This is a genomic window from Blautia sp. AM29-29 (assembly GCF_003480555.1).
In the GTDB taxonomy this organism is placed as follows: Bacteria; Bacillota; Clostridia; order Lachnospirales; family Lachnospiraceae; genus Fusicatenibacter; species Fusicatenibacter saccharivorans.
In genome coordinates this window covers 1-57,671 of sequence record NZ_QUJD01000020.1, presented here as the reverse complement: position 1 = coordinate 57,671, position 57,671 = coordinate 1, and the positions used below count along the sequence as shown (strand labels likewise).

General features: G+C 46.0%; 42 protein-coding genes, 4 tRNA genes and 1 riboswitch (1 of these 47 running past the window's edge). Of the genes, 15 read left to right on the top strand and 31 right to left on the bottom strand.

The annotated features are described in order from the left end of the window. On the top strand, positions 1 to 803 hold the 3' portion of the coding sequence (locus DW769_RS13730; RefSeq protein WP_117761572.1) for a 4Fe-4S binding protein. Its footprint begins 88 nt before the window's first position; only the last 803 of its 891 coding nucleotides appear in the window; its start codon lies off the left edge, out of view; its stop codon occupies positions 801 to 803. A gap of 30 nt (positions 804 to 833) precedes the next feature. After that, entirely contained in the window at positions 834 to 1,781 is a 948-nt protein-coding gene (locus DW769_RS13725) for a TlpA disulfide reductase family protein (protein ID WP_118697682.1), read from the top strand. Positions 1,782 to 2,074: 293 nt separating this feature from the next. On the opposite strand, the gene DW769_RS13720 is transcribed toward DW769_RS13725, so the two are convergent. From DW769_RS13720 to DW769_RS13705, 4 genes are all read right to left on the bottom strand, one after another. Beyond that, positions 2,075 to 4,237: an ATP-binding protein gene (locus DW769_RS13720; protein WP_118750508.1), complete on the bottom strand. Its 2,163-nt coding sequence runs from the start codon at positions 4,235 to 4,237 to the stop codon at positions 2,075 to 2,077. Beyond that, a complete protein-coding gene (locus DW769_RS13715; RefSeq protein WP_118666776.1) occupies positions 4,221 to 5,036 on the bottom strand; it encodes a substrate-binding periplasmic protein in 816 nt (271 codons plus the stop codon). Before DW769_RS13715 ends, DW769_RS13720 begins: the two co-directional genes overlap by 17 nt. A 13-nt stretch (positions 5,037 to 5,049) precedes the next feature. Beyond that, positions 5,050 to 7,326, bottom strand: coding sequence for an ATP-binding protein (locus DW769_RS13710; RefSeq protein WP_243105459.1), 2,277 nt, complete (start codon positions 7,324 to 7,326; stop codon positions 5,050 to 5,052). Between the two features lie 65 nt (positions 7,327 to 7,391). Next, complete coding sequence (locus DW769_RS13705; protein ID WP_118750507.1) at positions 7,392 to 9,233, bottom strand: ABC transporter substrate-binding protein; 1,842 nt, start codon at positions 9,231 to 9,233, stop codon at positions 7,392 to 7,394. A gap of 99 nt (positions 9,234 to 9,332) precedes the next feature. Continuing rightward, positions 9,333 to 9,408: riboswitch (cyclic di-GMP riboswitch) on the bottom strand. 446 nt (positions 9,409 to 9,854) lie between these two features. Here DW769_RS13705 and DW769_RS17450 point away from each other — a divergent pair. After that, complete coding sequence (locus DW769_RS17450) at positions 9,855 to 10,061, top strand: helix-turn-helix domain-containing protein (RefSeq protein ID WP_118594530.1); 207 nt, start codon at positions 9,855 to 9,857, stop codon at positions 10,059 to 10,061. A 23-nt stretch (positions 10,062 to 10,084) separates the two neighbouring features. Here the strand turns inward: DW769_RS17450 and DW769_RS13690 are convergent, their stop codons facing one another. The 5 genes from DW769_RS13690 to DW769_RS13670 form a co-directional block, all read right to left on the bottom strand. After that, positions 10,085 to 12,499 (bottom strand): glycoside hydrolase family 3 N-terminal domain-containing protein, encoded by a 2,415-nt coding sequence (locus DW769_RS13690; protein ID WP_118750506.1) that lies wholly within the window; start codon positions 12,497 to 12,499, stop codon positions 10,085 to 10,087. Next, complete coding sequence (locus tag DW769_RS13685) at positions 12,500 to 14,923, bottom strand: glycoside hydrolase family 3 protein (protein ID WP_118750515.1); 2,424 nt, start codon at positions 14,921 to 14,923, stop codon at positions 12,500 to 12,502. Between the two features lie 49 nt (positions 14,924 to 14,972). Then, on the bottom strand, positions 14,973 to 17,321 hold the full coding sequence (locus DW769_RS13680) for a GH36-type glycosyl hydrolase domain-containing protein (RefSeq protein ID WP_118750505.1): 2,349 nt from the start codon (positions 17,319 to 17,321) through the stop codon (positions 14,973 to 14,975). A 115-nt stretch (positions 17,322 to 17,436) separates the two neighbouring features. Continuing rightward, the gene (locus DW769_RS13675; RefSeq protein ID WP_243105458.1) at positions 17,437 to 18,870 is read right to left on the bottom strand and encodes an MFS transporter; all 1,434 of its coding nucleotides are present in this window, start codon (positions 18,868 to 18,870) and stop codon (positions 17,437 to 17,439) included. 92 nt (positions 18,871 to 18,962) lie between these two features. Beyond that, complete coding sequence (locus tag DW769_RS13670) at positions 18,963 to 21,413, bottom strand: beta-galactosidase (RefSeq protein ID WP_118750504.1); 2,451 nt, start codon at positions 21,411 to 21,413, stop codon at positions 18,963 to 18,965. A 220-nt stretch (positions 21,414 to 21,633) separates the two neighbouring features. Between DW769_RS13670 and DW769_RS13665 the strand changes: the two genes are divergently transcribed. The 7 genes from DW769_RS13665 to DW769_RS17445 all read left to right on the top strand — a co-directional run bounded on the left by DW769_RS13665 (position 21,634) and on the right by DW769_RS17445 (position 28,964). Next, a complete protein-coding gene (locus tag DW769_RS13665; RefSeq protein ID WP_022463022.1) occupies positions 21,634 to 22,833 on the top strand; it encodes a helix-turn-helix domain-containing protein in 1,200 nt (399 codons plus the stop codon). A gap of 446 nt (positions 22,834 to 23,279) precedes the next feature. Beyond that, complete coding sequence (locus DW769_RS13655; RefSeq protein ID WP_055228581.1) at positions 23,280 to 24,038, top strand: formate/nitrite transporter family protein; 759 nt, start codon at positions 23,280 to 23,282, stop codon at positions 24,036 to 24,038. Beyond that, a complete protein-coding gene (locus tag DW769_RS13650; RefSeq protein WP_118750503.1) occupies positions 24,035 to 26,137 on the top strand; it encodes a DNA topoisomerase in 2,103 nt (700 codons plus the stop codon). Before DW769_RS13655 ends, DW769_RS13650 begins: the two co-directional genes overlap by 4 nt. Before the next feature lie 48 nt (positions 26,138 to 26,185). Beyond that, positions 26,186 to 26,851, top strand: a complete 666-nt coding sequence (locus DW769_RS13645; protein WP_055228579.1) for an acyltransferase — start codon at positions 26,186 to 26,188, stop codon at positions 26,849 to 26,851. A 224-nt stretch (positions 26,852 to 27,075) separates the two neighbouring features. After that, positions 27,076 to 27,768 (top strand): iron-sulfur cluster assembly scaffold protein, encoded by a 693-nt coding sequence (locus DW769_RS13640; protein WP_022463018.1) that lies wholly within the window; start codon positions 27,076 to 27,078, stop codon positions 27,766 to 27,768. Positions 27,769 to 27,793: 25 nt separating this feature from the next. Further along, positions 27,794 to 28,804: a GGGtGRT protein gene (locus DW769_RS13635; RefSeq protein WP_022463017.1), complete on the top strand. Its 1,011-nt coding sequence runs from the start codon at positions 27,794 to 27,796 to the stop codon at positions 28,802 to 28,804. A gap of 67 nt (positions 28,805 to 28,871) precedes the next feature. Continuing rightward, complete coding sequence (locus DW769_RS17445; protein ID WP_369123061.1) at positions 28,872 to 28,964, top strand: DUF6783 domain-containing protein; 93 nt, start codon at positions 28,872 to 28,874, stop codon at positions 28,962 to 28,964. A 66-nt stretch (positions 28,965 to 29,030) separates the two neighbouring features. Here DW769_RS17445 and asd read toward each other — a convergent pair whose 3' ends face one another. The 7 genes from asd to DW769_RS13600 all read right to left on the bottom strand — a co-directional run bounded on the left by asd (position 29,031) and on the right by DW769_RS13600 (position 35,598). Further along, positions 29,031 to 30,116 (bottom strand): aspartate-semialdehyde dehydrogenase, encoded by a 1,086-nt coding sequence (gene asd, locus DW769_RS13630; protein WP_022463016.1) that lies wholly within the window; start codon positions 30,114 to 30,116, stop codon positions 29,031 to 29,033. An 87-nt stretch (positions 30,117 to 30,203) separates the two neighbouring features. Beyond that, positions 30,204 to 31,583 (bottom strand): argininosuccinate lyase, encoded by a 1,380-nt coding sequence (argH, locus tag DW769_RS13625; RefSeq protein ID WP_055267678.1) that lies wholly within the window; start codon positions 31,581 to 31,583, stop codon positions 30,204 to 30,206. A gap of 193 nt (positions 31,584 to 31,776) precedes the next feature. Further along, positions 31,777 to 32,670 (bottom strand): recombinase family protein, encoded by an 894-nt coding sequence (locus DW769_RS13620; RefSeq protein ID WP_147343075.1) that lies wholly within the window; start codon positions 32,668 to 32,670, stop codon positions 31,777 to 31,779. Positions 32,671 to 32,741: 71 nt separating this feature from the next. After that, complete coding sequence (locus tag DW769_RS13615) at positions 32,742 to 33,680, bottom strand: DNA/RNA non-specific endonuclease (protein ID WP_117510217.1); 939 nt, start codon at positions 33,678 to 33,680, stop codon at positions 32,742 to 32,744. Next, positions 33,677 to 33,973, bottom strand: coding sequence for a hypothetical protein (locus tag DW769_RS13610; RefSeq protein WP_022463012.1), 297 nt, complete (start codon positions 33,971 to 33,973; stop codon positions 33,677 to 33,679). Before DW769_RS13610 ends, DW769_RS13615 begins: the two co-directional genes overlap by 4 nt. 16 nt (positions 33,974 to 33,989) lie before the next feature. Continuing rightward, a complete protein-coding gene (locus DW769_RS13605; protein ID WP_118750513.1) occupies positions 33,990 to 34,835 on the bottom strand; it encodes an ABC transporter permease in 846 nt (281 codons plus the stop codon). Continuing rightward, a complete protein-coding gene (locus DW769_RS13600; RefSeq protein ID WP_117510218.1) occupies positions 34,828 to 35,598 on the bottom strand; it encodes an ABC transporter ATP-binding protein in 771 nt (256 codons plus the stop codon). Before DW769_RS13600 ends, DW769_RS13605 begins: the two co-directional genes overlap by 8 nt. A gap of 110 nt (positions 35,599 to 35,708) precedes the next feature. Between DW769_RS13600 and DW769_RS13595 the strand changes: the two genes are divergently transcribed. Next, positions 35,709 to 36,356 carry an epoxyqueuosine reductase QueH gene (locus DW769_RS13595; protein ID WP_117761585.1) on the top strand — a complete coding sequence of 216 codons (648 nt, stop codon included), beginning with the start codon at positions 35,709 to 35,711 and terminating at the stop codon, positions 36,354 to 36,356. Positions 36,357 to 36,548: 192 nt separating this feature from the next. On the opposite strand, the gene DW769_RS13585 is transcribed toward DW769_RS13595, so the two are convergent. Then, positions 36,549 to 36,621 (bottom strand) — tRNA-Thr (locus tag DW769_RS13585). A 311-nt stretch (positions 36,622 to 36,932) separates the two neighbouring features. Between DW769_RS13585 and DW769_RS13580 the strand changes: the two genes are divergently transcribed. Beyond that, positions 36,933 to 38,333 (top strand): citrate/2-methylcitrate synthase, encoded by a 1,401-nt coding sequence (locus tag DW769_RS13580; protein ID WP_117510221.1) that lies wholly within the window; start codon positions 36,933 to 36,935, stop codon positions 38,331 to 38,333. A gap of 126 nt (positions 38,334 to 38,459) precedes the next feature. On the opposite strand, the gene DW769_RS13575 is transcribed toward DW769_RS13580, so the two are convergent. The 3 genes from DW769_RS13575 to DW769_RS13565 form a co-directional block, all read right to left on the bottom strand. Then, positions 38,460 to 40,715, bottom strand: a complete 2,256-nt coding sequence (locus DW769_RS13575) for a DNA gyrase/topoisomerase IV subunit A (RefSeq protein WP_117761589.1) — start codon at positions 40,713 to 40,715, stop codon at positions 38,460 to 38,462. Between the two features lie 18 nt (positions 40,716 to 40,733). Then, positions 40,734 to 42,659 (bottom strand): DNA gyrase/topoisomerase IV subunit B, encoded by a 1,926-nt coding sequence (locus tag DW769_RS13570; RefSeq protein ID WP_117805360.1) that lies wholly within the window; start codon positions 42,657 to 42,659, stop codon positions 40,734 to 40,736. Between the two features lie 121 nt (positions 42,660 to 42,780). After that, on the bottom strand, positions 42,781 to 43,443 hold the full coding sequence (locus DW769_RS13565; protein WP_117805359.1) for an HAD family hydrolase: 663 nt from the start codon (positions 43,441 to 43,443) through the stop codon (positions 42,781 to 42,783). 206 nt (positions 43,444 to 43,649) lie between these two features. Here DW769_RS13565 and DW769_RS13560 point away from each other — a divergent pair. The 3 genes from DW769_RS13560 to DW769_RS13550 all read left to right on the top strand — a co-directional run bounded on the left by DW769_RS13560 (position 43,650) and on the right by DW769_RS13550 (position 43,969). Then, positions 43,650 to 43,721 (top strand) — tRNA-Glu (locus tag DW769_RS13560). A 52-nt stretch (positions 43,722 to 43,773) separates the two neighbouring features. Next, positions 43,774 to 43,845: transfer RNA gene (locus DW769_RS13555), tRNA-Glu, on the top strand. A 52-nt stretch (positions 43,846 to 43,897) separates the two neighbouring features. Then, positions 43,898 to 43,969 (top strand) — tRNA-Glu (locus DW769_RS13550). Between the two features lie 118 nt (positions 43,970 to 44,087). Here the strand turns inward: DW769_RS13550 and pepT are convergent. The 11 genes from pepT to DW769_RS13490 all read right to left on the bottom strand — a co-directional run bounded on the left by pepT (position 44,088) and on the right by DW769_RS13490 (position 57,428). Continuing rightward, positions 44,088 to 45,305 (bottom strand): peptidase T, encoded by a 1,218-nt coding sequence (gene pepT, locus DW769_RS13545; RefSeq protein WP_118750501.1) that lies wholly within the window; start codon positions 45,303 to 45,305, stop codon positions 44,088 to 44,090. Positions 45,306 to 45,321: 16 nt separating this feature from the next. Next, positions 45,322 to 45,633, bottom strand: coding sequence for a metal-sensing transcriptional repressor (locus tag DW769_RS13540; RefSeq protein WP_022463104.1), 312 nt, complete (start codon positions 45,631 to 45,633; stop codon positions 45,322 to 45,324). 79 nt (positions 45,634 to 45,712) lie between these two features. Continuing rightward, positions 45,713 to 46,471, bottom strand: coding sequence for an arginase family protein (locus DW769_RS13535; RefSeq protein WP_117802460.1), 759 nt, complete (start codon positions 46,469 to 46,471; stop codon positions 45,713 to 45,715). A 17-nt stretch (positions 46,472 to 46,488) separates the two neighbouring features. Next, positions 46,489 to 47,364: an ABC transporter permease gene (locus DW769_RS13530; RefSeq protein ID WP_055217680.1), complete on the bottom strand. Its 876-nt coding sequence runs from the start codon at positions 47,362 to 47,364 to the stop codon at positions 46,489 to 46,491. Between the two features lie 14 nt (positions 47,365 to 47,378). Continuing rightward, positions 47,379 to 48,344 carry an ABC transporter ATP-binding protein gene (locus DW769_RS13525; RefSeq protein WP_118750512.1) on the bottom strand — a complete coding sequence of 322 codons (966 nt, stop codon included), beginning with the start codon at positions 48,342 to 48,344 and terminating at the stop codon, positions 47,379 to 47,381. Then, positions 48,331 to 50,877 carry a hypothetical protein gene (locus DW769_RS13520; RefSeq protein ID WP_117510227.1) on the bottom strand — a complete coding sequence of 849 codons (2,547 nt, stop codon included), beginning with the start codon at positions 50,875 to 50,877 and terminating at the stop codon, positions 48,331 to 48,333. Before DW769_RS13520 ends, DW769_RS13525 begins: the two co-directional genes overlap by 14 nt. Then, positions 50,874 to 52,007: a sensor histidine kinase gene (locus DW769_RS13515; RefSeq protein WP_055228565.1), complete on the bottom strand. Its 1,134-nt coding sequence runs from the start codon at positions 52,005 to 52,007 to the stop codon at positions 50,874 to 50,876. The genes DW769_RS13520 and DW769_RS13515 overlap by 4 nt, the downstream gene beginning before the upstream one ends. Next, entirely contained in the window at positions 51,997 to 52,695 is a 699-nt protein-coding gene (locus tag DW769_RS13510; RefSeq protein WP_022462401.1) for a response regulator transcription factor, read from the bottom strand. Before DW769_RS13510 ends, DW769_RS13515 begins: the two co-directional genes overlap by 11 nt. 149 nt (positions 52,696 to 52,844) lie before the next feature. Further along, positions 52,845 to 54,173 carry an MATE family efflux transporter gene (locus tag DW769_RS13505; protein WP_118750500.1) on the bottom strand — a complete coding sequence of 443 codons (1,329 nt, stop codon included), beginning with the start codon at positions 54,171 to 54,173 and terminating at the stop codon, positions 52,845 to 52,847. A 211-nt stretch (positions 54,174 to 54,384) separates the two neighbouring features. Then, positions 54,385 to 56,715 (bottom strand): ABC transporter permease, encoded by a 2,331-nt coding sequence (locus DW769_RS13495; RefSeq protein WP_118750499.1) that lies wholly within the window; start codon positions 56,713 to 56,715, stop codon positions 54,385 to 54,387. Positions 56,716 to 56,729: 14 nt separating this feature from the next. After that, positions 56,730 to 57,428, bottom strand: a complete 699-nt coding sequence (locus tag DW769_RS13490; protein ID WP_118750498.1) for an ABC transporter ATP-binding protein — start codon at positions 57,426 to 57,428, stop codon at positions 56,730 to 56,732. Positions 57,429 to 57,671: the final 243 nt, after the last annotated feature.

The window sequence follows — 57,671 nt, the reverse complement described above, 5'->3', positions numbered from 1 at the left end:
ACATCCCGAATCTGTTGAAAGGGAAAATTTATCAGGGAAATGTAAAAACGATGTGCGTCCCGGGACTAAACTGTTACTCTTGTCCTGCCGCCACAGGTGCCTGTCCGATTGGAGCTTTTCAAGCCGTGGTCGGTTCTTCAAAATTCAAATTTACCTACTACATCACCGGATTTTTCATCCTGTTAGGTGTTCTGTTAGGGCGGTTTATCTGTGGATTTCTCTGTCCGTTTGGATGGTTCCAGGATCTGCTGCATAAGATTCCGGGCAAGAAACTTTCCACCGCAAAACTGAAGCCTCTGCGGTATCTGAAATATGTGATTCTGGTCGTCTTTGTTATACTACTTCCGGCATTTGTAACCAATTCACTTGGTATGGGAGATCCTTTCTTCTGCAAATACATTTGCCCACAAGGCGTACTTGAAGGCGCAATTCCACTGTCACTTGCCAACTCAGGAATCCGTGCCGCACTCGGACATTTATTTACATTTAAGTTCACAGTCCTTGCGCTTTTCATCATCCTGAGCATCTTGTTTTACCGTCCATTTTGTAAATGGATCTGCCCGCTGGGTGCTATTTACTCACTGTTTAACAAGGTATCTTTTCTTAAGATTCAGGTTGATCATGAGAAATGTGTTGGCTGCCAGAAATGTAGTCGTGTCTGTAAGATGGATGTCAATGTAGTAGACACACCAAACCATCCGGAGTGTATCCGATGCGGAGAATGTATGAAAGCCTGCCCGACTGATGCAATCTGCTATCATTACGGATTTTCAACTAAGAAACAGGCTGAAAATAAAAACTAATAAAACGTAATTTAAAGGAGATTTAAAATCATGAAAAACAAAACACTTAGAACAAACTCAATGAAATTAAAAAAGGTAATTGCTGCATCCCTTGCCATTTCTGTACTTTTTGCGTTTACAGGCTGCGGAAATTCCTCCTCAACAGACAATACAAACACAAAACAGGAATCTTCTTCCACAACAGAAACGGGCAGCGCAGACGAGCTGAACAAAAAACGGGATGACCTTTACCAGCAGGAAAACCAGCTTTTTGCTGATCACAAAGATGCATGGGACAAAGCCTTTGGTCTTATGAACAAGAACGCTGCCGGTGATGCCATGAGCGAAAACTATGCTGATACCCTCGCAAGCACAGTGGAATCTAACAAAGACTCTTTCTCTAAAGAAGAATATGAAACTCTGTGCAAAGACATCGAGACAATCCGCGGAATTGAAGAAGAAATTGCCAAGCTTGAGAAAGAGATTGCTGCATCCGATTCCTCTGACAGCTCTTCCTCCAAATCAAACGAATCCACAGCTGTATTCAAAGGTTTCAAAGGAAAAGATCTGGATGGAAACGATGTAGATGACAGTCTTTTCGCTAAAAATAAAGTTACAGTTGTAAATTTCTGGTTCAGTGGATGCAAGCCATGTGTCGGAGAGCTCTCTAAGCTGAATGAATTAAATGAGAAACTCAAAGAAATGGGTGGCGAAGTTGTTGGTATCAACATGGATACTTTAGACAACAATGAAGCCGGAATCAAAGAGGCAAAAGAAATCATGAAAGCTCAGGGCGCTTCCTACAAGAACCTGACTTTCGATTCTAATTCAACAGTTGGAAACTATGCTGGAAAAGGAAACATCATGGCATTTCCTACAACCGTTCTTGTAGATAAAGACGGAAATATCGTTGGGGAACCTTTCATGGGTGGCATTGACGATCAGTCAAACTACGATCAGCTGATGAAGCAGATTCAGTCCGTACTGGACCAGAAATAATTCACATAAATATCCTAGTTAGGGGGCAGTTACTGTTTGCAGTAACTGCCCCCTAACATTCAGCAGAATTTCACTGCACTGCTCGATGCTCCTGAAATCACTTGTTTCTTTTTTCCGTCTTGCTCGCCTCTGCTGCTTCTTTTGTATCGCAACAGCTGCTTTTTCTTCTGGAGTTTTCTTATGTTTGCCATAAGTGTTTCCAGTGTAATTCCATTCTGAATGTCTCTCAGGATACGTTCTTCATAACTCTTTTGACGCTTTTCTACAATTTTATAACTTTCTTATAATATCTTTTATTTCACCAATTTATGAATTACTTTTATCAGTAATTCCACATCAACTGGCTTAGCAACATGTTCATCCATCCCTGCTGCTTTTGCTTTTATTCTGTCCTCCGTGAACGCATTTGCTGTCATTGCAATGATCGGTACCTCCTTTGCATCCTCTCTGTCCAGAGACCTGATCATCTTTGTGGCTTCATAACCATTCATTACAGGCATCATAATGTCCATAAGAATGACATCAAATTCACCAGGTTCACTTTTTCTGAACAGCTCAACCGCTTCCTGCCCATTCCACGCTTTAATCACGTCCGCGCCCTCATTTTGAAGCATAAATTCAGCGATTTCCATATTCAGCTCATTATCTTCCGCCAGAAGAATATGCAATCCCTTTATAGATTTTTCGGATACCTCCTTCTGTTCTTCACGTTTATCCGCATCCGGATCTATTTTAAATGGAACCCGGGTCACAAATGTCGTCCCTACGCCTTTTTCACTTTCAAAAGTAATGGTTCCACCCATTTTCTCGACCAGCTTCCTTGCAATGGCCATTCCCAGTCCGGTTCCGACAAACTTTGTGCGGCTTCCTGTATGTTCCTGTGCAAATGGTTCAAAAATATGTTTCTGGAACTCCTCAGTCATTCCGATTCCTGTATCCCGGCAGATAAATTCCATTGTCGTCATTCCTGGCTGTTCGGATGGGATTTCCATGCAGCTAAGATAAATATGTCCATTTTCTCTGTTATATTTCACTGCATTGGACAGGATATTCATCATCACACGTTTTACATACCCCGGACTTCCAATAAGAGCACGGTGTATGATTTCTTTTTTCTCCCATACAATCCGGATATTCTGTTCTGCAGCAATCTGTTCAATTACAACAAGCACTTCCTCAGAGATTTTGCTCAGATTAAATGGACTCTCTTCCAGAACAACTTCACCCGACTCCAGCTTACTCATGTCCAGAACATCATTTACCAGTTCCAGCAACAGATTGGATGCCGCTTTAACCTTTGTTCTGTATTCCTTCTGCTTCTCCATATCATCTGCATAATGGTCTGCCATATTGATCAAACCGTAGATTCCATTAATCGGAGTCCTGATATCGTGGCTCATACGATGAAGGAACTCTGTTTTTGCCTCATTGGCGGCTTCTGCCTTTTTTGCTGCTGTCAGAAGTTCTGCTTTATATTTTTCATCTTTTTCAAATTCTTGTTTCCGGTGCGCCAGATTGGTTCTGTATGTCCAGAACCAGAATATGCCGAACATCAGAAAATAAAGAAAAATAACACCTATAACACTTAATGGAAGATTACAAAACACTTCCGTATCCGGAAGATATGCGTAGATATAATAATCACGCTGTTTCAGCATGATTCCATAACATCCAATTCCTTCCTTCCTAAAATGATAGATATGCTGACTGTCTGTATGCTTTTTCATTGCCTGAACAACTTCGTTGTCGGCTGTATTCTGTCCCAACAGGCTCTCATTATTGCTGGCAACAACGATTCCGTCATCTGCAACGATAATCGTTCCATCTTTCTGGATACTATAACCATTTAAAAGCCCCTGTATCGTCAGCGTATAGTTTCTGGCAAATTCAGGAGATGTGTAATAATAGATTGCAACGATACCCGGTGCATCTTTTCTGGCGCAGGCTGCAATGTCAATAAAGGATCCATCTTCCCTGGTAAACCGTTCCGAATAGCTTCTTTCTTCATATCCGGCAAAATCCATGATAATTTCTTTTTGCAGATACTCCGTAATCTCATTAGCCAGAGACTCATCCGTGCTGTATTCACAGTCCGTCTTTCCTTCTGCATCCAGTACAATGATACCATCCACCCATAGAGTCTGCAGGTTTTCCTTCAGGAAATCCCGGCTTAGCTGACCGCCGTTTTCTATTTCCATATCGATATTCGTACTCATCTGTCTGGCACTTTCAATCGCACGGAGAAGACTTTTGGATTCCGAAGATTCATTATAATGGGTGTAGGTGGAACACTGCACTTTGACATAATTTACAATCTCTACCATTCTTTTCTCTGCTTCCGCTTTCTCCGCATGAAAGAAATAAAACAGAGAAACTACAGCCACACAGATTCCAATCAGACCACCGAATAGCTGGATTCGTTTTTCTTTTTTCTTTCTCTTAATATCCAAGATCATCCACCTCCAGATACTTCTGGGGATCATCCAGATATTTTTCAATAATTTTCAGGGATGTGCCATCCTGGCGCATTTCTTCCAGTGTCTGATCCATCTGCTCACAGATTCCCCTGTCATCCTCTTTTGCAAAAGCAACTCCTATCCCCACAACCATCAAAGGTTCTTCAAGGATGCGGAAGCTTGTATCATAATCCTTCATATACTGGACAATAGATTCCTCATGTGCGGCGACTGCATCTACATATCCTTTCCCAAGAAATGTATAGATCAGCTCCCTGTGTCCCAGACTGATCAGATTGCCCAGCTTGGGGATTCTCTGATCCGTCCGGTTCAGAAAGATGCCTTCCGGTTTGGTTGTGGACTGAACAGCCAAGTTCTTACCCTCCAGATCACTCAGTTTATAGATATCACTATTCTCATTTACAGCAACCACCTGACGGCTTGCTATATATGGTCCCGCCCAGCGGTAATCGTCAAGGCGTCCTTCCATGGAAAAGCAGCCCATGATACAGTCAATCTCTCCGCTCTCCACCAGTTCTTTTTTCTTCTCCCAGTTGATCTGGACAACCTCCACCTGATATCCCATTCTTTTGAAAGCTTCCGCAGCCAGTTCTACATCGATTCCCGTCGGTACACCATCCTCATTCAGATAATTGTATGGTGGATAGCTGTCGCTGCCGAGGGTAATAACAGGCTTTTCGGTTTTTTCTTTCGTGTTATCTGTGTTTTTACACCCTGCCAGGGTGACTGCTAAAATTCCCGCAAGCAGAATGCCTGCAATCATTCTTTTTCCTTTCATTTTCTGTCCATCCCTAACTATCCTTTTTGATTCTTCTATGTCCGGTTACTTTCCATTCGTCACTGTACAGTGACCTGTGGTTCGGTACCCCCCCGCCTGATTTTATACTTCTTATCGTCTTTTCCAGCACCTTCATCTCAACCGGTTTTGAAACATGTGCATTCATGCCAGCCGCAAGGGAATGCTGAATGTCTTCTGAAAATGCATTGGCAGTCATGGCAATAATCGGAATCGTTTTTGCCAGTTTATGGGAACTTTTGCGGATTGCCTTCGTTGCCTCATAACCATTCATAACAGGCATCTGCACATCCATCAGGATCATGTCATAATCACCTGGAGCAGACTGCTCAAATGCTTTCAAAATCTCTTCGCCATTTTCACAGATGGTACATTCCGCACCTTCAATCTTTAACAGTTCCGTCAGGATCTCTGCGTTCAGCTCATTATCCTCTGCACACAGGAATCTCATTCCTTGAAGGATATTACCATCCTGCTCATCTGTTTCTTCTTGTGCCGCCAGAGCAACCGTTCTATCCTCTGCAATTTTCAGATCCAAGAGAACCTCAAAACAGCTTCCCTGTCCCAATTCACTCTCCACATCAATGGTACCTCCCATTGCCTCAACCAGATTCTTAGTAATCGCCATTCCAAGTCCTGTTCCCTGTATTTTATTTGTAAGGGAACTTTCCGCACGGGTAAACGCATCAAAAATTGTATCCTTGAAATCTGCCGACATTCCCATACCATTATCGCTAACTAAGAAACGGTACTTTGCATAGACAGATGACTTTGTCTCACATTCTTCTACAAAGAACTGAATTTTCCCACCTTCCTGGGTATACTTCACTGCATTGGAAAGCAGGTTGCTGAAAATCTGCATCAGGTGAACCTGATCCCCATTCACCCACTCATGCTGAATATTTTCTTTTATGATTGTAAGGGTCTGCTGCTTTTCATATATTTGAGTATGAAATATAGTGTTAAGTTCCTGTACAAGATCCAGAATAGAAAAGTCAGAATATTTGAAGACTGTTTTTCCTGCCTCAATCTTGCTCATATCCAGAACGTCATTGATAATTCCCAACAGATGCTGTGATGAAATATCTATTTTATCTGCATACTCTATAACTTTTGCTTTATTACCTGCATCATGTCTGATCAAAGATGTGATACCAATGATTGCATTCATAGGTGTGCGAATATCATGTGACATATTAGACAGGAAATCCGTTTTCGCCTTATTTGCATTTTCAGCTGTCTGTAAAGCCTCTGTTGCAACGTTCTTTGCCTTTTTCAGTTTTTGATTGACTACTTCCATTTCCTTCATTGTTTGTAAATGAAGTTCATTATTTCTTTTTTCATATTCTGCTTTTTGATCTGCAAGACTAAGTCTGGAAATACTGTAGAATAATCCGGCAAAAAGTAAAAGTATAAAACCTGCCATGAGTATTGTTGTAAACAACACCGTTTTCTGGTAATCCATCAGCACATTGTCCACAACTCCCTTGGCCACAATGCACACCAAAATGGTGTTGTTGCTTTCTATCGGACAATACCCCAGATAATAAGGGTTCTGTTTTCCCAAAAGTGCAACTCCGGATTCTCTGTTATCAAACTTCTTTTTGAACAAATCAGCCTCTTCTTCTGTAATAGCCTGTTCCCCTTTTAAATGTTTTAACAAAGAATAATTACGCAGGTATTTATCTCCACTCTGGTTCGTATACGTAATATTTCCGTCATGATCCAGCATGAACAAATATGCTTTTCCATGATAACCTTTCAATTTTAACATGGAATCCAGTTTCGAATGATCATACACAGTTCCAATTGCCGTATAAGTTTCTCCATTGATCGTGTATTCCTGACATGGAATCGCAACCAGATAACCGTCTTTTTTCTTCTGATCATAATCAAGACGCACCAGTTTTCCAATATTGTATCCGTTCTTTAAGTCCAGCAGAAGTTTACTTGGCATATCAATCCGCATTTTTGTTCCACCTGCTGATATTGCCTGACCATTTTCCTGAAGGAATATAAGAGTACTTTCCGATTCTTTTTCCCATGCTTCAAAGAAATTTTTGTTCGTATCCGTTTCAAGAGACAGTTCCCTCTCATGAAGTAAGAATTCCTCAACCAACTGCAGCTGGCTGTAGTATCCACTCACCTGAAGATCATAGGTCTGCTGTATCTGTTCAACAACAGCTCCCATACTGCTTTTTCCATTTTCGCTGATATACTTATTAGACTTACTTATAAGATACTTGATACAAACTAAGCTTAAAAGAATCATAAGTAGTATAAGCAACAGCCTTGTTATTTTTTTTCTTTTGTTTACCTTTTGTTCTATCTCCACTTTTACTGTTCAACCTCTATATAATCTTCCGGTGCTGACGGCTGCTGTCCATTTGACATTGCTTCGGTCCATGCACTTGATAATGTTGTATCTTTAAGCTGCTCAATCTCACATTTCAGATTTATTTTTTTCAAAACAGACATTGTGGTGTCTGTAAGAAGAATCGAGTATTCCTTTTTTTTGTCTATTTTCTTATCATTAACTGTTAAGTCCTTTAACGAAAATCCACTTTCCTCTTGATTGACGATCATTTTCATACCGGATGCAATTGGTAATTCGTATTTATTGGTTACGTAAAAATTCTCATCAGCATCAGCAAGATAATTTTCCACGAGTTCATAAACCTGTTTACCATTGATTTTTGCAACATATAATGGTGTATCTGAACTCTTCGCTGTCATCATGCCAACCCGGCTGCTGGTGCATTCTCCTTTGTACATAGAAGAAGTGAAATAATATGGTGCCAGAGCCAGCTGTGCATCATTTTCTTCTCTGATCGTAGTTAAAATGGAAGATGCTGCATCACGGCCATTTCTATCGTTCAGTGAAATGGAATATTCATTTTCAAAATTCACCGTTGCTTTTTCTTCTGGATCTTTACGATTCATTACACTGCGAAAAGTATCATAAGCCTGTATTTCATCCATTTCCCCTGACAGTAATCCGTGAACAGCCTCAAGACTTGCATCAAATGATTTTTGAGCGGAATATCGGATATAAACAGCATTATGATTAATTTCCTCTTCCAGTCCAGGCACATCCTGCATCATGGTTGGAACATCTGTATTCAATGAAATAACACCGCTTCCATCCGCAATCAGCTTTTGCCCCTCTTCTGAAATCATACAATCCAGCACATCCAGCGCAGTATCCAGTTTCTCCCGATCTTTTTCCAGGTTTTTGTTAAATGCAATGTTTAAGGACGGAGTCATGTACACATAGGATTCATCCGATGTCTGTGAAAAGTAAGGAATACGGATCAGCTCCGCATCCATCTGTTTCTGCAGCTGCTGCATAACCGTCGGATGTCCATGAAACATTGCTGATTTTCCTTCGACAAACATCTGGGTTCCTGTATTGATATCAATATTGATATCTTCTTTACCAAAATGCGAGTCCTTAAGAAACTGACTGGTTTCTGAAAAAATACGTTTCCATAATACATCATCAAACTTTACTTCATCCGCTGCAGTCTCTGCACCGTTTCGCCATTCAATACCATCCAGGCTTGTAAACTCACCGATTGCTGCAGCCTGGATGATTTCATTATTAGACCAGTCTTCACCAAGATCCATGGAATACGGTTTTATGCCATTATCATAAAACTGCTGACATGCCTGTACATATTCCTCATAATTTTCTGGAATCTTTACGCCATACTGATCAAACAGTGTTTTGTTGGCAATGATCGTCTGCGGAATACCACAGATTGGCAGCCACTGGATTTCATCCTCCGCATTCTTATAATATTGCACCGCATAAGAATAATACTTGGAAACAACATCATAAGAAGCAAAATCCATAAGATAAGGCTGTAAGTCCTGTGCATCTGTTCCAGAAAATCGACGTACTGTTATAATATCCGGTAATTCATCATGTTCTTTAAAATAACTGTATAAATCGGTATCATTGTTACCTATAATAAATTCAATATCCTGATCTGGAAACTGTTCATGGATATAGGGTGCAATATTTTTCATCAAACGATTTTCCCACAGATAAACGGTAAGATGATCATCATTTATAGATACTTCTTTCTTTGACTGTCCACATCCAGACAAGACAGCAGATGCTACAAGTACACCTGACACCACTGCTATCAGACAACGTTTTGCCTTTTTCATACTTTTATTTTCCTCATTCTTTCCTGATAAAATCATTATTGTTACGTCTATGAAATAACACCGTAAAAAAGCACCGTCAGACAGACAGTGCACCTCATTTTATGCAACTGGCTGCCATTTTAAAGGCCCTGTAGCTTTGCGTCCCAGACTTTCATCTGGTTTGCCAATTTCCTTATTATAGCTTTAATCTTATGTAAAAAACTGATTTTATTATACTTTAGTGTTCTACTATACACAAGAAAAAAATTAACATTTTAACGTTCAAAAACAAAAAAAGAACAGCCGATACATATACTCGAACTGTTCTCTTACTTCCGAAGTCCACGCAGCATTGACATTACTGTTTCCTGCTCATTTGTACTCAGATCATTCCATATCCCTAGAACTTCTTTCTGTTTTTCTGTCAGATTCTCTGAATTATCTTCTCGAAAAAACTGCGATAATGTCACGCCCAAAGCTACACATATTTTTTCAAGTGTGATCAGCGACGGCAGGTTTTCCTGCTCTGGTTCATATGGTACTTACAATTCCACGTTGTATGTGATAAACTATTATTGTCCATTTAGACTACCTTTACAATCCTTTTTACAGCAAGTATACTTATTATATCGAAAAAATAATATGAAAATATCTGCAGAAATTATTAAGATATTGCCAAAACATAGAAAACAAATCACGGAGATAACAGAAACCACACTTCCCATCAGACAGATCGTCCTGCAGACCGGCTTCAGCCAGCAGTCCTATTTCGGAAAATGTTTCCGTGAAAAAATGAACTGCTCCCCACGGGAATACCGCAAGAACAGAACCGAATGCCGCTTTGTATAAAATGGCATCCGGTTCTGTTCTTTTTATTTCGCTGCGGCACTTGCCCAAAACGCTCTATTTCTTCCCGCAACCCATTTATTTTCTTTCACACAGTAGCTTCCTCTTAAACGAATATCTTCTGAAGAACTTCCGACCTCTACTGCATATCGTCCTTTTTCCACTTTCCAGTGCATATCAATGTCCAGAAAAGCCATTTGATCCGTTTTCACCTCAAAGCATACCGTTTTCTTTTCGCCCTTTCGCAGGTGAATGCGCTTAAAACCTGCCAGTTCTTTTACTGGTCTTGTCAGGCTGGCATATTCATCTCGTAAATAAAGCTGGACAACCTCATCTCCTTCACAGCTTCCCGTGTTCTCAACAGCGCAGGAGATCTGAACCGTATCTGCTGCCTTTTCATTTCCCATCGAGATATGTAAATCCGAATATGTAAATGTTGTATACGACAGTCCGTATCCAAAATAATATCTCGGTCTGTGCGGCATATTCACATAATTGGCAAAACCGATACTGCCGCTCTGATCCCAGGAGGAACCATATGGATGATTGTAATAAACCGGAAGCTGTCCCACTCCATAAGCAACGGTAACCGGAAGTTTTCCTCCCGGATTATATATTCCGGTTAAAATATCAACTACTGCTTCTGCTCCTGTTTCTGATGGACTCCATGCTTCCAGAATAGCATCTAAATATTCCTCTGCAGCATCACTGGAAATCGGTCTTCCATCAAAGTGAACGCCAACCAATGGTTTTCCAAGCTGCGCAGCCTTGCGAATAAATGCATCCTGACATTTTGGAAGGTTAATATCAGTACTGTCAATTCCTTCTCCCATTGATGCCATGGAACACGTTCCGTGCTTACCGCCAAGCGTCAGTATCACAATGTCTGCCTGCTTTGCTGCCTGCAGCGCTTCTTCAAAATGACTTTCGTCGTTTCCTGCAATCGGATAGCCATATGCATATAAAATCTCACTTTCCGGAAAGCGGATTTGGAATTCTTCATACAGATTTCTGCATTGCGGTTTCTGTCTTTTCAGGATCTGATCAAACTGCTCTGTCTCATCAGACTGAATATTGGTTCCCGGAACCGTAATAATCTCATCTGCATCTGCCTGTACAACTCCGCTTACACCTGCAATAGAATTGGCAATCGCATAGGTAGACTCCATCATACACATATGTGTGTATCCACCAAACATTTTTCTGGCATACCCGGCATGCGGTCCGATCACCGCGATTTTTTTCCCTTTTGCCGCAATCGGCAATACGCCGTCATTTTTCAGCAGTACCATGGATTCTCTGGCCGACCGCAGGGAAGTGTTCCTGTCTGCTTCCTGCATTACAAGAGCATGAAGCTCTTTTCCTTCCAGCGCATAGGGATTTTCAAATAAGCCCATTCTGAATTTTCCCTCCAGAACCCGCAAAACCGCTGTATCCAAAATATGGATATCCAGTTTTCCACTTGAAAACATCTCTTTTAATTTCTCATTATAGCCAGTACAGGACGGCATCTCGATATCCATTCCCGCATGAAGACACATCGCACCGGCTTCTTCAAATGTTTCTCCAATATGATGTACACTATGCGCATTTCCCACTGCACCGTAATCGCTGATGCACATGCCGTCAAATCCCATTTTTTCCCGAAGCAGTTTCGTAAGCATGTTATGAGAAGCAGATACATCTTCTCCATTCACAGCGCAATAACAAGGCATAATACCTTTCAGATCTGACTCTGTGATTGCTGCCTGGAAAGGTTTTGCAAACACTTCTTCTAAAAGTCGCGTCGGCGTTTCGCTGTGTGTTCCATGAATTCCACCCTGCGAATTATGAAAAGCCACAAAATGTTTTGCCACACTTTCTGCTTTTCTTGAAGCAACTGTATTCTTTTGTATTCCTTTCGTATACGCTGCCCCCATCGCACTTACAAGGGAAGCATCTTCTCCATAACTTTCTCCAAAACGGCCCATACGCGGATCTCTTGCCACATCCAGAACCGGTGCCAGTATATGGGTAATACCACAGGCCGTTTCCTGTCTGCTCACAATTTCTGCAATCTGTTCTTCCAGCTTGGGATCAAAGCTTGCTCCCCTGCCAATCCCAGACGGAAAACTGGTGGAGTCCTGAATGAAGGCCCCGCACAATCCTTCCATATGAAAGATTGCCGGTATTTGATGGGCACTGTTTTCCATCACAATCTTCTGCACTTTTCTCTGCCATGCAGCCACTTCATCAAGTGTCTCCATCCTGCGCATTTCCAGCGTGCTTACTTCTCCCATTCCGTATTTTGTCTCCTGCTGAATTTTTTCAAAGTTATAGGCATCCTGATCAAAAGGAAAAACACAGTTAATCTGTGCCATCTTTTCGTCAAGGCTCATTTCTTTGAGCAGAAGAGAGGCTCTTTCTTTGGCACCCAGTGTATGATCCCTATATGATTTCATTTAAATACGCTCCCCTTTCTCAAATAACTTCAGAACATGTAACAATCTTGCAACACTCCTTTCCAGATCTTTTCTGGTAATCCGTCTCTCCTGATAGGCCTGCAAAATCTGCCGGATCACCGGCGGGCCACCCGGCATCACGATATCATTTCCCGCTGCCACAGCATCGCCGCCATCTGCGACAATATCCATATCGCCCCAGTCAGTAACGACAACACCATCAAAGTTCCATTCTTCCCGTAAAATATGCGTACACAAATCTCGATTTCCAGCTGCAAGAACCCCATTAATTTTATTAAACGATGTCATAATAAAAGATACTCCGGCATCTCGAACCAACATTTCAAAAGGTTTCAGATAAAGTTCCCGCAATGCACGTTCCGTAAGGATGGAATCTACCGCATCGTACCGCTTCTTCGCACTTCCTCTTCGATACGTTTCCTGTTCATTCACGGCAAAATGTTTGGGGCAGACGCGGACAGGATGATTTTCCTGAACGCCCTTTGTAATCTGGACCGCACAGATTCCGGTCAGATAAGGATCCTCCGAAAAATATTCAAAATTTCGCCCGCAAAGCGGATTCCGGTGCAGATTGACTGCTGGTGCCAGCCATACGTCAACCGCTTTCTTTTCGCACTCTGCGCCAACCGCATTTCCAAACGCTTCCCACAGTTCTTTATTGAATGCGCAGGAAATCAGCATAGCCGTTGGCCAGGCCCCCGTTCCCACACCTGCCGGTCCATCTTTATAAAAAATGGAATGAATACCTTTTTCTGGCATAGCCGGGGAGACATATCCTTTTGCTCCGACTGGATGATCGTTTTTGGTCAGTGGATTTCCCTGACCATCCAATATAGTTTCCGGCTGTTCCTGTTTGCTGAACGCTGCAAATGGAATCCCAGGTCCATACCCCACACACAATGCAGCCAGCTGTTCGATACTGAAATTTTTTACTTGTTCCATTTCATCCCGTAAAAGATCATATCTTTCCTGCTCTTTTAAACCATCGGTCTCTTCTTTTTTCTTTTCATGCATTCGGACCTTTTTTCGTCCTTCTCTTGCAGATAGTACCTGCAAATGCTCTACATTGCAGTTTTGTACGCAAAGACGATTCACACATTTTTTAATTATGTAATCTTCTCTTATCTGGATTTCTCCTGCAAAAATTGTCTCACGGGATGAATTTCCGATAAAAAACTGATATTTTCCCTTTTCCAGGATATATGATGCAGATGTCTCAACATATCCTGCCAGATCCTGCATGGATATTCGAATCGAAATATTCTGCTTCTCCCCCGGAGCAAGAAGTCTCGTTTTTGCAAAGCCTTTTAATTCTTTTTCCGGTTTTTCCGACTCTGTACCAGAACAGGACAAATAAAGCTGTATCGTTTCTTTTCCTGCATAATTTCCGGAATTTGTTACCTCCGTAATAAATTCCAGCTCTTCTTTTTCCTGTTTCATCTCTTTCGGAAGAATCGTAAACGATGTGTAAGACATTCCATATCCAAAGGGGTACAATACCTGTTTCCGAAAAGTATCAAAATAGCGATACCCCAGATAAATGTCTTCCTGATACACCGTTACCGGGCTTTTCGTATATCCTGTACTTCCATTTGCCTTTGCATCCAGTCCATAATTTTCGTAAGTTAAAATTTCATCTTCCTGTTCTTTATTCCAGGTGAAATTTTCTGCTGTCGGGTAGTCTTTGAAAGACTCTGCCATGGAAAAGCTTAATTTGCCAGATGGATTCACAGCCCCCGTCAAAATATCAGCTAATGCTCCGCAGCCTTCTTCGCCCGGAATTCCCAGAAACACCACGGCCTTGATTGCGGAATAGGCGTTCACCCACTGCATATCGATCATTCCATTAATATTCAGTACAACGATCACATGTGGAAAAACACAGCACACCTGTTCCAGCAGTTCTTTTTCGGATTCGGTAAGTTCATAATCACCTTCGATGTGTCTGTCACATTCTTCCCCACCGGCATTCCTTCCCAGCACAAAAACAGCGGTATCGGTAAACTCCCTGGCTTTTTGCATCAGCTGCTCCGGAATGTGATACTCTGTCCACATCGGCTGATATTTTCCAAAGATCTCATACATAAAACCACAGTTCATATTTTCTACATTTGTAATATCAATACCGTCAATCACAAACTTTTCCGATTCGTTTTTTTGATGGCTGGTGTAAAATTGTTTTAACCCTGCTTCTGCACAGATTCCTCTTTTTTCACATTCACATAAGAGATTCTTGTTTGCAAGGGATTTGGATGCTCCCGAACCGTTTCCCGAAAAAATGGTTTCTATCTGTGCCCGTCCCAAAAAAGCCACCTTTTTTTCTTTTAATGGCAAGATCTGCTCTTCATTTTTCAAAAGAACAATTGATTCTTCCACAAGTTCCTGAAAAATACTTTTTTTCATCTTTTTTCCTTTCTTTCTGCTGATGTCTTCATAAACAAGCCTCTTTTGTCTATTTACGCAATATAACATGGACTTCATGCATTTTTCCATCCTTGAAATCAGGCAGCACAAACCCATCTGCTTTGTCGGACATATCGCAAACTGCTCCGTCTGTCTTAATTTCAAGCACTCCTTTTTCCAGATGATCTGGATTTTCGATGATTACATGATAATCAGCACCTCGAAAATGTCTGGTCACTTCTGCCTTTTCCCATTCTTTCGGCAGACACGGATCGATCCGCAGTCCATCGTAATCCCGTTTGATTCCGAGGATTCCTTCGTACAATCCCATCATGCACCACGCAGAAGTTCCCGTTGTCCAGGACTGGTAGGATCTTCCATAATATCCGGGATTAGTAGAATAACAGTTTGTAAAAACATATGGTTCTGCTCCGGATTGCATGGATGGATTTTTATCACTGTCCGGCATAATTTTTTTCAGTGTTTCGAATGCTTTGCTTCCTCTCCCCACCTTGCAGTCCATCAGAATTTTAAACCCTGTAGCATGACAGTATACGCCACCATTTTCAAACAATCCTGGCAGCATGCCGGACATTCTCCCTACATTGGGCGAATACTTCTGATACGGCGGAAGATTTAACGGAAATCCAAAATCATGCTCCATGGAATCCACTGCTTTTAATATCTTTGGTAATTTCTCTGCATCTGCAACATCTCCTAAAACAGCCCATGTCTGCGCGTTCAGATAAATTTTGCTTCCTTCGCTGTTTTTGGAACCAATATTCTCCACATCACTTAACGCCCGCATGTACCACGCTCCATCCCATGCATATGCATTAATGCTGTTTCGTAAGATACGATATTCCTCTGCTATTTTTCCGGCATATACCTGATCGCCTTTTTTCTTCAGTAATGCTTCTAATTCCTTCAGTGCTAGGCAGAACTGATGGGAAAGCATTACGGATTCCGCATATTCATCCGTTGTAACATTGAGTGCATCATTCCAGTCTGCAAAATAAATCCGCACCAGTCCATGCTTTCCTTTATCCTGCAGCAATCGATTCACAGCCGCTTTCACATGATCCAGAACAGCCGCCTTCCCTCCATCCTGCCATTCAATCTCCAGATCCAGGATAGAAAAGTCTCCCGTTTCTTTTATCAGCTGGCAGACAGCCCATATGATCCAGAACGGCTGATCGGAATACCGGGTATCATCATAAGGATACCACGTAAGAACTCCATGACCATCCCGAAACTGATGGCGAAGACATTCCAGAATCTCTTTTTTTGCTGTTTCCTGCCGATAGTTTAACAGGCCAACTGCAATCTGAAGATTATCGCGGACTCCTTTTTTCCCGACAATGCAAAAATCTACCTGTTTTTTCACCCAGTTATTCATCATGTGATTGATTTTTTCATCCGGCGTTTCCACGGTCAGCGAACGATATTTTTCCAGATAATGCGTTTCTGCTTTTTCAAGTTCCTTTTCCACAACTGCAGAATTGGAAAACTTTTCCGATACCGCCCTTGCCTCTTCAAGTGATTCACTGATTCCAAATACAAACTGTAATTCTTTTTCTTCTCCTGGCTGTAGCACAATTTTATGCTGCAGCACACCGCCCAGAATAAAAAGGGCCGCTTTGGAATTTGTACAGTCTTTTCCCTTTACGACAATGTCCGGTCTCTGGAAGAGCGCGCTTGCTGATGCATCCAGCCTTGTTATGGTACTGGTTGTCCCGCAAAATGCTTCCAGATTTCCATCATATGCGTATGCCGGCTCTGATGCTGCCAGAAATGCGTTGTATCTTTTGTGCGGTGCGAAAGGATGTGCGGATCTGCAATATACACCCTTTAACTTTTCATCATAATCTGTTTCTATACAACGATACATTTCATAATATCGCGGATAAGAAAAGCCCTCCAGATAAAAGCTGACTGCTGAAAATATGCTGAGATGGCGCTGTCTTTCCCCTGTATTTTTTATTTTCAAAGTCCACACTTCCTGGTATCCTTCTTCCGGTACAAACAGCTGCCAGGAACTTGCAATATTCTGATAAGAAGACTGGATTCTGGAAGATCCAATGCTGTGTACGCACTGATAATTTTCTACTTCCGTATTTAATGGACCTTCGCCAATATTCCAGCATTCTTTGCTTTTCTCGTCTCTTAGATAGATATATCTTGCATCGTCCTGATTCATCATACACATATCTGCTTTTTCACTGAGGTAATAGCTGCGCCCATGTCCTGTCTGGGAAATCTGCACACAGTAATGATTTTCATTCCACAGATAATTATACCAGTATCTTGGTGTTCTGGTTTCTGTTATAATGCAGGAATTTCCATCTTCTGAAAATGTATAAGGTTTCTTTTTTTCATTGCATAATGTATCGCTCATTTTCAATTCTCCTTACTTTTAACCTACAGAGCCTGCCACTGGCAGTTTCTGTAAATTGAATGACAACTGCAAAGTCGGTACAGTCTTTCCTGTACCGACCTTGTAGTTTCTCCGTTTATTTTTTCTCTTTTCTCGCAAGTACTTCTTCCCGCATCTTTGGTAATTTTTCTTCCAGATCAAATCTGGTAAAAATCAGGAACATAGCCAGGTTTACAACCAGCGGAAGATAGTTGGAAAATCCATAAATCGAATATCGCATGGAAGCAGTTGCACTTTCCAGCGATGCCTGATATCCGCCAATGGCAAGAAATGCGGATAAGATAACAGATCCAAGGCCGCTTCCCACTTTACTTCCAAATCCTATGGCTCCGCCCGACATTGCAACTAATTTCTTTCCATATTTCCATTCGTTATAATCTACCGTCATTGCTGTTAATACGCCGTACAGACACATCAGTGGAATCTGGATAAAGCTCGCCACAAGGCTGGTTGCTGCATAAACCATAAAGTTTTCCGGAATAAAGCAGCGGATCAGGGATGGAATGGCAGCTCCCATTAACCCAAGCTGAATTGTTTTTGTAACACCCAGCTTCGAAATGATCGGCTTGGAAACCACAAATCCGATTACCGTTGCCAGCATACCTGCCGCTCCTATGACTGCAACAAGATTATCGTTGCCAAAAATCCATTTTGCATAGTATGTACCCGAGGCTGCTGCCACTGCAGCGGTAATATTGGTAATCAAATTGAACAGAAGAACGATCACCCAGTATTTATTCTGCAATAACATTTTTATAGCATCTTTAAATGGAACTGCTTCCTCTTCTTCTGTTTCTGTCGGTGCTGTTTCTGATGCGTTTTCCGATTCGCTTTCATAATCCGAAGCAAATTTTGCTTTTCTTCCATTGTTGTAGCAGATCAGGAAAAGTAATAAAACGCCAAGTGCAAGCGCAACACCATATTTGATCCATGCACTCTGTGTACCACCCAGCATATTGGTTACCGGAATTGTGATAATAGCAATGATTGTTCCGGCACCGTAGTTTCCGACTGCACGGAACAGCCCCATATTGCTTCGCTCACTCTGGCTGTGGGTACGCACAATCATAACCGCTGAAAACGGTGTGGCAATCATAGTATAAATAACTGCTGTTAAAAGAAGATTGGTAACCAGTACATAAATCAATGCCACTGTCTGTCCTGCCTGAATCGGGACCGTAAACATCATAATGATGATGACTGCTGCAGGAATCGCCATTTTCAGCATCCAGGAGTAATATTTCTTATTTCCACCTTTGGAGTGGTCAATCATATTTCCCACAAGAACGTCCGTCAGTGCATCTATAATCTTAGCGATCATCATCGCAATTCCGACTCCGCCTACCGCCATGCCGACTTTATCTGTATAAAAGTAAGTAAGCTGACCAACCAGATTGGCCATCACGCCTATCGCTAACTGACCTCCCATATCAGCCATATAATCTCTTTTTCTCATAACTCTTCTTGCCCCGTCTGCATCATAGAGGACTTTTTGTTTCTTTTTTCCCATATCTTTTTCTCCCATCGTTTTTTACAGCCGCTGTTTTATACTTGTATTCTATCAAGTATTTTGTTTCTTTTATTACATATAGCAATTTAATATTATATATTTGGGCATTCTTTTTTTGTTTTTAAATTATATTGAACACTTGGAAGATTGCCTGACAGAAGAAAACATACTCCTTTTTCTGTCTCTTTTCCTTCTATTCTTCCAATTTCATTTCCCATTGGATCTAATGCTGTAAGAACGGCCTCCTTAGCTTTTACGTAGATTCTTCCTTCCAGCGTTTCGGCATATAATTTTCCCTGAAAGTGTACTGCAGTAAACGGAAAGCCCATCATCTGTGCACCTTCCTGATACGTTGTCTTGTCCATTCCCGTTGTTCCCATCGCAGTGATCACAAATTCCTCTGCCTGCTCCAGTTTTTCCTTTCCCACTGGAAGAAGTGCCAGCGTAATCCGCTCATTTTCTGACTGGATCTCAATTTTTTCAGACAGCCGCAGACTTTCTGCTGGGCTTCCACTGAAATATCCGCAATACGGTGTATGAATTACGAACCGGGCATGTGCCGGATCAAACACCAGCTCTTTTGTATCAGAAATCAGTTTTCCATCTACCAGACCACATTCCTCCGAAAGTATCTTCCATTCTTTCATTGCCCGGTCAAGAATTGCAGCAAATTCACGATAATCTCCTGTGCCTGCGATTTTCTGAATTTCATCAAAGACAAGTGCCTGTGCTCCCAGATACACGCCTTCTCGTATCTCTTCTGCATTCTTCGCTGCCTGTTTCAGCCTGTTGTGGTCTTTATATTTCCGCCATGCGTCACGATACGGTGACCATGCATAATACACACCGTGTTCTGCCTCCGAGAGATCTGCCCCATTCAAAAATCCTGCGTTCACTGCAACAGCCGCGTCTCCCTGATAGGTATCCCCTCCGTCCAGGAATACATTTCGCATACATGTGATGTAAGGTAAAAAAGTAGTTGGCATTGCGTGCATTTTCGGCAGTGTTTTCAAATCGTTCTGTGTATATACGACATCTACACGATTTTTAGCCGCCGATACCAGCCCTTTGAGAAATACAGATGCCATAAATCCCCACTGACAGATAACCGCCGGATCATTATATACATCAAAAACACTCCAGATTTCATCGTCCGGCTGATCGTCCGCCTTTTCCGACGTATGATAATTGTATAAAATCAGTCCGTCCCAGTCGTTCAAGCATGCATAGGCAACCGTGTGCACATATGCTGTCGAATGGAAAGGATGTTCCCCATATTCGTTCCACTCACTGAGCATGAAAGGCTTTCCTTTTACAATGGCAACGGAAGCAAGATTTAAAAGTGTTGTTGCCATAGAACCAACTCCTGTCTGCATGGTCAGCGGGTTCGTTGACACATATTCGGCCGGCCCTGCAACCAGATAGGTATTTGCCTCCTGGATCGGAAGCAGCGGGTGATTAAAATAGCTGTTATTTTCCATAAAATCCCCGTCGGTATGGCCATATACATCCGCTGCACCGGCAACCAGATTGCTTGTCACGATCGGAACTTTTACTCCAAGGGAATGAAGATAATCTTTCATATCCTGATAAAAATTACGATTCATCGTAATGCCAAATTCCATAAAATCAGCATAGCGGGCCGGACTTTCATTTTCTTCCCATTTTCCCAAAGGGTCGCATTCCGGCTGATAGAAATTACCTGCGGCTCCCTGCACAGTTCCTTTCTCCGGATCTTCTTCCTCGCCAAGCGCACATTTTCCTTCAAACGTCCATGCTTCTTTCAGACGCTCTCTTGTTCCATATTTCATCAAGAGGAAGCTGTTAAAACGATTTTGTACCTCATCCCGATATGGCTGCATCTCTTCCCGCTGATCCGTTTCCATCGTTCCTTTAATCGCAGAATCTTCATTATTGATCTGAACCGTGATCACCGCCGGATCGTCAATCAGTGCAAGACCTGTATAAGGATTCACATGACAGAGAATCTTTCTGGCATATTCTTTTTGCAGCTCTATCATCCGTTTATTGTACATGGGAAAACGTTTGATGCAGCTTCCCGCATTTCCTGGGTAGTCCAGTCCATCTCCTTCTACAAAATCTCTTGCAACGATAAGATCAATGTGAAGGTAAATACCCCGCTCTTTCAATTTTGCGACAAAATAGTCAAATCGATCCAGACCTTCCGGATGAAATTCTCTCCCGTTTCCTTTTTCATAATCTAAAAGTGGAGCTTCTTTACAGCTGGACCAGCTGCGTGGTTCTTCGCTGATTGGGGCATCTGCTGCATGGAGCCGAATCACATTCACGCCCAGGCTCGCAAAACGTTCCGCCAGTTTCTCTGCGGTTTCATGATCCGGGGTATTTGATCTTGCAGCCACATTAAACCCAAGAAATTTTGCCCTTACACCATCTTCAAAATAAAAATGGCCATTCCTTGTCGTTACAAATCCATGTTTTCCAGCTGGTGCATCCAAAAGATAAGAATAATCGAGAACACCTTTATTTGGATTCGTTTTATTAATTTTAATCGGTTGTCTCATGCGTATGATCCGCCTTTCCTTTTTTCTAATCGCACTTTATCAAAAATGAAAGGAAAGATATTACATAAAAACATACAAAATTATATGTTTTCGTATTGTTATTTTTCTTTTTCCATTTTATACTTTAAATTTGGAAGTGAAGGAATCGTGAATTGCTTTGCAGAAACTTTCAAACGAAAATTTGATCCACTGCATCCCACAGATACCAGGAGAATATCATATGAATTATGTTACTTTTTGTAAAAATTACTATGCCGTTACAGGAATTCCTACGAATCTAATTACTGAAGCAGGAGCTATTTACTCTGCTTTATCAGAACAGCTCCACATCTCAACAGAGAGTCCTTATCCGCTTTATCCATCCGATTATAATCCCGAATTTCGTTTTGCATCTCCCGACATTGTATATGGCTCTGTCCAAATTGAAGCTACTGGTGAATATATCATCTTAGGCCCGGTTTTTTCCGTTCCTGTGACAGATGAGCTCGTCCGCAGTTATATGCATGACTCTGCCACGCCCCTGAAGTACAAGGAAGTAATCGCTGAGGCTCTCGCCTCCATTCCCCGGTTATCACATATCCAATTTTGTCAGCATCTTGTTTTCCTGCATCAATGTGTGAACCACAAGGAAATCAGTGTGTTGAAATTATTGGGACAGCGTGCACCCCAGCAATTGCGGCAGAGCCAGCAGCATTTGAAATCCATTACAGAAAATATGGAAAATAAAAAGATGCATAACACTTACCAGTTTGAATGCGAACTTTTTCAGTTTGTTCAAAACGGAAATGTAAATGCTTTGCAGAATTTTTTGAAGAATAATACATTACAATTAGAAGAAGGCAGACTTGCAAAAACTCCGATTCGCCATGCCAAAAATCTTTTTATCGTGACAGCAATCAAAACCGCTGTTCTTGGTGCCATTCCGGGAGGAGTAGATATTGAAAAAACATATCAGCTTCTGGATCTTTATATTCAGGAATGCGAGGCACTGCAGTCACTGGAAAAAATCCAGGCACTGCAATACTCCATGATTCTGGATTTTTGTCAGCAGGCAGGTGAAACCAAAATCCCTGCTGGAATCTCAAGAGAAGTTTATACCTGTATGAATTTTATCCGTACACATACAAATGAATCCATCTCTGTGAATGATGTCGCGGATTCCATTCAGAAAAGTACTTCCTACACGATGAAAAAATTCAAAACTGAGCTCGGCTTTACCATAGGTGCTTTCATTACAAGATGTAAATTAGAAGAAGCTAAAATGCTTTTAACCTACAGTACAAAAAGTCTGGCTGAAATCAGCAGTTATCTCTGCTTTTCCAGCCAGCCTCATTTTCAGAGTTTATTCAAAAAACAGTATCATATGACTCCTTTAGAATATCGGAAAAAATCCGGTGTAATGGATACTATACGGCTTTAGTTTATCCTTTCCAGAGGCCCATTACAAAAAACTCACCTGCCGTTTTATCTTTTGTATGAAAACAGCAGATGAGGTTTTTGCTAAGAATGAACATCAGTGCAGATGATAAACCAGTTTCACAAACGCCGGATCATCATGGTTTACAATTTCACTGTGTCCGAGATCTTTGTAAAACAGAACATAAAAAAAGCTTTCAATCCTTGTTTCAATCCCTCTGAGTTCATCATACAATCTGTCGTTTCACCCCTTATTTTCTGACATTTCTGTGGAAATATACTTTTTTCTTCCTCCTTCATTGCGAATCTTTCCGGGAAATGCTATAATAGCCAAAGTTGAAAGCGCGAAATCCGAAGCATTTGCAAGCTGCTCCGGAAAAAAAGACCATCCCCCGGACAAAAAGAGAGGGGATATGTCCATCCTACGGGACATAAGAAAGGAGTTATTCTATGCCTTATGATGACGTACAAAAATTTTCAGAGGCAGCCGTAAACAAAGCAAGGCTGCTGAAAGAACACCCGGGGAAATACTTTCTCCGTGCAGTCATGGCCGGTTTCTTTATCGTGGTTGCCATGATTTTCTCCAACGTGGTAGGCAATACGTTCCAGAGTACAGATCCTGCCTGGGGAAAACTGCTTGGCGGTATTGTGTTTGCCATTGCGGTTCTGCTGATCGTTTTTATCGGTGCAGAGCTTTTCACCGGAAACAATCTTGTTATGGCATTTGGGGCCTATGACAAAAAGGTCTCCTGGGCACAGGTTGGAAAAGTATGGCTGGTAAGCTACATCGGAAACTTTGTCGGATGCCTGATTCTCTCCGTAATTTTCGTACTGGCAGGTGCTTCCGGTACTGCCGATTATTACGCAGGATTTATTGGAAATAAACTTTCCATTCCTGCCGGAGAAATGTTTTTCCGTGCCATTCTCTGCAACTTCTTCGTCTGCCTTGCCGTTGCCTGCGGCATGAAATGCAAAAATGAAGTTGCCAAATTTTTCATGATTATACTTTGCATCACCGGATTCGTTGTTGCCGGTTTTGAACACTGCGTTGCCAACATGGCCACCTTTGTTACCGCTGCACTTCTGGTCCCAGGCGGCATTTCTCTGACTGCCGCATTGAAAAGTATGGTCATTGTAACTATAGGAAACGCAATAGGAGGCGGTGTGCTCCTTGCCTGGCCGCTTCGAATGATGAGTGCAGATAAATGACAAAATCTTTATACATTGCGGAAAAACCGAGCGTTGCTCAGGAGTTCGCAAAAGCGTTAAAACAGAATATGCAGCGCAGGGATGGATACTTAGAGTCGGATCAGTCCGTCGTAACCTGGTGCGTCGGTCACCTGGTTACGATGAGCTATCCGGAAAAATATGATCCTGCGTTAAAAAGGTGGAGTCTCGAGACCCTGCCTTTTTTGCCTGAAAACTTCAAATATGAAATTATCCCGGAAGTAAAAAAGCAGTTCACCATTGTGAGTAACCTGCTCCACCGGGAGGATATTGAAACCATTTATGTCTGTACCGACTCCGGGCGTGAGGGAGAATACATCTATCGTCTCGTCGCGCAGATGGCCGGTATCAAAGACAAGAAACAGAAGCGTGTCTGGATCGACTCGCAGACAGAAGAAGAAATCCTGCGCGGTATCCGCGAAGCGAAGGACGAAAGTGAATACGACAATCTTTCGGCATCCGCTTATCTCCGCGCCAAAGAAGATTACCTGATGGGCATTAACTTTTCCCGTCTTCTCTCGCTCAAATACGGAAGCGCTGTCGCATCGTATCTCGGCACTAAATATCAGTCTATTTCCGTCGGCCGTGTTATGACATGTGTGCTCGGCATGGTCGTACGCCGGGAGCGCGAAATCCGCAGCTTTGTGAAAACACCATTCTACCGTGTCATCGCCGGTCTTTCCTTAAATGGACGCAATTTTGAGGGGGAATGGCGCGCCGTAAAAGGCAGCCGCTACTTCAACTCTCCGCTTCTCTATAAGGAGAACGGCTTCCAGAAAAAAGAGGACGCACAGAAACTGATCGAGGAATTAAGCATGCAGAATCCTCTGATCCCGCATGTCCTGAAAATGGAGCGAAAAAAGGAAAATAAAAATGCGCCACTGCTTTACAACCTTGCGGAGCTGCAAAATGACTGTGCCCGCTTTTTCAAAATCAGTCCGGATGAAACGCTGAAAGTTGTTCAGGAGCTTTACGAGAAAAAGCTGGTTACCTATCCGCGAACCGATGCCCGTGTGCTTTCTTCTGCCGTTGCCAGGGAAATCAGCAAAAACCTGCGCGGCCTGCAGCAGTACGGTATCTGCAGCGGCCTTGCAAATGAAATTTTGCAGGGTGAAAGCTGGAAAAAGATTGGTTCCACCCGCTATACAAACGATAAACAGATTACCGATCACTATGCGATCATTCCGACCGGACAGGGCCTTAACAATCTGCGGAACCTCTCGGAACTCTCCGCAAAAGTTTATGAGACAATTGTCCGCCGTTTTCTCGGTATCTTCTATCCGCCGGCGGTCTATCAGAAAGTTGCTCTTGTCACCGAAATCGGCGGCGAGCAGTTTTTCTCCAACTTCCGCGTTCTCGTGCAGGAGGGCTATTTAAAAGCCATGCAGTATTCTTTCTTCCGTAAGAAAGAGGAGGACGATGAGGGCAGAAAGGAGGACGAGACGACTTGCGATCCCTCTTTTCTTGCAGCGCTGTCCCAGCTGCAGAAAGGCAGCGAGCTGAATCTTCTCGGCCTTTCTATCAAGGAAGGAGAAACCTCTCCGCCAAAACGCTACACCTCCGGTTCGATGATCCTTGCAATGGAAAATGCCGGACAGCTCATTGAAGACGAGGAGCTGCGCGAACAGATTAAGGGAAGCGGCATCGGAACAAGTGCGACGCGTGCTGAGATTCTGAAAAAGCTTGTCTTTATCAAATATCTTGCTCTGAACAAAAAGACGCAGGTTATCACCCCGACACAGCTTGGCGAAATGATCTACGACGTCGTACACCAGTCGATCCGCCCGCTTCTGAATCCGGAGCTGACGGCAAGCTGGGAAAAGGGACTTACCTATGTAGCGGAAGGCTCCATTACCTCCGAGGAATATATGGGAAAACTGGAAAACTTTGTGACACGCCACACGGTAAATGTGAAGCAGCTGCGGAATCAGTTCCAGCTAAAGAGCAGCTTTGATGCGTCCGCGCCGTATTACAGAAAAGCCTCCTCCACGCGCTCCCGTACCGGGAAACGTACCGCTGCAGAAGACTCCTCTGCAAAGTCCTATTCCACCGCCGGAAAAAAGGGCGCACAGAACTCCTGAAATGTGGTAAGATAAACAGGAACTAAAACAAGAAAGGATGAATCACACATGAAAGATGCAACCATTTCTGAACTTTATGATTTAACCCAGACCATTGCCGCAAAAATCTTTGAAGGCAAAACGTATCCATGGGAAGTGCTTCCGCTCATTAAAGATTTTATTCTTGAACTCGGCGAAACACTCGATCCGGCAGAATACGAAAAACGCGGCGAAAATGTCTGGATCGCAAAAGATGCCGTGATCGCACCGACCGCTTCCATTAACGGCCCATGCATCATTGGAAAAGGCGCTGAGATCCGTCAGTGTGCCTTTATCCGCGGAAACGCCATCGTCGGCGAAGGCGCTGTCGTTGGAAACTCCACCGAACTGAAAAATGTCATTCTCTTTAATAAAGTACAGGTTCCGCATTACAACTATGTCGGCGACTCTGTTCTTGGATACAAAGCCCATATGGGTGCCGGTTCCATTACTTCCAATGTAAAATCCGATAAGAAGCTCGTTGTTGTCAAAGGCGCAGATGAACAGATCGAAACCGGACTGAAAAAATTCGGTGCGATGCTCGGCGATGAAGTCGAGGTCGGCTGTAACAGCGTATTGAACCCGGGAACGGTTGTCGGAAGAAATTCCAACATTTATCCACTTTCCTGTGTTCGCGGTGTGATCCCGTCAGGTCATATTTTTAAGAATGCGAAAGAAATTGTCAAAAAAATCTGATAATTAAAAAAATTCTCTTTTATCGAGAGAAAACCAAACCGATTGATTTAAAAGACCGCCGGAAATTTTATCGTTTTCCGGTGGTCTTTGCAATTTTTTATCAAAATATGCTGGACGAATGACCAATTTTGTGAGACAATAACCATAGGTCTGTGAACAGGCTGGAAACAGTCCGTTCGAAAGACAAAAGCTCAAATAAGTACATATTTGAAAGGAGTTTAACAATGACTTATTCACACGAAGTAGAAATGATGTGTCCGGTTGCCCAGGGCGTGCATCACGGTGCAGCTCCGATTCCGGAGGAAGCAAAATGGGTAAAAGCAAAAGAAATCAAAGACATTTCCGGATTCACTCACGGTATTGGCTGGTGCGCACCGCAGCAGGGTACCTGCAAACTGACTCTGAACGTAAAAGAGGGCGTTATCCAGGAAGCTCTCGTTGAGACCATCGGATGTTCAGGAATGACTCATTCTGCAGCTATGGCATCTGAGATTCTGCCAGGACTTACCATCCTTGAGGCACTGAATACTGACCTTGTGTGTGATGCTATCAATACTGCTATGAGAGAGCTCTTCCTGCAGATCGTTTACGGAAGAAGCCAGAGTGCATTCTCCGAGGACGGACTGGTTGTAGGCGCAGGCCTGGAAGACCTTGGTAAAGGACTTCGTTCCCAGGTTGGTACCATGTACGGAACTCTTGCAAAAGGACCTCGTTACCTGGAGATGACCGACGGTTATGTAACAGGTATCGCTCTGGATGCAGATGATGAGATTATCGGTTACAAATTCATCAACTTCGGAAAGATGATGGACTTCATCAAAGCCGGCGATGATGCAAACACAGCTTTCGAAAAAGCAAGCGGACAGTACGGACGTGTTGCTGATGCTGTTAAGATCGTTGACCCGAGAAAAGAGTAATCAGATAATTTAGGAGGATAGAAAAATGGCTTTATTTGAATCATATGAAAGAAGAGAGAAACAGATTCTGGCTAAGCTTGCTGAGTACGGAATCAACTCCATCGAAGAAGCTGCAGAAGTTACAAAAGCTGCTGGCCTTGATGTATACAAAATGATCGAAGGCATTCAGCCAATCTGCTTCGAGAATGCAAAATGGGCTTACACTGTAGGCGCAGCAATCGCAATCAAAAAAGGATGCCGCAAAGCTTCTGAAGCTGCTGCAGCAATCGGTGAGGGACTTCAGTCCTTCTGTATCCCGGGTTCTGTAGCAGATCAGCGTAAAGTTGGTCTTGGCCATGGTAACCTTGGTAAAATGCTTCTGGAAGAGGACACCGAGTGCTTCGCATTCCTGGCTGGACATGAGTCCTTCGCAGCTGCTGAGGGTGCTATCGGTATCGCTGAAAAAGCAAACAAAGTACGTCAGAAACCTCTGCGTGTTATCCTGAACGGTCTTGGAAAAGACGCTGCTCAGATCATCGCTCGTATCAACGGCTTTACTTATGTAGAGACTGAGTATGACTACTACACCGGAGAACTGAAAGAAGTATTCAGAAAAGCATACTCCGATGGACCGCGTGCGAAAGTTAACTGCTACGGCGCTAACGACGTTCGTGAAGGCGTTGCTATCATGTGGAAAGAGAACGTTGACGTTTCCATCACCGGAAACTCCACCAACCCGACTCGTTTCCAGCATCCAGTTGCAGGTACCTACAAAAAAGAGCGTATCGAAGCTGGTAAAAAATACTTCTCCGTTGCTTCCGGCGGTGGTACAGGACGTACTCTTCACCCGGACAACATGGCAGCAGGTCCTGCTTCCTACGGTATGACCGATACTATGGGACGTATGCATTCTGACGCTCAGTTTGCAGGTTCTTCTTCTGTACCGGCTCACGTAGAAATGATGGGTCTGATCGGCGCAGGAAACAACCCAATGGTTGGTATGACTGTTGCTGTAGCTGTTGCTGTTGAAGAGGCAGCAAAAGCTGGCAAATTCTAAGATTAGCCAAACTTTGCGTAAATAAAATTATTTGAGCAAAAAAGAAGCGCCGCGGGAATTTTCCCGTATGGCGCTTCTTTTTTGCTGCTTTCGATATCCTGCAAAGTTGGGCGTGCAGATTGCAGGAACGATGTTTCAAACACATGCTATATTCTTTTGATCCATGCACAAAAAACGCCTCTGAACCCAAAACGTTTCAGAGGCGTTTTTTATATCATTCTAAGCATTATTTTGCAGCGATAAACTTCTTTGCAACCAGTGTCTCTGCACAAAGTACTGCTCCGCCTGCTGCGCCGCGGACCGTGTTGTGGGACAGACCTACGAATTTCCAGTCGTAGATGGAATCCTCTCTTAAACGGCCTACGTTGATTCCCATACCGTTCTCGTAGTTGACATCCAGTGTTACCTGCGGACGGTTATCTTCTGTCATGTAACGGATGAACTGTTTCGGTGCGCTTGGCAGATTCAGCTCCTGCGGAAGGCCTTTGAAGTTCTCCAGTTTCTCGATGAGCTGCTCTTTCGTTGGTTTCTTGCGGAACTTAACGAAAACAGCTGCGGTATGTCCGTTTAATACCGGTACACGGATGCACTGGCAGGTGATCTTCGGCTCGGTTGCTTTTACGATCACGCCGTTCTCGATTTTACCCCAGATACGAAGCGGCTCCTGCTCGCTCTTCTCTTCTTCTCCGCCGATGAACGGGATGATGTTTCCTTCCATCTCCGGCCAGTCTTTGAAGGTTTTTCCTGCTCCGGAAATTGCCTGGTATGTGGTTGCAACCACTTCATATGGCTCGAACTCTTTCCATGCCGTTAATACCGGTGCATAGCTCTGGATTGAGCAGTTCGGTTTTACAGCGATAAAGCCTCTTTTGGTTCCCAGACGTTTTTTCTGAAACTCGATAACATCGAAGTGCTCCGGGTTGATTTCCGGAACTACCATCGGAACATCCGGTGTCCAGCGGTGTGCGCTGTTGTTGGAAACAACCGGTGTCTCGGTCTTTGCATATGCTTCTTCAATCGCTTTGATCTCATCTTTCGACATATCAACAGCGGAAAATACAAAATCTACGGTAGATGCCACATGCTCTACATCATTTACATTCATCACAACGAGCTTTTTCACTGCTTCCGGCATTGGAGTATCCATTTTCCAGCGTCCGCCGACTGCTTCCTCGTATGTTTTTCCGGCACTTCTCGGACTTGCTGCCAGGGTCACAACTTCAAACCACGGATGGTTCTCCAGCAGAGAAATAAATCTCTGACCTACCATACCGGTTGCTCCTAAAATTCCTACTCTCAATTTCTGCTCCATTGGTTTCATCTCCTTGTTCTTCTGTGGCGTACATTTGTGCGTCTCATGTCATACTATACCAATTTTTTCAAAATTGCAACTGTTTTTTCAATTTTCCTGTAAATATTTTTTATTCTGCTCGATGACAGCCAGCATCGCATCTGCTCCCGGCGCACCGATCGTGTTGCGTCGTTCTACGCAGTTCTTCATGCTGATGGCATCATAAATATCATCCTCGAAGACCGGGCTGATCGCTTTGTACTCTTCGAGTTTCATATCATCAAGGGAGATTCCTTTGTCAATGCAGTACAGAACGAGACGGCCGACAATGCCATGTGCATCGCGGAACGGAACGCCTTTTCCAACAAGGTAATCAGCTGCGTCCGTTGCATTCGTGAAACCGTTCTTTGCACTGTTCTCCATGCGGTCTTTTTTGAAGTGCATGGTAGAAAGCATGCCATTGAACAGAGCCAGGCATCCTTTTACGGTGTCGATGGCATCGAAGGTCAGCTCTTTATCCTCCTGCATATCTTTGTTGTACGCCAGCGGGATTCCCTTCATAGTGGTGAGCATTGACATCAGAGCTGCGTAAACGCGGCCTGTTTTTCCTCGAACAAGCTCTGCGATATCCGGATTCTTTTTCTGCGGCATGATACTGCTTCCGGTGCTGTATGCGTCGTCGATGTCCACAAACTGGTACTCATTGGTATTCCAGATGATGATCTCCTCGGAGAAGCGGGAAAGATGCATCATAATCGTAGAAAGAGCACTGAGGAGCTCAATGACATAGTCACGGTCGGATACGGAATCCATGCTGTTTAAGGTCGGGCCGTCAAAGCCGAGCAGCTCTGCTGTGTAAGCGCGGTCCAACGGATACGTCGTTCCAGCCAGCGCACCGGAACCGAGCGGACAGTAATTCATTCTCTTGTAGATGTCTGCAAGGCGGCCTCTGTCGCGGCGGAACATTTCAAAATATGCGCCCATGTGATGTGCCAGTGTGATCGGCTGTGCTTTCTGCAGATGGGTGAATCCCGGCATATAGGTGTGAATGTTCTCTTCCATGATTTTTTCAAGTGTTACCAGCACCTCTTTGACGAGTGCATCAATCTCGGTGATCTCATCGCGGACATAAAGTTTCATATCGAGGGCTACCTGGTCATTGCGGCTTCTTCCGGTGTGCAGCTTCTTTCCGGCGTCTCCGATGCGGTCGATCAGGTTTGCCTCCACGAAGCTGTGGATATCCTCATATTCGCTGGTGATTTCCAGTTTTCCGCTCTCTACATCGGCAAGAATCCCCTCCAGTCCTGCAAGAATCTGGTCTCTCTCCTCTTCTGTCAGGATGCCCTGTTTTGCCAGCATCTTTACATGTGCCATGCTGCCTTTGATGTCCTGTTTATAGAATTTCTGATCAAAGCTGATGGATGCATTAAAATTATACACTAACTTGTCGGTCTCTTTTGTGAACCGTCCGCCCCATAACTGTGCCATTTTCATTCCTCTTTTCCTGTAAGTTTTTTAAATTATCATGCATTATTATACAAGCATCCAACCTTCCTTTGCAAGTCAAATCACCTACTTTCCCGAATTTCGGCGTTTTGTGTAGTTTTTTTCCAGCCAGCCCAAGATGCCGTACAATCCTGCCGCAACGAGGCAGAGGATCAGGATGGACAGGATTACCCAGTCAAGTCTGAACAGATTTGCCCACCTTTTTGCGGCAGAGACGCTCGTCAGCCGCCCGATTTGCCGCTATCCAGAGCTCTTCAGAGACGATAGCAGGAATTTTCCCCGCATAGACGTACTGCCCGCCCGGCGGTGTAGGGAGCGTTTTTCCGGTGTTAAAATCGTAATGCTTCTTGTTCATGACTACGGTGCCTTTATTCATGGGATTCCGCACCATGCGGATAATGTCTGTTCCAGAGAATGGTTTTCCGGCGCGGCTGCGGACGCCCTCCGCTGCCAGAACCGCCGCAATTTTCCGTCCGCCGAGACCGTCTGCACAGAGTTCGTACATACGGCGCTTCACTGCGGCCTCCTCCGGGATGATCTCAATCGCTCCGTCTGCCGTCCGCCGGTAACCATAACTTTTTGAGGTCAGCACCGGCTTTCCATTATTCTGCTGCCGTTTCTGGTGCGCCAGATTCATCTTCTTGCTCAGCTCCCGGCTGTACTCCTCCGCCAGAATCGCCTTAATGCCGGTCAGAAGCGCGTCTTCCGGCGAATAGAATGTGTTCTCCAGATAAAAATACAGCCGCTTTCCGGCGCAGTTTAAGCGGTCTGCGAACAGATACCAGTCCCGCGTGTTCCGCATCAGGCGGTCCTGCGACTTGATTACGACGACATCAAACCGGTTCTGCTCGAGATCCTCGTACAGGCGGTTATATTCCCGTCTGCCCTTCCGGCTCGTACCGGAGCGGCTCTCCACGTAGGCATCCACAAGCCTCCATCCTCTTGCCCGGATTGCCTCTTCCGCCTCCGCCGCCTGCCTTACCAGCGCATCCTTCTGGTTTTCCTCCTCGGTGCTGCACCTTGCATAATAAACCGCACTCAGCTTCTCCTCTTCCATCTCCTGTCTCACTTTCCAGATGCTTCTCTTTACTATATAGAAAAAAGGACCGGAAAGTTCCGACCCTCTTTTTATAATTTCTTTTACGGATTGCACCGTCCGCACGGCTCATAGCCTTCGGCAATCAGGTCCTCGCGCGGTCCCTGATATGTCGCCTTGTTTTCATCCTTAATCGAGCTGACGCTGGAGCATGACGGCAGGTGGAATTTCATGCTGGATGTGTTCATGACATATTCCTGCTGATCCGTCATCGTTCCGCTGCTTTCGCTTAACGTGCTGTCTCCCGTTGCATAATTAATTGAGATGCCCGGCTGATTGTTGTATGCGAAGATATGGAAGGAAATGCCCTCGCCGTCATCTTCCATGGAAAGTGCCTCCATCTCCACACCGTCCGCTACAAGGTTGTCCCCGGTAAAAATTGGTGTAACGCGGTACAGCACATGGTTTCCGGTCTCTTTGACGTAGTCGGCAACCATGTTTTCAAACGGCAGCATGCCCTCGACATTCAGATAACGTGTTCCAGTGATCAGATTCTTCTCGTTTGCATTCTCACCGGTCAGCTGGTATCCGATCAGATGGCAGCGGTTGTACAGATATTTACCTTCCACCTGATCGTATTTTACCGTATGCCAGCCCGTCGGCTTTACCTGGCCGATCGCGCCGCGCTTCTCCGTCGGCATCAGATCCTGGCCAATATTCGCCTCTGCCACGCCGCATCGTCCCAGGCTGTCCAGATCGCTGTAATGCTCGTACGACTCGGTCGTCTTTTCCTCATCGGTAAAATCCGGCTCATTTCCGTTTAAAACGACATACGGTTCACCGGAAAACTCCGGAACATCAAGAACTGAAACGGCCGTCGGTGCCTGATCGGTAATCTGGGATTCCGTCATCGTATAAGCGGCCGTAACCTCCGAACCGGAATCTGCTCTCTCCGTCGAGAGAAGATCCTGCGCCTCACAGCCGGTCAGTGTCAGAGCAAGAAGCGCCGCCAGCAGCAGAAGCTGTTTTCTTAGTTTTTTCATTTCTCATATACCTCTTTCGTTATTTTCTCATGGGAATAGCCTGCAAACTCCTCCTCGGACACTTTATTCCATTTGGAAAGATCCAGGTCGAATTTCCGGTCAGACGGATAATGCCGGTTCCACCAGAAAACGATGATTTTCTCTATCTTCGCTTCCACAGCCTGCAGTCCCGTATTCTCCACAAAGCAGTATTCTCCTTCGCCTGCCTGCTCCAGAAAATCTGCCGCCGCCTGAAGTGTTACCTTCCCACTCTCCTTCTGCTCCGCGAACAGCTTTTCCGAAGCCGGATTCATCCAGAGCGTTTTCCCCTCACACAGTTCGCAGATTTTTTCCGTTACCACGCGGTCCCGCGAAACGCGTCGTCCGCCAAACTGCATTCCTCTTCGTTCTTCCAGACATACGATTCCAATCATCTGTCATCCTCCCTTCTCTTGCGTGTGCATATCTGAACACCTGACTGCCGTAGATAATCAGATAGCCAAGCCCCTCTCTTGCCCCGATAAACTCTCCGATTACAACACCGACGAGGCACAGGCCGATGTTGACCTTCCACACGGCGAGCAGCCCCGGAAACGACCACGGCAGCACGACGCGGAACAGCATATCCTTCTTCGTTCCGCCGAGTGTTGCAATCAGGCGGAGCATATCCGGCTCCACACTCTGAAAGCTGCTGTAAATGCTGATCACCGAGCCGAATATCGCAACGGAAATGCCGGCCGTGATGATCGTTTTCACGTTTGCCCCCATCCACACAATGAGAAGCGGGGCGAGCGCCGATTTCGGCAGGCTGTTCAGGACTACCAGGTACGGCTCCATCACCGCAGAAAAGCGCGGAAAGAGCCACAAAAGCACAGCGAACGCCATGCCAAGTGCCGAGACGAGCAGAAAGCTGATTCCCGTCTCATACACCGTGATCCCGATATGGCGCAGAAGGTTCTGCTCCGTCAGCAGGGTCACGAACGTTTTTCCCACCCGCACAGGGCTGGAAAAGATAAACGGATCGATCCATCTCAGATCCGCCGCCACCTCCCATAATACCAGAAAACTGACGAGAAGCAAAGCCCGAAACACCCGCACCTGCTCCCGTTCTCTTTTTTTCTGCCGGAGATACGTCCTCTGAAAGCTGCTCTCCGGCGTTTTTGCCTGCTCACGCATTTTCATTCAGCTCCTTCCAGATGGCATTGAAATACGTTTTAAATTCCGGCGCACTGCGCGCTTTCATCGGCGTGCGCTCCTCCATCGCAAACCGGATCGGAATCTTTTTTTTCACATATGCCGGCCGTGCCGCCAGAACAATCACACGGTCCGCCATGCTGATGGCCTCCGAAATATCGTGTGTCACGAGAATTGCTGTCTTTCCCTCTTTTTTGATGATCTTTCCGATATCATCACAGACGTTCAGCCTCGTCTGGTAGTCGAGAGCGGAGAACGGCTCGTCAAGCAGCAGAAGATCCGGCTCCATCGCCAGTGTACGGATCAGTGCCGCCCTCTGCCGCATACCGCCGGAAAGTTCGGACGGACGGGCATTGGAAAAGGATTTCAGGCCGTATGTCTCCATCATCTCCCCGACTTTTTCTTTCCGCTCGGGTGTCAGCGTGCGCGAAATCTCAAGGCCCAGCAGAACGTTGCTGTAGATGGTCCGCCATTCAAACAGGTGGTCTCTCTGCAGCATGTAGCCGATATGGAGATCCGCCTCCGTGATCGGCCGTCCGCGGCTCAGCAGAGTTCCCGCCTCCGGCTTTAAAAGACCGGAAATCAAGTTCAGGATCGTGCTCTTTCCGCAGCCGCTCGGTCCGACAAGAGCAACAAATTCCCCCGTTTTTACCGAAAAGGTCAGATCGCACAGCGCCGGTGTTTCTCCTTTCATGGTGTGATAGGACAGTGATATATGCTCTAATGACAGGATTTGATCATCCATTTTTTTGCATCCTCCTCTATCTATAAGATATCATATGCAGCTTGCATCCCAGCCGCGCTGAGGCTATAATAGAAAGGATTGAAAGATACCAGGAGGTTTGAAGATACATTATGGCCAATAAAAGAAATTACCAGAAGGAGCTGGATGCGAAGATTGCAGGACTTCACGGTGAAGTTCCGACCTTGCTGCTGCACAGCTGCTGTGCGCCGTGCAGCAGTTACGTGCTGGAATATCTGTCGCAGTATTTTTCCATTACGCTCTTTTACTATAATCCCAACATCTATCCGCCGACGGAGTACGAGCACCGCGTGGAGGAACAGCAGCGTCTGATCCATTCTCTTCCCGCCGTGCATCCGATTTCCTTCTGCCCCGGCCCGTACGATTCTGACCGGTTCTATAAACTGACACGCGGGATGGAAAATGTGCCAGAGGGCGGCGAGCGCTGTTTTGTCTGCTATGAAATGCGGCTCCGCGAAGCGGCCGAAATGGCAAAGCAGCTCAAACTCGACTATTTTACAACAACCCTCTCCATCAGCCCGCTGAAAAACGCGGAAAAGCTGAATGAAATCGGAGAACGGCTTGCCGCCGAATACGGGATCCCATATCTCAATTCAGATTTCAAGAAACGGGGCGGCTACCAGCGTTCCATCGAACTTTCCCATGAATACGGCCTCTACCGCCAGGACTACTGCGGCTGCGTCTTTTCCCGCCGGGAACGCGACGCACGGGTGGCAGCACAGGAAAATGGCAACAGCTGATGTGCTCTTTGAAGTGTCCGGCCAAAAGCTCCGTCAGGATATGCTGTACGAACTGATTTTCCTGAAACTTGTAACAGCAAACGCCCTTTGCAGCAGATCTTTTTCCTGCAAAGGGCGTTCGTATTTATGTCATATTTCTCATGATACCAGAAAACCCGCAGAACCTTACGTCCTGCGGGTTTCTAAAGAATAAGCCGAAAATCAGATTCGAACTGACGACCCCTTCATTACGAGTGAAGTGCTCTACCGGCTGAGCTATTTCGGCCTGTGAAATTCATTTTCTGAATGACACAATCATTATTATACCGTATTTTTTTGAAATTGCAAGCATTTTTTTGAAATTTATGAATCTTTTTCTAAAATTTGTTCCGCCCCACTGATTTCCCGCCGTTTCCATCCCTGTTGTTTTCACCTCCCTGGCGCAAATTTTATGCATAAACTTTGTCCTTACTTTCAAAAATTAAGGAAAACCATCCCTTTTCCTTATAAAAATTAATGTATTTTGAAAGAAAAGCATTGACAACCGCCAAAAAAGTAAGTATAGTTTTTAACTAAAGGAAGAAAGGGGCTGTTGTCATGACCATGCAATACGATAATCTGGAAGACAAGCTCAGTCAGCTTGTAGAGTATACGAAAGATTCCGGAAAGATTGATTTATCTTTATACACTGAGTACGATGTAAAACGGGGACTGCGTGATTCCACTGGTAAAGGTGTTCTCACCGGCCTGACCGAAATTTCCGATGTTATCGGCTTCGATATTGATGAGCGCACCGGCGAAAAAGTTCCGACCGATGGCCGTCTCTATTTTCAGGGCTATAACGTCGCAGATCTGATCAAAGGTATGGAAGGACGACGCTTCGGTTTTGAAGAGATTACCTATCTTCTTCTGTTCGGTTCTCTTCCAACGGAACCGCAGTTAAATGATTTCAACGAAATTTTAAGTATCTACCGCGAGCTGCCGGACACTTTTGTCCGCGACGTTGTCATGAAGGCAACCAGCAAAAACATGATGAATACTCTGCAGCGCTGTGTGCTGACCCTGTATTCCTACGACGAAAAGCCGGATGACATTTCCATTCCGAACGTCCTCCGCCAGGCTTTGAGTCTGATCGCCAAAATGCCGCTGATCGCCGTTTACGGCTACCATGCATACCGCCACTACCACGAAAACCAGAACCTGATCATCCGAAATCCGAAACCGGAGCTGTCGATGGCTGAAAACATTCTGCAGATGCTTCACCCGGATGGAGAATACACTGCTCTGGAGGCAAAGGTTCTCGATGTTGCGTTAATTCTTCACGCAGACCACGGCGGCGGAAATAACTCAACATTTACGACACACGTTGTCTCCTCCTCCGGAACCGATACCTACTCTGCTGTTGCGGCTTCTTTAAGTTCCTTAAAAGGACCGCGCCACGGCGGTGCCAACTTGAAGGTTATGGAGATGTTTGAAAATATTGAAGAGAATGTTACAAACTGGGAAGACGAAAACGAACTGCGCACCTACCTGACCAAAATGCTTGATCGTGAAACATTCGATGGAACGGGTCTTATCTATGGTATGGGCCATGCTGTTTATACCCTGTCCGATCCACGTTGTGTGATTCTGAAAGAATATGCAAAGAAGCTTTCCGCTGAGAAGCACCGCGAGAAAGAATTTGCTCTCTATGAGTCTGTAGAACGCATTGCCGGCGAGTGTATCGCCAGAAAGCGCCGTCTGCTCAAACCAGTCTGTGCAAATGTTGATTTCTACAGCGGTTTCGTCTACACAATGCTTGGCCTTCCAAAAGAGCTCTACACCCCGATCTTTGCTATCTCCCGTATCTCCGGCTGGTCCGCACACCGGATCGAAGAGCTTGTCAACGAAGGAAAGATCATCCGTCCGGCTTATAAATATGTCGGTCATCATCGTCCGTACGTTGCCATTGAAAGAAGAACCCCAAGAAAGACTTCCCACAGTTTTTCAAATAACTAAAAAATTATGCGAAAAGGACACCTGCCCCGTACCGTTCTGGTATCGGGCAGGTGTCCTTTTATTGCCAAGTGATCTCTCGAAAAACCCGCGGAGCGTGCTTCTCATGGTTATAAACAAAACTCTGCGTTATACCCGGATCTTTGTTCCCTTGGTGTCTCGTTTTGCCAGCTTAATCTTCGCTGTCAGAGAAATCTCTTTGTCGTGATACGTGATCGTGTAATCCATCCGGCTTGCCAGCAGATACGCATGCTCTACCGCGTCGTCCTCTGCCATACGGATACCACGCACACCAACGGCTGCTTTTTTCTTCTCCGGCACTTCACTCGTAAGGAAGCGCAGGAAGACACCGTTTTTCGTCTGCAGAACCACATACTCCTGCTCCTGGCAGACCTCGGCAAGAATCAGACGGTCCTCCTCGGATGAAAGCTTCGTCGCCGCGATCGTTCGTTTTACGACATCAAACTCGGATCCATCGACAAGTTTTACCATACCGGCCGCGCTGACGAACAGCAGCTTATTGTTCTTGATATTTTCCAGTGCATCGACGTAAATCATCTGCTCCTTCTGGCTGCTGTAATTTCCAAGGTTGTCGATCGGCGTTCCCTTGTCACGGAATCTTCCATACGGGATGTCCATTACTTTGATGCTGTGCATCATGCCAAGATCCGTAAAGACGCAGATCTTATCGGTGTTTTTGCACTGGAACACATATTTGTTCTCGTTGTGCACAGCCTCTTTGTTCCGCTCGTAAGCAGACGTATCGATCGTCTTCGCATAACCGAAGCGGTCCATCAGGAAGACAACATCCATCTCCTCGACCTTCGGCTCCTCAAGAACAATCGCCTCAGCATTTTCAATCGCCGTTTTCCGCTTGTGGCCGTACTCTTTTTTTATCTGCGTCAGATCTTCCATAATAACTTCCGACATCGAGTCGTAATGATTTAAGATATCCTCGTACTTCGTAATCTTCGCCACAGTCGCCTCATGATCTTTTAAGAGTGCTTCCACTTCCAGTCCGATCAGTTTCTGCAGACGCATCTCCAGAATCGCCGTTGCCTGGCGTTCCGTAAAGCAGAGCTGTGCTGCCATACGCTCACTTGACTTTGATTTGAAGCGGATACCATCGGTCACACCCATAATCAGACACTCTTTGACCTGCTTCTGTGTCTTGCTTCCGCGCAGGATCTCAATGATCAGATCGATCACATCGCATGCCTTGATCAGACCTTCCTGCACCTCGCGGCGCTCCATCTCTTTGCGGAGAAGGTTCTGGTATTTGCGGGTTGCCACTTCAAACTGGAAATCAACGTGATGCTCGATCACCTGTTTAAGGCTTAACGTCTCCGGTCTTCCATCTGCCACGGCGAGCATGTTGACACCGAACGTATCTTCCAGACGTGTTTTCTTGTACAGCAGATTCGTGATCCGCTCCACATCTGCGCCTTTTTTCAGTTCGAGCACGATGCGTGTTCCTTCTTTCGAGGACTGGTTGGAAATGTCGACGATTTCCGGCGCTTTCTTGCTCTCCACAAGCCCCGCCACATCGTTCAGGAACTTTCCGATGTTCGCACCGATCATCGGGTACGGAATTTCGGTGATCACAAGATACTGCTTTCCGTTTCTGCCTTTCTCCACTTCCACTTTTCCGCGGATTTTAATCTTTCCGACACCTTTTTCGTAGATCGACAGCAGGTCATCCTGATTGACGACAATACCGCCGGTCGGGAAATCCGGTCCTTTGATGTATTTCATCAGACCTTTAACGGTGATGTCGTTGTTTTTCATGTAGGCCTTGACCGCATCCACAATCTCACACAGGTTGTGCGGCGGAATGCTTGTTGCCATACCGACAGCGATACCGTCTGCGCCATTCAACAGAAGGTTCGGCACGCGCACCGGCAGAACAGACGGCTCTTTTTCCGTCTCGTCGAAGTTCGGTACGAAATCGACAACGTCTTTGTCGAGATCCTTTAAATAGACCTCCTGTGTAATTTTCTGCAGTCTCGCCTCGGTATATCGCATTGCAGCGGCACCGTCACCCTCAATCGACCCGAAGTTTCCGTGACCGTCCACAAGCGGCTGCCCTTTTTTGAAATCCTGTGCCATTACGACAAGAGCATCGTAAATGGAACTGTCGCCGTGCGGATGGTATTTACCCATCGTATCGCCGACGATACGCGCGCACTTTCGGAACGGCTTGTCGTACTGGATGCCGAGCTCATACATGTCATACAGAGTACGGCGCTGTACCGGCTTTAAACCGTCCCGCACGTCCGGAAGCGCTCGGGAAATGATGACGCTCATCGCATAATCAATATAAGATTTCTGCATGACCTCAGAATATTCGGTCCGTATAATCTGATCTTCTGATTTTTCTTTCATCTTCCTTTGTCCTTCCTGTTAAATATCCAGCTCTGCATCGGTTGCATGCTCATAAATAAATGCTTTCCGCGGCGGAACCTCGGTTCCCATCAGTACTTCCGTCACATCGGAGGCCATACGGGCATCCTCGATCTCCACACGCTTCAAAAGTCTCGTCTCCGGATTCAGTGTCGTCTCCCAGAGCTGCTCCGGGTCCATCTCGCCAAGACCTTTGTAGCGCTGCAGCGTAAATTTTTCTTTGTGTGTCTTTCTGTATTTTTCCAGTGCTTTGTCGTCGTACAGATACTCTTCTTTTCCGCGGGACGGCATTGCCTTGTAAAGAGGCGGCATCGCGATATAGACATGTCCCTCGTAGATCAGCTCCGGCATGAAACGGTAGAACAGTGTCAGCAGCAGCGTTGAAATATGCGCACCGTCGACATCGGCATCTGCCATGATGATAATTTTATCGTAACGGAGCTTTGTGATATCGAAGTCGTTGCCGTAACCCTCGGAAAAGCCGCAGCCGAATGCATTGATCATGGATTTGATCTCGGCATTTGCCAGAACTTTATCAATAGAAGCCTTCTCTACGTTCAGAATCTTACCGCGGATCGGCAGAATCGCCTGGAAATTACGGTCACGCGCCGTCTTTGCGGAACCACCCGCAGAATCTCCCTCGACGATAAAGATCTCGCACAGCGACGGATCCTTTTTCTCGCAGTTTGCCAGTTTGCCGTTCGTATCAAACGAATATTTCTGCTTGGTCAGCATATTTGTCTTGGCTTTTTCTTCGCTTCTACGGATTTTGGCAGATCGCTCAGCGCAGGCAAGAACATTTTTCAGCACTTCGAGATTGCGGTCGAAATACAGCGGAATCTCCTCGCCCGTTACTTTTCCGGCGGCCTTTGCCGCATCCGGGTTGTCCAGCTTCGTTTTTGTCTGGCCCTCGAACCGCGGATCCGGGTGCTTGATCGAAATAACAGCGGTCATACCGTTTCGGATATCCGATCCCGTAAAGTTATTGTCTTTTTCTTTTAAGACACCGATCTCTCTGGCATAGCTGTTCATAATCGTCGTAAAGGTCGATTTGAAACCGGAAATATGGGTACCGCCCTCAGCGTTGTAGATATTATTACAGAAGCCGAGCACGTTTTCCTGGAATTCGTTGATATACTGGAACGCACATTCTACGGTAATGCCCTCAGATTCCCCTTTGAAATAAATCGGATCGTGGATTGCCTCTTTGTTCTTATTCAGATCGCGCACAAAACCAACAATGCCATCCGGCTCGTGATACGTCAGGTGCTCCTCTTTTCCATCGCGCAGATCGGAAAAATAAATGGTAAGCGCCGGGTTCAGATATGCAGTCTCATGGAGACGGCTTTTGACCTCTGTTGCGGAAAAACGCGTTTTCTCAAAGATTTCCGGATCCGGCAGGAAGTTGATGCGGGTTCCGCTGTTCTTCGTTTTTCCGATCTTCGGCAGCAGCCCATCCTCATCGAGTTCCTGTACGGCAACACCTCGTTCGTAGCGGTCGTGGTAAACCCAGCCGCCGAGGCTGACCTGTACGTCAAGATAGGTGGAAAGCGCATTGACAACCGAAGAACCGACACCGTGCAGACCGCCGCTTGTCTTGTACGCATTGTTGTCGAATTTACCGCCGGCGTGCAGGGTTGTAAAAACGAGACGCTCCGCCGGAACGCCTTTTTCATGCATGCCGACCGGGATTCCGCGGCCGTTGTCGGTCACGGTCGCCGAGCCGTCTGCTTCAAGTGTTACGTGAATGGTGTCGCAGTAGCCCGCAAGATGCTCGTCCACCGCATTGTCTACAATTTCATAAATCAGATGATTCAGGCCTTTCCGCGAGGTACTTCCGATATACATACCAGGGCGCTTACGCACTGCTTCGAGACCTTCCAGCACGGAAATACTGCTGGCATCATACGTTTCTTTTTTTGGCATAACTGTTCTATCCTCACTTATGTGTTACTGTCTTTTTCTCTTAAAAATACTTCTGTCTGTCCCCTTTTGGGGCACAGTATTTTATTATATCATTTTTCTTCCCGGAATAGCAAGATTTTCTTTAGAAGAAAGAATCTCCTCCGTTCATCAGCTCCTTAAAAGAAGTCACGTAGCGGTCTGCTTCCTGCTCCATCTTTGCGCGGTTTCCTTCCCCGCTTCTGTCATACACGCCCACAGCCGCAAATCCGCCCATTTTGGCGCCGCGGATTCCCGCTAGGATATCTTCATATACCACACACGTTTCCGGCGGAAGAGACAGCTTTTCAGCCGCTTTCTCGTAGATATCCGGAAAGCCCTTGCCGCGCTTTACTTCCGAGACGGTGACAAATGCTTTAAAACACTCATAAATCCCATTTCTCTTTAAGGCCGGCTCATACAGCTCCGGGCTCGATGAGGTAGCAACCGCCATGCGGATTCCTTTTTCTTTTAAATAGCGGAGATATTCTGCTGCCCCGTCTTTTAACTCCACTTCATACGTATAGGCGTCGACCGCCATCTGATGCCACTCCTGAATCAGCTCTTCCGGCGTTTCCGGAAAGCCGAACCGTCTGATCGTGTAGCGGGCAGCCTCCAGAAAGCCGAGCGGTGTAATCGCCTCCTGATAATCCGGCGGAACCTCAAGTCCTCTCTTCTTTAAAAATGCAACATCGATGTCATCCCAGACCCACATCGAGTCGAGCAGTGTTCCGTCCAGATCAAAAATGGCTCCTTTGTACTGTTTCATTTGTCTTCTCCTTCTCTATTCTAATCTTTTTTCTTTCTTTTTAGAACGTATTTCTGTTTTTCTTAGAACATTTGTTTGTTTTATCATACCATAACTGGCAAAAAATGCAAGTAAAATGCGAATTTCGCTACTTTTTGAAATTTTTTAAATTTTTTTCAAAAAAACACTTGCATTTTCTCCAGACATCGTGTATTATAAGCGAGTACGGTTCGTTGGTCAAGAGGCTAAGACGTCGCCCTCTCACGGCGAAAACAGGGGTTCGATTCCCCTACGAACTGCTGAAGGTTTTGCAGAATCCCTTCTCTTTAAAAATTCTGTTCTATATCATACGGTTCGTTGGTCAAGAGGCTAAGACGTCGCCCTCTCACGGCGAAAACAGGGGTTCGATTCCCCTACGAACTGCTGAAGGTTTTGCAGAATCCCTTCTCTTTAAAAATTCTGTTCTATATCATACGGTTCGTTGGTCAAGAGGCTAAGACGTCGCCCTCTCACGGCGAAAACAGGGGTTCGATTCCCCTACGAACTGTTTTGAAGCGGAGCCTGTGCGGCTCCGTTTTTTGTTGCTTTGCATCCTGTCTATTTGAAAAAGCCCGGCAGCTTTCCTGTCGGACTTTTTATTTTATCATTCTCTATTCTTTTCAGCTTCACTCTGCGTAAATCTTAACCAGCTCTTTCAGCATTGCCACCGCCAGTTCCATTCCCTCGACGGTAATGTGCTCATACGGTCCATGATACGCATATCCACCGGTTCCAAGGTTCGGGCACGGCAGACCCATGAAGCTTAAGCGCGCACCGTCTGTACCGCCGCGGATCGGAAGAATGATTGGCTCCATGCCGGCTCTTCTGGCTGCCTCTTCTGCATTTTCAATCAGATGGTAGCAGGGACGAATCTTCTCGGACATATTGCGGTACTGCTCTTTGATCTCCAGCTTTACGGTTCCTGCCCCGTATTTTTCATTCATCTCTTCTTCAATCCGGCGCAGATTCTCTTCTTTTGCTGCAAACTTCTCTGCATCGTGATCACGGATGATATATTCCGACTCGGCATGTGCTACATCACCGCTCATTCCGGTCAGGTGATAGAAGCCTTCGTATCCGTCTGTGTTTCTCGGAGACTCTGCTTCCGGCAGGAGAGACTGAATCTCGCTCGCTACAGCAATCGCATTAATCATCGTATCTTTCGCACTGCCCGGGTGAACATTAAATCCGGTCACGGTAAATTTTGCACCGGCTGCATTAAAGTTTTCGAACTCGATCTCTCCCTCTGCCCCACCGTCTACGGTATAAGCAAATTCTGCATCGAATCCCGGAACATCGAAGAAGTCAGCACCTTCTCCAATCTCTTCATCCGGTGTAAAGGCGATGGAAATCTGCCCATGTGGAAATTCTCCGGCAAGAAGCGCTTCTGCCAGCGTCATAATCTCTGCTACTCCTGCCTTATCATCTGCACCGAGTACCGTCGTTCCATCGCTTGTAATCAGCGTTTTACCGGCCAGGGATGCAAGATGCGGAAATACCGCAGTCTCCAGCGTTCTGCCGCTTTCAGACAGTTTCAGATCCTTTCCGTCATAATTTTCATGAACCACCGGGTTTACAGCATGGTCCGCAAAATCCGATACGGTATCCATATGGGCGATAAAACCCAGCTTTGTTTTGCTCTCATATCCCTTCGTTGCAGGAATCTTTCCATATACATAGCATTTTTCATCTATGCGGACATCCGACACGCCAAGCTTCTTCATTTCTTTTACCAGCTGCTCCGCCAGGACTCTCTGGCACGCGGAAGACGGATGTGTTCCGCTTCTTTCATCGCTCGGTGTCGGCACTTTAACATAATTCAGTAATCTTTCATATGCTTTCATTTTCTTCTTCTCCTTCTTATTTCATCAGCTTCTGGATGGTTTTGCAGAGCTCATCCACGGCGCCTTCTTTTCCCTGCCGGATATCCTCCACAACGCAGGATTTGATGTGGCTGGAAAGCAGTACCTTGTTGAAGCTGTTTAATGCAGACTGGATCGCGGATACCTGGGTCAGGATATCGACGCAGTAGCGGTCGCTCTCCACCATTTCCCGTATTCCGCGCACCTGGCCTTCAATTCTCGAAAGACGGTGGATCAGATCTTTGTATTCTTTTTCGTCCCGCACTTTTTTCCGGTCGCATTCACTGCAGTGTGTACAACATTCACCCATGAGGTTTCCTCCTTGTGTTCCGTCACTCTATATACCCCGTCTGGGTATGAATTTATGATACTCTTTTGCCCAGGCTTTGTCAATCTTCGATTTTTGCCGCAAGCGCGCCGTACAGCTTCTGGTTTACCAGACTTGCCGCGCTGCACTCCGCCTCCGGCGCGTTCGCCGACGGCTCTCCGCAGAGATCGACCGCGAGCACCTTTCTCCCCGCAAGACAGTCCTTTGCAAGGGACAGCAGCTCATCCACACGCACATTTCCCTGATCCCAGTTCGTATCAAGCTCCTCCTTTGACAGAATGTCCTTATCGACCGACAGATATACCGGAAATGTTCCCGCATGGGATGCAAAAACCTCTTTGATCTTCGCCGCTCCGCTTCCGTCGTCGAGCTCTTCCTGTGTCACAAACCAGACATGCTCCATCGCTTCCGTTTCCCGCACCGACGCCTCCGGCGGGCCGATTACACAGATTCCTTTGATGTTTTGATACGCCCCGGCAGCATCCCGGATCCAGGAACCGCAGGAGAGCACCGGAAGAAGCGCCGGCGGCTGCATATCGGTATGGTGGTCGAATACGGCTAAAAACAAATCTTCTTTTTCCAGTCCCAGCAGCAATTTGCTCATATAGTGATAATTGCCGGAATCCAGAAGGCGGATCCGCGGCAGCTCTTTCGTTTCTTTTTTTCGGCCAAGTTCCGCTTCCAGAAACTGCTCCGTCTCCGGATCGAGATAACCGTCAGTTCCCCGGAGCTCTCTCAGATCCCAGATCTTTCCCGCCTGCTCCCAGGCATATCCTTCGGACTCATAAATTCCGGAAAGGCTAAAACAAAATGGTTTCATCTTCTCTTTTACTCCTGTTATTTATTTAATGGATTCAGCTTTCTTCCCGCCGTCACAAGAAGAACGGCTGATATCAGAAGCTGCAGAACGGCACTCGCCTCCGGCAGATAATGGATCAGCGGATTCTGTCCGTAATTTCCAAGCAGATAGCAGAGCTGTTCCATCTCTCTTCCATTCCCAAGCTGGCGGCTGATGATCCCCGCAAACGAGGTAAACGGATTGAAAAGAAGAAGGTAAATTACACCTCCTACATCGATCTGCTGATAAGCTGCCGTCATCTCCTGCTGCAGCAGTCCTGCGTAGTAGGCAAGCCCCGTGCAGGCGCATATTCCTACGACCAGAAAAACGACAATGACATAGGAAAGAACGGTCGCCAGTGTGGTCCGCTTAAAAACAACCGAACAGAAAATGCCGATACTGCCGACAAAAATTCCGGTCAGAAGAAGTCCTCCCGCCATCAGAAGCAGTCCGCCAAGGCCGATACCGCCGAACACCACAACAAGGGACAGCACCGGCAGTGCCGAAACCGTCAGTATCAGAACAACGCCAAGCGATGCCTCCAGCTTTCCCGTAATGATTCTCCACGGGTTCAGGTTCGTCGTCAGCAGCACATCCAGCGTTTTTTTCTCACGCTCCAGCGAAATGCTTCCTCCCGCAACCGCCGGAACCGAAAGGACAACGAGAATAAACAGAAGATACGTCATCAGAATATAGCAGTTCATCGGAACGCTGTAGCTGACCGGTGCCAGATAGCCAAGCTGGCTGCTCTCCCCGAAATAGCAGACAAACGCAACCACGGCAAGCAGCAGATTGCAGACAAAAATAATCCAGGAAATCCGCGATGACCGCGAGTTCCGCTTCATTTCTTTTTCAAATACAGGATTTAACCGCACGTTTCGTTCCCTCCTTATCCGATCGTGTTTCCGAACGTTTCTGTGTTTCGGCTCTTCTGTTCCGTTTCCCCGGTCAGATGAAAGAACAGGGACTCCAGGCTGTTGTGTTCCCGTGCAAATGAAACCACAAGGATTCCGGCATCCACCAGTTTCTGCAGCAGATACGCCTCCTCCTCCCGGCTTCCCGAAAACCAGGCCGCAATCTTGTTTTCATCCACAGAAAGGCGGCTGACCTGCGGATTCTGCCGCAATAGTTCCAGCGCCTTTGGCACCTGGTTCAGCACAGTGATGCGCAGCGGATTGGAGCTGTCGATCGCAAGCATAATGTTTTCCAGCTTTCCCTGCTGTACCATGACACCTCCGTTGATGACACCGATGCTGGTGCACAGATCTGCTAATTCCGAAAGAATATGGGAGCTGATCAGAATCGTATAATCCTCCCGCGCCAATCGCTGCAGGAGAAGCTGAAAATCCTTTCTTGAACGCGGATCCAGACCGGAATTCGGTTCGTCCAGCACCAGAAGCTTCGGTTTATGGATCATCGCGCGCGCCAGACAGAGCCGCTGCTGTATGCCCCTTGAGAGCGAATCCACCATCTGCTCCTCTTTTCCCGATAGTTCGACCATCTCCAGCACTTCCCGCGCACGGACAGTTCCTGCCCGCCCGTAAATTCCATACGATGCGGCAAAAAATTCCAGATACTCTATCACGCTTAAGTTTTCATAGACGCCAAAGAAATCAGGCACAAAGCCGATCAGGCTTTTCTGCTTCAGAATATTTTTTGTCGTCCGCACGCCGTCCAGCCACAGATCGCCGCCGTCGCTCTTTAAAAGCCCTGAAATAATGCGCAGCGTCGTTGTTTTTCCCGCACCATTCGGTCCGACAAAGCCGTAAATATCGCCTTTTTTTACTTCCATATCAAGACCGTTCAGGGCATATGTTTTTCCGTATTTTTTGGTCAGTTTCTCAATTTTCAGTATCGGCATTTGGCTCCTCCGTTAACAGATTCTCCAGATATTGCTCCGGTGGGATCTCTTTCGCCTTTACGATCAGATTCGGTGCCTCATAGTATCCATAATTTTCATGATACTCTTCTCCCTTTTCCTCTTCGGAAAGACGGTACCGCACACGGATCTGGTTGTCCGCATTCACATACTGCGCCTCCAGTGCCGGATCACTCGCAAAATCGATCTCCCAGTCGGAAATTTTATCATACGTTCCCGTCTGAAAATTGTACAGATCAATGATTCCATTGAAATTCCGGATCTTGGTCCCATCCTCCGTGCGGGCTTTCTCGAAAGCAAGCGAAAGAATGGTTCCCCGTTTTCCTCCCCCGCCGGTTTCTGCCGCCTGGATCTTATCTTCTAACGCCGTCATCGCATACGGCCAGAATGCAGGATCATAGATTCCCTCGGAATCCGGCTGCATCACGCCTTTAGCATACATTCCATACAGACACCAGATGTTGTTGTTTTCAAAGACACCGTTCAGATAATACGTTACTTCTGTTTCCTCTTCCGAGATTCCGCCGGAATTCGGTCCCATTTCAAAGCTTACCGTGTTTCCGCCGTCCCATCCGCTGTACTCCTGCGCATACGGACAGTACACAACGCCGGCCTCTTTCATGTCCACAAACACTTCCTGATAGTAATACGAGATTCCATACGCTTCGTATCCGCTGTCAAGCTGGAACGTATCGTCATTGCCTGCCAGCTTTCCAAAGAAAAGGCAGTTGTCACTCCGGTTCGGCATGTGATTATAGATGACGCCGTCCAGATAATTTTTCTCTATCTCCGGCAGATCTTCTGCCGCACTCCAATTTCCGAAATCCCGCACGCTGTCCGCTTCTATTCCATCCAGCGTGATCGTCTCCCCGTTTTTGATGTCTCCAATGAGGGCACAGTAACCTGGAACGGCGATCACACAGCTCTCCAGATCATAGCCTGTCTTATTTTCCACGGTTCCGCTGATCTTCTGATCCCAGAAATGAAACGTGCCTTTCAGTCCTTCGCCTTCGTCCAGCGTTTCCATCCGCTGCATGCCGAACTCATTCAGGGCAAATGCAGCCTGATTGGAAATTTCTGCCCTGTTTTTCTGTTCTCCGAAACTGATCTCCGTCTTTTCATATTCCGCATCCTCCGTTTCCGGCTGTGCCGTGCTGTTGGACATATAGTCCATACGGTTGTACGTCACCAGATCGTAGGACGGATCCAGATACAGCTCATAGGAAGCATTGTACGGCGCCTGTGCACAGAAATTAATGTAATCTTTCTGGTATGTATCGTACTGCCAGATTTCTCTTACATACGTCAGCACCGGGGCCTTGAGCCTCGTGCTCTGGCCAAACAGACTGATCAGCATAACAAAGACGGCCGAGCAGGCACAGATCGCCCCCCAGAGATACTGACGTTTTCCTGTTTTTTTCAAAAAGAAATACAATCCCGGCCCTGCCAGAACCAGATAGACCAGAATCAGGCCGCCGTACAGCACCGTATTCGGACGGTTCCGGATCCTAGTGTTTTCCAGAAGATCGGAAATCGTATAGTATTTCTGATAATTCGTATTTCGTTTTGCCAGAAGGCGGCTGGTGGTCTCTTCGTCCAGAATATTTTTCAGAAAATCTACCGGCGCTTCTTTAAACGCACTGCGCTGGCTTTCCGCAAATGTCTCGTTTCCCGAAAAGGTAATCAGAAGGCCTCCCTCTGCCTGCCAGAGATCAATTTCTTTCTGGAGTGTCTCATCCAGTTCTTCTTTTGACTGCTCCAGAAGGATCAGCACATCCGGCGAATACGACTCCGCAAGCCCGACAAGCTCCTCTGCCCGGACAGATGCAGCTTCCACCTCATAAATCCCGTCGTTCAGCGTAACTCCATTCAGCTGCTGCCCGTAATTAGTTTCTTCTTCCACAACGCAGACTTCCACCTTGGACTGGAAGAAGCCTTCACTCGAAATCGTTTCTTCCCGACTGTACACCGTGTCCCTCTGGCTGTTCTCCAGGCACAGGACACAAAAAGACGTATTTTCCACCAGAAGCCCTGCCGAAAAAGTCTTTGTAACGGTTCCGTTCGCCGGAATATAGATTGGAAAACGGTACGTAAAAAGGCTGTTTCTTCCGTCGCCCGACCGCTTGACCCCCAAAAACAGTTTTGAGAGAATGCCTTCTCCACTGTTTCTGCGGTAAATCGATTCCGCGGCGTTTTTTATCTGAAAAACAAAGTATCCTTCAAATTCAACAGCGCTCTCATTTGTGATTGTCACACGAATCGGTACGTGATTCCCATCCTGATAGTTTCCTTCGAATCCATAAGAAAAATCAATCTGGTATTCCCCTGCGTAGCTGTTGGCAAGAAACTGCTTTTCTTTCCCGCCGCTTCTTCCGCCATCCGACGGCGTGTTCTGATAAAGTTCTGTCCGCGTTGTCATCGCAGACACCCTCTGAACTCCCGCCAGAAGCAGAATCAGCAGCAAAATACCGGACAGACAGCAGATTTTGCTTCTTCTTTTCCTGTTCATCGCTTTTCGTCCTCTTTCTTCCCCTTTGGCATTCCGACCGGCAGTTCCACCTCAAAGACGGTTCCCTGCAGATCACTTTTTACCCGCACCTGTCCATGATGCAGTTCCGCAATCTGCTGTACAATCGCAAGTCCAAGTCCCGTCCCGCCGGTATCGCGGCTCCTCGACTGCTCTGTCCGGTAAAATTTCTGGAAAATATGATCCAGTTCCTGTTTTGGAATGATCCGTCCGTAGTTAATGACACGCGTGACCACATATTCGCCCTCTTTTTCCATTGAGACGCGGATCTGTTTTCCTTCTTTTCCGTATTTGACAGCATTGTTCAGCAGATTTCCAAAGAGCCGTGCCAGCAGCTCACCGTCCGCCTCGAGAAAAATCGCATGTTCCGCATGCAGAAATTCCACCTGAAGCTCATTTTTCACAAAAGACGGCGTCATCTCGTCGAGCATCTGCTCCATCAGCTGCACCAGATCAAGTTTTCCGAGATGCAGCTGCATCTCTTTGTGCTCCAGCTTGACGAATCCAAACAGCTCGTTCGTGAGCTGCTCCAGACGGAGTGCTTTCTGATAGGCAATATCGATATAATGATTTCTCGTCTCCTCATCCAGATCCGTCCGCGTGCGCACCCAGCCGAGATAGCCGATAATCGAAGTCAGCGGCGTACGGAGGTCATGTGCCACGGATGAGACAAGATCGTTTTTCGTATGCTCCGCGATCCGTTCCCGTTCCATAATTTCCTTGATATTCTGCTGCATCGTATTTAAGTTCTCCGCCATCACAGAAAACTCGTCATTTCCCTTTACCTCGATCGGATGATCAAAATCCCCTGCTGATATCTCCTTTACCTTTTCCAGAATCTTCCCAATGTATCGGATGGTTTCGCGCATCAGGAAATAAAAGGTCAGGCAGAACGAAAGCAGCGCAGCCGCCGTCAGAATCATCGTCCGCACCGATGGGCGGAGGCCTCCCGGTCCGATCCAGGCGCTCCGGTAACCGATGTTCATCAGTCCATTGCCGAAAAAGGTCAGAATCCCGTCGGTAAGCGTCACTACAAGCACCGTGACAAGTGCACTTACAATCAGATCAAAGACCATCCTCTGGCTGAAGTTTTTTATAAAATCAGGCTTCAATTTTGTATCCCACTCCCCAGACTGTTGTAATAATCTTATCTTCTCTTGTGTCGTCTTTCATTTTTCCGCGCAGACGGCGGATATGTACCATAACCGTGTTGTTCGCCTCATAGAATTTTTCATGCCAGACGCGCTCGAAAATTTCGTCTGTACCGAACACGCGGCCCGGGTTGGAGGCCAGCAGATACAGAATATCAAATTCAATCGGTGTCAACTTGATGCTTTCTCCGTAGCAGACAACCTGATGGGTTACCTTGTTGATTTCCAGATGCTTTAAGGAAATCACTTCCTGGCGCTCGTGCGGCTTCGACGGATTCAGTTCGCGGTAGCGGCGGAGCTGGGATTTTACACGCGCCATCAGCTCCAGCGGATTGAACGGTTTTGCCACGTAATCGTCTGCTCCCGTTGACAGACCGACGATCTTGTCGATATCCTGCGTTTTGGCACTTACCATGATGATCGGAATGTTGTTCGTCTCCCGGATGCGGCGGCACATCGCAATACCGTCCATATCCGGCATCATCACATCGAGCAGCACCAGGTCGATTTTTTTCTCCTCCAGAATGCGGAGTCCCTCTTTTGCACTGTACGCTTTTAATACCTGAAATCCATCGCTGATCAGATAAATTTCCAGCAGATCCGCGATTTCTTTTTCATCATCCACAACTAAAATATTTGTTTCTTCCACGTCGTTTCCATCCTCTCTGTTTTTAACTACCGTAATGGTACCATGAATATTCAAAAAAATCTTTACTTAATTCTTACGTCTGTATTATCTATTATAAAAAGAAAAGCCGCCTTCCACAAGAGGCCGCTTTTCTTTTCTTCTTATATTTTTTATCTTCGTACTGCACGGCGGTATACCACAAGAGAAACCGCTGCGGAAATGACCTCTGTGATCCAGAAGGCGTGCCATACGAAAACGCCGCCTCCCAGATGGGACAGCAGGTAAGCTGCCGGGAGAATGACAATGACATTTCGGCAGAGGGAAATGATCAGGGAAGATCCACCTTTTCCGAGTCCCTCCAGCGCACCGGAGGATGTGATGGAAACTGCCGAAATCAAAAAGCCCGCGCTGATGCGTGTCAGTGCCTGTCCGCCAAGACGGATGGTCTCCGGATTGCTGCTGAACAGTCCGATCAGCTGTTCCGGAATGGCAAGGCAGATGCCGGTTCCAATAAGCATGATCACCGCACACATAATCAGGGTGATCTCATAAATCTTCCGCACACGCTTATGCTCGCCTGCGCCGTAGTTGAAGCCGATAATCGGGCGCATGCCCTGTACAATGCCGTTTGCTGTCAGATAGATGAACGTCTGCAGCTTGTAGTAAATGCCGAGCACGACAACGTAGCTCTGGGAATACACGGCCAGGATTCCATTCAGTGCGGAAATCAGAAGAGACGGCAGCGCCAGGTTCAGGATCGCCGGGACGCCGATCGCGTACAGTCTTCCGACCAGATTTTTTCCTTCTTTTAAATATTCCGGACGGATTTTGACCGAAATCGGGCGGATCTTGTAAATGATCCAGTAAATCACGACCGGTGTCACCTGACCGATGCCGGTTGCAAGCGCCGCACCCTCAATTCCAAGACGCGGAAACGGTCCGATTCCGAAAATAATCAGCGGATCCAGAATGATGTTGACAATACAGCCGATCATCATACCGGTCATTGTCACTTTCATCCGGCCGACTGCCTGAAAAACCTTTTCAAAGTAAAGGTTTGCCATGATTGCTATGGTAAACAGAAAGATAATCCGTGAATACCGGACACCAAGATCGATGACAGTTTCGGAAGAAGAAAACATCCGCAGGAAACGCTCGATGACCAGAAGGCTTCCAATCGTTAAAATAACCGCATGCAGCATGGTAAGGGCAAGGCCCTGTGTTGCAGCACAGCCGGCTGCCTTTTTGTCACCCGCTCCCAGATAATACGAAATTACCGCATTCAGTCCGATTCCAAAACCGATGGCAACGGCATTTACAAAATTCTGTACCGGATAAACCAGGGAGAGCGCCGTCATGGCATCTTCGCTGATCTGTGCGACAAAGAAGCTGTCCACAATGTTATATAAGGAATTGACCAGCATCGAGATTACCATTGGAAGCGCCATCGAAACCAGCAGTAGAAATACTGGCTTTTCTTTCATAAAGTTTTCGTTCATTATTACCTCCATTTGTGATCTTTTCTGTTGGTGGGCTTACGTGCAGGCACGGACTTTGCTTCATTGCCCACAAAAAAAGCCACGCAATTATCTGCTTTCGATAATTGCGTGGCGAAAAGAACTTTATTACAAGTTGAAAAATCCACACCAAGTTTGAGAGCAATATACCACACTTTGCCCGGGCTTGTCAAGATTTCTCCTGTAACTTTTTTTATTCTACATTTTTCAGTGCCTCGTCCATCGGAATCTTTTGGATGTGGCGGAACTGCAGCACAGCGATAACAGCATACGCCGCAAGGCCCATCAGATACATTTTTCCGTAAATTGCCGGATCAATATAGTATGTCAGCCAGCCGCTGTACTCGGAAAGCATAATGACATAAATCTGGCGGATCAGCGCGGAGGCAATGATCAGGCTGACACCGATTGAGACGATCACAACCCAGGTTGTCGCCGTCAGATACAGACTCAAAATTTCCCTGTTCTCGTAGCCGAGAATCTTTACCATCGAAATCGAAGTCGTATTCTTCTCGACGATCAGCTTCGTCAGCAGATAAATCAGCAGCATGAACAGTACAATCGAGAAAACATTGATCAGCTGGAACATTTCTCCCATCGACACATTGAGCTGCCGTGAAATCTTTGTCATATCATCTTCCGTAATTTTCGTCGCGATATACGATTCCTCCAGGTCCGTGATCGGCTCGTTGGAGAAATAGCCGTTAAAGTAGTCCTCTGGATGATCGAATTTCTCGCAGAAGACATCCATCGGCAGAAATACCGCAAGGGCTCCCGGGTAGGCATAAATGCTTTTTACCTCAAAGCTGTACGTTTTGTCCTCATACGGCTCTTTTAGTTCCAGCGTATCACCGACTTTCATTCCATATTTTTCGGCATAACCGTCGGAAATCGTCACGCCGTCCTCAAACAGTTCAGCGGAAACATATTTGCTGTCTTTCTGAATTCCATATACCGAAATGCTCTCGCCCTCCCGGTTTTTCGGAATATTTTTCAGCGATGTAAGAGCAAACGTTTCCACGCCTTCCGTATTTGTCTTCAGCGACGGCGTCAGAAGTTTCTGCACAATTCCCATCAGCGTGTACTCATCATCCTCATCGATCGGATCCGGGACATTTAAAATATACTGGTAATCTGCCAGCATATTTTCCACCGCCTCCGTCTGGTAATGTGACAGCAGCGGTTTCATCATCATACCGAACAGCAACAGAATATTGGCAAATACGATACCGAGAAACAGGGTAAAGTAACTCGATTTGTTCTGCAGCAGGATCCGCAGACGAAACCGCGAGAAGAACCGGAAGTTCGGAAGACGCACCGCATGGCTTTTTCCTTTCTTTGCAAAATCGTGGCGCAGAAAACGCAGCGGTGACAGACGCAGACGGCCGGAAATCAGCACCGCGTTGATCACAAACATCAGAATTGCCGGAATTACGGTCGTGAGCAGAAATGCATTGGCATTCCACCGCGTCTGATATGTCGGCAGACTGTAGCTTCCATAATACATACCGGCGCAGATATCTTTAAACACGGTGTATCCCAGAATATTTCCAATCACCGCCGACAAAATCGTAATCAGTACCGGCAGGGACAGATAATGCAGCAGAAGTTCCCGTCTCGTATAGCCGGATGCGCGCAGCGTTCCGATCACCGACGCTTCTTTTACAATCGTATTGTTTGTCGTAACTGCAAAAATGAACGCCATGATGGCAATCAGGATGTACAGCAGTACCTCCACCATCACCTTGTCACCGCCCATATCGTCGCCGGTAAATTTGATTGCCTGATTGCCGTAGCGCGGCAGATAACCCGTCAGCGAGGAATGAGCCGCCAGAACCTCGACGAAATCATCGGACCATTCTTTTTCCTCGTTTTCATCTTTCGGTTCCGTATCGTATTTCCAGGAATAGCAGTATTTGATATGGTCATCGGTAATGGCATCATACCCTTCTTCGGTCATGATTCCCACGCCGAATTTAACCGCATCGAACATCATGTCACTCGAATTGCTGAACAGCGCACTGTAATCTGAAAGTGCCACAAGACCGGTAACCGTCAGTTCTTTTTTATCAACCGAGATCACATCACCGACCTGCAGGTCATTATTGTCCGCATACATACGGTCAATTGCAATTTCATCCTTCTGCTGCGGCATTTCGCCTTTCATCAGGCAGACCAGATTGACCTCTGTTCTGTTTTTAAAAAGACGGATCGTGCTCTCTGGTTCCGAATCCAGATCCGTGTCGGCATCTTCGTCTTTATAGAAATTCTCGTAAATCGTTACCTTCTCTTTTTCCAGCCGTGTTCTCTGGTTGTCGGTGAGCTTCTGTTCTGTTGTAAAATTTCCGTTTTCCACGTTGTATTTTTCAAAGCTTTCATCGTAAGCATACAGCATGCTCTCATCCGCAACGAGAAAACCGGACACAAAGCCAATCGTCGCCGTCATAAACAGAAAAATAACGAGATATTTTCCAATATCGTTCTTCAGTTCCCGCAGCAGGCGTTTTCGTAATGGATTTTTCATACTTCCACCCCGCTTTACCAGTCCAGATCGCCGGCGGCGATTTTGGTCTCATTGACGTAGTTTTTACGGATCTGGCCGTCGCGCAGACGAATCACGCGGTCCGCCATGTTTTTGATCGCATCATTGTGTGTTACCATGATGACGGTGTTGCCGTACTTCTGATTGACGTCCCCGATCAGCTTCAAAATTTCTTTTGAAGTATGGTAATCGAGTGCACCTGTCGGCTCATCACAGAGCAGAATGCTTGGATTTTTGATGATAGCTCTTCCGATTGAAGTACGCTGCTGCTGACCGCCAGAGAGCTGGTTCGGCAGCTTGTCGCGGTGGTCATAGAGCCCCAGTGTCTTTAACAGATCGTTGATGTCGAGCGGATGATCGCTTAAGTATGCGCCGACTTCCATATTTTCTTTTACCGTCAGGTTTGGAATCAGATTGTACATCTGGAAAACGTATCCTAAATGTTTTCGTCTGTACCGTGTCAGCGTTTTTTCATTCATATCCTCAATTTTTTCGCCTTCAATCACGATCGAACCGCTGTCCGCCTCGTCGATTCCGCCGATAATATTCAACAGTGTCGATTTACCGGAACCGGATGGACCGAGGAGAACACAGATTTCACCTTTTTCCACAGAAAACTGGATTCCCTTTAAGACCTCCACACGGCTTTCACCGGTTCCAAAACTCTTCTTCAGGTTATTAATCTCAAGAAACATAACTTTCCTCCCTGCATCTTTTTTCCTGAGTGTGTAAGAGTCTGTTTTGCGTTAGACTCTTCTAACCCCATAATACTGCTTTTTCTGTGAAATGAAAAGCGCTATTAATGAGTATTTTTTCTCATTAACAGCGCTCTTTCTTTTATTTTTTAACAGCAAAAAGCTATCGGATCTCTCCGATGGCTTTTCCGATATACCTTCAAAACCGCATACACTACACATCTATCATTCCATCTTGTGAAC

What these genes read in the sequence shown, in the direction of transcription:
- DW769_RS13520 (WP_117510227.1), bottom strand. Translation starts at nt 50,877, where the DNA reads ATGAACAGGAAAAGAAGAAGCAAAATCTGCTGTCTGTCCGGTATTTTG.
- DW769_RS13565 (WP_117805359.1), bottom strand. Translation starts at nt 43,443, where the DNA reads ATGAAACAGTACAAAGGAGCCATTTTTGATCTGGACGGAACACTGCTC.
- DW769_RS13640 (WP_022463018.1), top strand. Translation starts at nt 27,076, where the DNA reads ATGACTTATTCACACGAAGTAGAAATGATGTGTCCGGTTGCCCAGGGC.
- DW769_RS13650 (WP_118750503.1), top strand. Translation starts at nt 24,035, where the DNA reads ATGACAAAATCTTTATACATTGCGGAAAAACCGAGCGTTGCTCAGGAG.
- DW769_RS13720 (WP_118750508.1), bottom strand. Translation starts at nt 4,237, where the DNA reads ATGATCTTGGATATTAAGAGAAAGAAAAAAGAAAAACGAATCCAGCTA.
- DW769_RS13635 (WP_022463017.1), top strand. Translation starts at nt 27,794, where the DNA reads ATGGCTTTATTTGAATCATATGAAAGAAGAGAGAAACAGATTCTGGCT.
- DW769_RS13685 (WP_118750515.1), bottom strand. Translation starts at nt 14,923, where the DNA reads ATGAAAAAAAGTATTTTTCAGGAACTTGTGGAAGAATCAATTGTTCTT.
- DW769_RS17445 (WP_369123061.1), top strand. Translation starts at nt 28,872, where the DNA reads ATGGCGCTTCTTTTTTGCTGCTTTCGATATCCTGCAAAGTTGGGCGTG.
- DW769_RS13580 (WP_117510221.1), top strand. Translation starts at nt 36,933, where the DNA reads ATGACCATGCAATACGATAATCTGGAAGACAAGCTCAGTCAGCTTGTA.
- DW769_RS13600 (WP_117510218.1), bottom strand. Translation starts at nt 35,598, where the DNA reads ATGGATGATCAAATCCTGTCATTAGAGCATATATCACTGTCCTATCAC.
- DW769_RS13505 (WP_118750500.1), bottom strand. Translation starts at nt 54,173, where the DNA reads ATGAACGAAAACTTTATGAAAGAAAAGCCAGTATTTCTACTGCTGGTT.
- DW769_RS13665 (WP_022463022.1), top strand. Translation starts at nt 21,634, where the DNA reads ATGAATTATGTTACTTTTTGTAAAAATTACTATGCCGTTACAGGAATT.
- argH (WP_055267678.1), bottom strand. Translation starts at nt 31,583, where the DNA reads ATGGCACAGTTATGGGGCGGACGGTTCACAAAAGAGACCGACAAGTTA.
- DW769_RS13575 (WP_117761589.1), bottom strand. Translation starts at nt 40,715, where the DNA reads ATGAAAGAAAAATCAGAAGATCAGATTATACGGACCGAATATTCTGAG.
- DW769_RS13540 (WP_022463104.1), bottom strand. Translation starts at nt 45,633, where the DNA reads ATGGGTGAATGTTGTACACACTGCAGTGAATGCGACCGGAAAAAAGTG.
- DW769_RS13690 (WP_118750506.1), bottom strand. Translation starts at nt 12,499, where the DNA reads ATGAAATCATATAGGGATCATACACTGGGTGCCAAAGAAAGAGCCTCT.
- DW769_RS13725 (WP_118697682.1), top strand. Translation starts at nt 834, where the DNA reads ATGAAAAACAAAACACTTAGAACAAACTCAATGAAATTAAAAAAGGTA.
- DW769_RS13595 (WP_117761585.1), top strand. Translation starts at nt 35,709, where the DNA reads ATGGCCAATAAAAGAAATTACCAGAAGGAGCTGGATGCGAAGATTGCA.
- DW769_RS13495 (WP_118750499.1), bottom strand. Translation starts at nt 56,715, where the DNA reads ATGAAAAATCCATTACGAAAACGCCTGCTGCGGGAACTGAAGAACGAT.
- pepT (WP_118750501.1), bottom strand. Translation starts at nt 45,305, where the DNA reads ATGAAAGCATATGAAAGATTACTGAATTATGTTAAAGTGCCGACACCG.
- DW769_RS13490 (WP_118750498.1), bottom strand. Translation starts at nt 57,428, where the DNA reads ATGTTTCTTGAGATTAATAACCTGAAGAAGAGTTTTGGAACCGGTGAA.
- asd (WP_022463016.1), bottom strand. Translation starts at nt 30,116, where the DNA reads ATGGAGCAGAAATTGAGAGTAGGAATTTTAGGAGCAACCGGTATGGTA.
- DW769_RS13715 (WP_118666776.1), bottom strand. Translation starts at nt 5,036, where the DNA reads ATGAAAGGAAAAAGAATGATTGCAGGCATTCTGCTTGCGGGAATTTTA.
- DW769_RS17450 (WP_118594530.1), top strand. Translation starts at nt 9,855, where the DNA reads ATGAAAATATCTGCAGAAATTATTAAGATATTGCCAAAACATAGAAAA.
- DW769_RS13610 (WP_022463012.1), bottom strand. Translation starts at nt 33,973, where the DNA reads ATGAATCCGGCTTCGGAAAAGCTGTTCGCGGAGCAGAAGGAGAGTGGG.
- DW769_RS13535 (WP_117802460.1), bottom strand. Translation starts at nt 46,471, where the DNA reads ATGAAACCATTTTGTTTTAGCCTTTCCGGAATTTATGAGTCCGAAGGA.
- DW769_RS13605 (WP_118750513.1), bottom strand. Translation starts at nt 34,835, where the DNA reads ATGCGTGAGCAGGCAAAAACGCCGGAGAGCAGCTTTCAGAGGACGTAT.
- DW769_RS13670 (WP_118750504.1), bottom strand. Translation starts at nt 21,413, where the DNA reads ATGAGACAACCGATTAAAATTAATAAAACGAATCCAAATAAAGGTGTT.
- DW769_RS13570 (WP_117805360.1), bottom strand. Translation starts at nt 42,659, where the DNA reads ATGCCAAAAAAAGAAACGTATGATGCCAGCAGTATTTCCGTGCTGGAA.
- DW769_RS13680 (WP_118750505.1), bottom strand. Translation starts at nt 17,321, where the DNA reads ATGAGCGATACATTATGCAATGAAAAAAAGAAACCTTATACATTTTCA.
- DW769_RS13655 (WP_055228581.1), top strand. Translation starts at nt 23,280, where the DNA reads ATGCCTTATGATGACGTACAAAAATTTTCAGAGGCAGCCGTAAACAAA.
- DW769_RS13710 (WP_243105459.1), bottom strand. Translation starts at nt 7,326, where the DNA reads ATGATTCTTTTAAGCTTAGTTTGTATCAAGTATCTTATAAGTAAGTCT.
- DW769_RS13675 (WP_243105458.1), bottom strand. Translation starts at nt 18,870, where the DNA reads ATGGGAAAAAAGAAACAAAAAGTCCTCTATGATGCAGACGGGGCAAGA.
- DW769_RS13645 (WP_055228579.1), top strand. Translation starts at nt 26,186, where the DNA reads ATGAAAGATGCAACCATTTCTGAACTTTATGATTTAACCCAGACCATT.
- DW769_RS13615 (WP_117510217.1), bottom strand. Translation starts at nt 33,680, where the DNA reads ATGAAAAAACTAAGAAAACAGCTTCTGCTGCTGGCGGCGCTTCTTGCT.
- DW769_RS13705 (WP_118750507.1), bottom strand. Translation starts at nt 9,233, where the DNA reads ATGAAAAAGGCAAAACGTTGTCTGATAGCAGTGGTGTCAGGTGTACTT.